Source organism: Lacibacterium aquatile (assembly GCF_042683105.1).
GTDB classification, from domain to species: Bacteria; Pseudomonadota; Alphaproteobacteria; order Elsterales; family Elsteraceae; genus Lacibacterium; species Lacibacterium aquatile.
Window position 1 is genome coordinate 1 of sequence record NZ_JBHUIP010000016.1, and the last position, 57,151, is coordinate 57,151.

At 62.8% G+C, this 57,151-nt stretch carries 49 protein-coding genes (1 of these 49 cut by a window edge); 29 read left to right on the forward strand and 20 right to left on the reverse strand.

Annotation, left to right across the window (positions count from 1 at the left end):
• Nucleotides 1-157 precede the first annotated feature (157 nt).
• From ACFSM5_RS19435 to ACFSM5_RS19450, 4 genes are read right to left on the reverse strand one after another with little or no spacing between them, the layout of a single operon-like run.
• Nucleotides 158-385: a hypothetical protein gene (locus tag ACFSM5_RS19435; protein ID WP_379878257.1), complete on the reverse strand. Its 228-nt coding sequence runs from the start codon at nt 383-385 to the stop codon at nt 158-160.
• Nucleotides 386-403: 18 nt separating this feature from the next.
• Nucleotides 404-1,804, reverse strand: a complete 1,401-nt coding sequence (locus tag ACFSM5_RS19440; protein WP_379878258.1) for an MBOAT family O-acyltransferase — start codon at nt 1,802-1,804, stop codon at nt 404-406.
• Nucleotides 1,805-1,840: 36 nt separating this feature from the next.
• Complete coding sequence (locus ACFSM5_RS19445; RefSeq protein WP_379878259.1) at nt 1,841-3,235, reverse strand: GDSL-type esterase/lipase family protein; 1,395 nt, start codon at nt 3,233-3,235, stop codon at nt 1,841-1,843.
• Nucleotides 3,232-3,981 carry an SGNH/GDSL hydrolase family protein gene (locus tag ACFSM5_RS19450; RefSeq protein WP_379878260.1) on the reverse strand — a complete coding sequence of 250 codons (750 nt, stop codon included), beginning with the start codon at nt 3,979-3,981 and terminating at the stop codon, nt 3,232-3,234. The genes ACFSM5_RS19445 and ACFSM5_RS19450 overlap by 4 nt, the downstream gene beginning before the upstream one ends.
• 401 nt (nt 3,982-4,382) lie before the next feature.
• Between ACFSM5_RS19450 and ACFSM5_RS19455 the strand changes: the two genes are divergently transcribed.
• A complete protein-coding gene (locus ACFSM5_RS19455) occupies nt 4,383-5,603 on the forward strand; it encodes a M23 family metallopeptidase (RefSeq protein WP_379878261.1) in 1,221 nt (406 codons plus the stop codon).
• 66 nt (nt 5,604-5,669) lie between these two features.
• On the opposite strand, the gene ACFSM5_RS19460 is transcribed toward ACFSM5_RS19455, so the two are convergent.
• On the reverse strand, nt 5,670-6,869 hold the full coding sequence (locus tag ACFSM5_RS19460; protein ID WP_379878262.1) for an MFS transporter: 1,200 nt from the start codon (nt 6,867-6,869) through the stop codon (nt 5,670-5,672).
• A gap of 91 nt (nt 6,870-6,960) precedes the next feature.
• Here ACFSM5_RS19460 and ACFSM5_RS19465 point away from each other — a divergent pair, with 91 nt between their 5' ends.
• Entirely contained in the window at nt 6,961-7,758 is a 798-nt protein-coding gene (locus ACFSM5_RS19465) for an AraC family transcriptional regulator (RefSeq protein WP_379878263.1), read from the forward strand.
• On the opposite strand, the gene ACFSM5_RS19470 is transcribed toward ACFSM5_RS19465, so the two are convergent.
• Entirely contained in the window at nt 7,721-8,386 is a 666-nt protein-coding gene (locus ACFSM5_RS19470; RefSeq protein WP_379878264.1) for an EI24 domain-containing protein, read from the reverse strand. The two genes, ACFSM5_RS19465 and ACFSM5_RS19470, sit on opposite strands and share 38 nt — an antisense overlap.
• Nucleotides 8,387-8,596: 210 nt before the next feature.
• Between ACFSM5_RS19470 and ACFSM5_RS19475 the strand changes: the two genes are divergently transcribed.
• Both ACFSM5_RS19475 and typA read left to right on the forward strand, forming a co-directional pair.
• Nucleotides 8,597-9,601, forward strand: a complete 1,005-nt coding sequence (locus ACFSM5_RS19475) for an adenosine kinase (protein ID WP_379878265.1) — start codon at nt 8,597-8,599, stop codon at nt 9,599-9,601.
• An 18-nt stretch (nt 9,602-9,619) separates the two neighbouring features.
• Nucleotides 9,620-11,449: a translational GTPase TypA gene (gene typA, locus ACFSM5_RS19480; protein WP_379878266.1), complete on the forward strand. Its 1,830-nt coding sequence runs from the start codon at nt 9,620-9,622 to the stop codon at nt 11,447-11,449.
• 90 nt (nt 11,450-11,539) lie between these two features.
• Here typA and rph read toward each other — a convergent pair whose 3' ends face one another.
• Nucleotides 11,540-12,265, reverse strand: a complete 726-nt coding sequence (gene rph / locus ACFSM5_RS19485; protein ID WP_379878267.1) for a ribonuclease PH — start codon at nt 12,263-12,265, stop codon at nt 11,540-11,542.
• 132 nt (nt 12,266-12,397) lie between these two features.
• On the opposite strand from rph, the gene ACFSM5_RS19490 reads away from it, so the two are divergent.
• Nucleotides 12,398-12,847 carry a copper chaperone PCu(A)C gene (locus tag ACFSM5_RS19490; protein ID WP_379878268.1) on the forward strand — a complete coding sequence of 150 codons (450 nt, stop codon included), beginning with the start codon at nt 12,398-12,400 and terminating at the stop codon, nt 12,845-12,847.
• Between the two features lie 30 nt (nt 12,848-12,877).
• On the opposite strand, the gene ACFSM5_RS19495 is transcribed toward ACFSM5_RS19490, so the two are convergent.
• Complete coding sequence (locus ACFSM5_RS19495; protein WP_379878269.1) at nt 12,878-14,272, reverse strand: GGDEF domain-containing protein; 1,395 nt, start codon at nt 14,270-14,272, stop codon at nt 12,878-12,880.
• A gap of 102 nt (nt 14,273-14,374) precedes the next feature.
• On the opposite strand from ACFSM5_RS19495, the gene ACFSM5_RS19500 reads away from it, so the two are divergent.
• Entirely contained in the window at nt 14,375-14,725 is a 351-nt protein-coding gene (locus ACFSM5_RS19500) for a VOC family protein (RefSeq protein WP_379878270.1), read from the forward strand.
• Here the strand turns inward: ACFSM5_RS19500 and ACFSM5_RS19505 are convergent.
• The 3 genes from ACFSM5_RS19505 to ACFSM5_RS19515 form a co-directional block, all read right to left on the reverse strand.
• Nucleotides 14,722-15,015, reverse strand: coding sequence for a DUF2218 domain-containing protein (locus ACFSM5_RS19505; protein WP_379878271.1), 294 nt, complete (start codon nt 15,013-15,015; stop codon nt 14,722-14,724). The genes ACFSM5_RS19500 and ACFSM5_RS19505 overlap by 4 nt on opposite strands.
• A 12-nt stretch (nt 15,016-15,027) precedes the next feature.
• Entirely contained in the window at nt 15,028-16,143 is a 1,116-nt protein-coding gene (locus ACFSM5_RS19510) for a TroA family protein (protein WP_379878272.1), read from the reverse strand.
• Between the two features lie 134 nt (nt 16,144-16,277).
• Nucleotides 16,278-17,282: an AraC family transcriptional regulator gene (locus ACFSM5_RS19515; protein WP_379878273.1), complete on the reverse strand. Its 1,005-nt coding sequence runs from the start codon at nt 17,280-17,282 to the stop codon at nt 16,278-16,280.
• Nucleotides 17,283-17,534: 252 nt separating this feature from the next.
• On the opposite strand from ACFSM5_RS19515, the gene ACFSM5_RS19520 reads away from it, so the two are divergent.
• On the forward strand, nt 17,535-19,559 hold the full coding sequence (locus ACFSM5_RS19520) for a TonB-dependent receptor domain-containing protein (protein ID WP_379878274.1): 2,025 nt from the start codon (nt 17,535-17,537) through the stop codon (nt 19,557-19,559).
• A 289-nt stretch (nt 19,560-19,848) separates the two neighbouring features.
• On the opposite strand, the gene ACFSM5_RS19525 is transcribed toward ACFSM5_RS19520, so the two are convergent.
• The 6 genes from ACFSM5_RS19525 to ACFSM5_RS19550 all read right to left on the reverse strand — a co-directional run bounded on the left by ACFSM5_RS19525 (nt 19,849) and on the right by ACFSM5_RS19550 (nt 26,628).
• Nucleotides 19,849-21,093 (reverse strand): Gfo/Idh/MocA family protein, encoded by a 1,245-nt coding sequence (locus ACFSM5_RS19525; RefSeq protein ID WP_379878275.1) that lies wholly within the window; start codon nt 21,091-21,093, stop codon nt 19,849-19,851.
• Between the two features lie 12 nt (nt 21,094-21,105).
• Nucleotides 21,106-21,924, reverse strand: coding sequence for a sugar phosphate isomerase/epimerase family protein (locus tag ACFSM5_RS19530; RefSeq protein WP_379878276.1), 819 nt, complete (start codon nt 21,922-21,924; stop codon nt 21,106-21,108).
• Nucleotides 21,925-21,935: 11 nt separating this feature from the next.
• Entirely contained in the window at nt 21,936-23,336 is a 1,401-nt protein-coding gene (locus ACFSM5_RS19535; RefSeq protein ID WP_379878277.1) for a mandelate racemase, read from the reverse strand.
• Entirely contained in the window at nt 23,333-24,493 is a 1,161-nt protein-coding gene (locus tag ACFSM5_RS19540) for a dihydrodipicolinate synthase family protein (RefSeq protein ID WP_379878278.1), read from the reverse strand. The genes ACFSM5_RS19535 and ACFSM5_RS19540 overlap by 4 nt, the downstream gene beginning before the upstream one ends.
• 4 nt (nt 24,494-24,497) lie before the next feature.
• On the reverse strand, nt 24,498-25,649 hold the full coding sequence (locus ACFSM5_RS19545) for a Gfo/Idh/MocA family protein (protein ID WP_379878279.1): 1,152 nt from the start codon (nt 25,647-25,649) through the stop codon (nt 24,498-24,500).
• A gap of 274 nt (nt 25,650-25,923) precedes the next feature.
• Nucleotides 25,924-26,628 (reverse strand): TetR/AcrR family transcriptional regulator, encoded by a 705-nt coding sequence (locus ACFSM5_RS19550; protein ID WP_379878280.1) that lies wholly within the window; start codon nt 26,626-26,628, stop codon nt 25,924-25,926.
• A 315-nt stretch (nt 26,629-26,943) separates the two neighbouring features.
• Between ACFSM5_RS19550 and ACFSM5_RS19555 the strand changes: the two genes are divergently transcribed.
• The 14 genes from ACFSM5_RS19555 to ACFSM5_RS19620 all read left to right on the forward strand — a co-directional run bounded on the left by ACFSM5_RS19555 (nt 26,944) and on the right by ACFSM5_RS19620 (nt 45,161).
• Nucleotides 26,944-28,239 carry an ABC transporter substrate-binding protein gene (locus ACFSM5_RS19555; RefSeq protein WP_379878281.1) on the forward strand — a complete coding sequence of 432 codons (1,296 nt, stop codon included), beginning with the start codon at nt 26,944-26,946 and terminating at the stop codon, nt 28,237-28,239.
• A gap of 6 nt (nt 28,240-28,245) precedes the next feature.
• A complete protein-coding gene (locus tag ACFSM5_RS19560; protein ID WP_379878282.1) occupies nt 28,246-29,175 on the forward strand; it encodes a carbohydrate ABC transporter permease in 930 nt (309 codons plus the stop codon).
• Nucleotides 29,165-30,010, forward strand: a complete 846-nt coding sequence (locus ACFSM5_RS19565) for a carbohydrate ABC transporter permease (RefSeq protein WP_379878283.1) — start codon at nt 29,165-29,167, stop codon at nt 30,008-30,010. Before ACFSM5_RS19560 ends, ACFSM5_RS19565 begins: the two co-directional genes overlap by 11 nt.
• A gap of 15 nt (nt 30,011-30,025) precedes the next feature.
• Nucleotides 30,026-31,033 carry a Gfo/Idh/MocA family protein gene (locus ACFSM5_RS19570; RefSeq protein ID WP_379878284.1) on the forward strand — a complete coding sequence of 336 codons (1,008 nt, stop codon included), beginning with the start codon at nt 30,026-30,028 and terminating at the stop codon, nt 31,031-31,033.
• The gene (locus ACFSM5_RS19575) at nt 31,033-32,112 is read left to right on the forward strand and encodes a Gfo/Idh/MocA family protein (protein ID WP_379878285.1); all 1,080 of its coding nucleotides are present in this window, start codon (nt 31,033-31,035) and stop codon (nt 32,110-32,112) included. Before ACFSM5_RS19570 ends, ACFSM5_RS19575 begins: the two co-directional genes overlap by 1 nt.
• A 10-nt stretch (nt 32,113-32,122) precedes the next feature.
• Nucleotides 32,123-33,178 carry an ABC transporter ATP-binding protein gene (locus ACFSM5_RS19580; protein ID WP_379878286.1) on the forward strand — a complete coding sequence of 352 codons (1,056 nt, stop codon included), beginning with the start codon at nt 32,123-32,125 and terminating at the stop codon, nt 33,176-33,178.
• Between the two features lie 221 nt (nt 33,179-33,399).
• Nucleotides 33,400-33,576: a hypothetical protein gene (locus ACFSM5_RS19585; RefSeq protein WP_379878287.1), complete on the forward strand. Its 177-nt coding sequence runs from the start codon at nt 33,400-33,402 to the stop codon at nt 33,574-33,576.
• An 88-nt stretch (nt 33,577-33,664) separates the two neighbouring features.
• The gene (locus ACFSM5_RS19590) at nt 33,665-34,330 is read left to right on the forward strand and encodes an ImuA family protein (RefSeq protein WP_379878288.1); all 666 of its coding nucleotides are present in this window, start codon (nt 33,665-33,667) and stop codon (nt 34,328-34,330) included.
• Nucleotides 34,287-35,750, forward strand: coding sequence for a Y-family DNA polymerase (locus ACFSM5_RS19595; RefSeq protein WP_379878289.1), 1,464 nt, complete (start codon nt 34,287-34,289; stop codon nt 35,748-35,750). The genes ACFSM5_RS19590 and ACFSM5_RS19595 overlap by 44 nt, the downstream gene beginning before the upstream one ends.
• Nucleotides 35,747-38,944 (forward strand): error-prone DNA polymerase, encoded by a 3,198-nt coding sequence (locus ACFSM5_RS19600; protein ID WP_379878290.1) that lies wholly within the window; start codon nt 35,747-35,749, stop codon nt 38,942-38,944. Before ACFSM5_RS19595 ends, ACFSM5_RS19600 begins: the two co-directional genes overlap by 4 nt.
• Nucleotides 38,945-39,031: 87 nt before the next feature.
• Nucleotides 39,032-39,874 (forward strand): glycosyltransferase family 2 protein, encoded by an 843-nt coding sequence (locus ACFSM5_RS19605; RefSeq protein ID WP_379878291.1) that lies wholly within the window; start codon nt 39,032-39,034, stop codon nt 39,872-39,874.
• Complete coding sequence (locus ACFSM5_RS19610; RefSeq protein WP_379878292.1) at nt 39,875-41,227, forward strand: glycosyltransferase family 4 protein; 1,353 nt, start codon at nt 39,875-39,877, stop codon at nt 41,225-41,227.
• On the forward strand, nt 41,220-42,686 hold the full coding sequence (gene rfaE1 / locus ACFSM5_RS19615; RefSeq protein ID WP_379878293.1) for a D-glycero-beta-D-manno-heptose-7-phosphate kinase: 1,467 nt from the start codon (nt 41,220-41,222) through the stop codon (nt 42,684-42,686). Before ACFSM5_RS19610 ends, rfaE1 begins: the two co-directional genes overlap by 8 nt.
• A 390-nt stretch (nt 42,687-43,076) precedes the next feature.
• The gene (locus ACFSM5_RS19620) at nt 43,077-45,161 is read left to right on the forward strand and encodes a methyl-accepting chemotaxis protein (RefSeq protein ID WP_379878294.1); all 2,085 of its coding nucleotides are present in this window, start codon (nt 43,077-43,079) and stop codon (nt 45,159-45,161) included.
• A 55-nt stretch (nt 45,162-45,216) separates the two neighbouring features.
• On the opposite strand, the gene rhaI is transcribed toward ACFSM5_RS19620, so the two are convergent.
• Entirely contained in the window at nt 45,217-46,509 is a 1,293-nt protein-coding gene (gene rhaI, locus ACFSM5_RS19625; RefSeq protein ID WP_379878295.1) for an L-rhamnose catabolism isomerase, read from the reverse strand.
• A gap of 34 nt (nt 46,510-46,543) precedes the next feature.
• A complete protein-coding gene (locus ACFSM5_RS19630) occupies nt 46,544-48,649 on the reverse strand; it encodes a bifunctional rhamnulose-1-phosphate aldolase/short-chain dehydrogenase (protein WP_379878296.1) in 2,106 nt (701 codons plus the stop codon).
• 199 nt (nt 48,650-48,848) lie between these two features.
• Here ACFSM5_RS19630 and ACFSM5_RS19635 point away from each other — a divergent pair, with 199 nt between their 5' ends.
• The 7 genes from ACFSM5_RS19635 (at nt 48,849) to ACFSM5_RS19665 (ending at nt 55,983) form a co-directional block, all read left to right on the forward strand.
• Entirely contained in the window at nt 48,849-49,655 is an 807-nt protein-coding gene (locus ACFSM5_RS19635; RefSeq protein ID WP_379878297.1) for a DeoR/GlpR family DNA-binding transcription regulator, read from the forward strand.
• A 95-nt stretch (nt 49,656-49,750) separates the two neighbouring features.
• The gene (gene rhaS / locus ACFSM5_RS19640) at nt 49,751-50,746 is read left to right on the forward strand and encodes a rhamnose ABC transporter substrate-binding protein (RefSeq protein WP_379878298.1); all 996 of its coding nucleotides are present in this window, start codon (nt 49,751-49,753) and stop codon (nt 50,744-50,746) included.
• Between the two features lie 51 nt (nt 50,747-50,797).
• Entirely contained in the window at nt 50,798-52,342 is a 1,545-nt protein-coding gene (locus tag ACFSM5_RS19645) for a sugar ABC transporter ATP-binding protein (protein WP_379878299.1), read from the forward strand.
• Entirely contained in the window at nt 52,342-53,313 is a 972-nt protein-coding gene (locus tag ACFSM5_RS19650; protein ID WP_379878300.1) for an ABC transporter permease, read from the forward strand. The genes ACFSM5_RS19645 and ACFSM5_RS19650 overlap by 1 nt, the downstream gene beginning before the upstream one ends.
• Nucleotides 53,310-54,308: an ABC transporter permease gene (locus ACFSM5_RS19655; RefSeq protein ID WP_379878301.1), complete on the forward strand. Its 999-nt coding sequence runs from the start codon at nt 53,310-53,312 to the stop codon at nt 54,306-54,308. Before ACFSM5_RS19650 ends, ACFSM5_RS19655 begins: the two co-directional genes overlap by 4 nt.
• Complete coding sequence (gene rhaM, locus ACFSM5_RS19660; protein WP_379878302.1) at nt 54,308-54,622, forward strand: L-rhamnose mutarotase; 315 nt, start codon at nt 54,308-54,310, stop codon at nt 54,620-54,622. Before ACFSM5_RS19655 ends, rhaM begins: the two co-directional genes overlap by 1 nt.
• Complete coding sequence (locus ACFSM5_RS19665) at nt 54,619-55,983, forward strand: FGGY-family carbohydrate kinase (protein ID WP_379878303.1); 1,365 nt, start codon at nt 54,619-54,621, stop codon at nt 55,981-55,983. The genes rhaM and ACFSM5_RS19665 overlap by 4 nt, the downstream gene beginning before the upstream one ends.
• Here ACFSM5_RS19665 and ACFSM5_RS19670 read toward each other — a convergent pair.
• A complete protein-coding gene (locus tag ACFSM5_RS19670; protein WP_379878304.1) occupies nt 55,971-56,474 on the reverse strand; it encodes a GNAT family N-acetyltransferase in 504 nt (167 codons plus the stop codon). The two genes, ACFSM5_RS19665 and ACFSM5_RS19670, sit on opposite strands and share 13 nt — an antisense overlap.
• Before the next feature lie 150 nt (nt 56,475-56,624).
• Between ACFSM5_RS19670 and ACFSM5_RS19675 the strand changes: the two genes are divergently transcribed.
• Nucleotides 56,625-57,151, forward strand: partial view of a transglutaminase-like domain-containing protein gene (locus ACFSM5_RS19675; protein WP_379878305.1) — the 5' portion only. It continues 391 nt past the right edge of the window; 527 of the gene's 918 nt are visible here — the first part of the coding sequence; it begins with the start codon at nt 56,625-56,627; its stop codon lies off the right edge, out of view.

The following is a 57,151-nucleotide window of genomic DNA, read 5'->3' on the forward strand; positions in this document are numbered from 1 at the left end:
CAGTGTTTACAACACCTTAGCTTCCGGTCAGCACCACGTCGTCGCGGCGTGAGCGGGGTTATAGGCCGGGCTGACACATGAGTCAAAGGGAAAAAACACGCGAACGTCACTTTTCTGAAAACGCCCTGAAAAGGTCAGCCCCATTGACCCGAGCGCCTCAGTTGGCGCCCCTCAGATCCGCCAGCAGCCCGCGCACATATATATAGGGTGTATCGGCACCCAGACCCACCATCCAACCGTCCCAGACTTCGGCCACAGGCAACAGACGATCGGCAAGCCAGGTCGGATGGACGTCGCGGGACCACTTCACCAGCCCATGGCTGTTCAACAGGCCAAGAACCAGAGCCGAGAGCAGGAAGCTATAAAGGAGAGGACGGGGTGTCATGGCTCGCGGCTCCCTCTCTTAGAATTGGAAGTAGATAAAGGGAGCGACGCCTTCGGGCCCGAGGGCGTCAATAGCAGCCAGCGCCACCCCGACCAGCACACCGATCAACGGCCAGGATAGCGTGCCGATCCGGCCGACAAACTGCTGCGCCCATTCACGCGGCCCGGCCTGTGCCGCCAGCGCCAACAGGATCAAAGCCCCCAGGAACGGAGTGGCATAAAGCACCTCGCCGCCAGTGCCGGTCAGACCACCAAGGAAACCGACCGCGGCTTCCATGGTCGAGGAGCGGAAGAGCACCCAAGCGAGACACACTATATGGAAGGTGACAAACCAGCCGATCAGACGGCCGAACCTGCCCGGCTGGCGGTCGCCCAGCACGGCGCGCTCGATAGCCAATCCCGCCCCATGGATCGTCCCCCACAGAATGAAGGTCCAGGACGCGCCATGCCACAGGCCGCCGAGCACCATGGTCAGCAGCAGATTGCGGTAGGTCTTGACGGTCCCGCCCCGGCTGCCACCCAAGGGGATATAGAGATAGTCGCGCAGCCAGGAGGAGAGCGAGATATGCCAGCGGCGCCAGAAGTCCTGCAGGCTGGTTGCCGAATAGGGACGGTCGAAGTTGTCCGGGAAGCGATAGCCCAGCAGCAGCGCAAAACCGATGGCCATGTCGCTATAGGCCGAGAAGTCGCAATAGATCTGGACCGCATAACCATAGAGGGCGAGCCAGAGATCGAGCGTCCCGGCACTGGCGGGATCGACGAACACCGGGTCGAGCAGATCCGTCGCCAGATAATTCGCCACTACCGTTTTCTTGAAGAGCCCCACCAGGATAAGCCCTAGCGCGCGCGGCACCTGATCCAGGATCGGCGCCGGGGCCTTGGCAAGCTGCGGCAGGAAGAAGGACGCGCGGACGATAGGCCCGGCCACCAGCTGCGGGAAGAAGGAGATATAGAGCAGCACGTCCAGCGGATCGCGGGCGGGCGGCACCTTCTTTCTATATATATCGACGACATAAGAGATGCCGTGGAAGGTGAAGAAGGAGATGCCCACCGGCAGCACGATCTCCAGGAACGGCAGTTCGCGGTGCAGCCCGAGGCGGAAGAACAGGTCGTTCGCGCTCTCGATAAAGAAGTTATAATATTTGAAGAAGCCCAAGACGGTCAGATTGACCGCCACGGCTGCCGCCACCCAGCGGGACCTCGTCCGCTCCGACGCCGCGCCCACGGCAAGGCCGAAGCCATAGTTCGCGAGCGTGCTTGCCAGCAGCAGCAGGCAGAAGCGCGCGTCCCATTGCGCATAGAAGAAATAGGACACCGCCACCAGCAGCGCCTTGCGGGCGCGGTTCCGATCCCCGAGCGCCCAGACCCCGGCGAAGACTGCGATGAAAAACAGGGCGTAGGTTAGGGTCGGGAACAGCATCGTGGGCGTAACGATCTATCTTTAAAACGCGGGAGCCTAGTTCGGCAGGGCGGCCAGCGGGCGGCTCTTCCAGGCGGAATAATCCGCCATCAGGCTTTCGAAAAGAACCTCCGCCGATTTGGCGTAACCTTCGGGTTTCTGATGCACCCGGTCGGTATGCATGAGCGGCGGGTTGGTTTCGGTCCAGCGCTGCGCCCCACCGGCGCCGCCCATGACAAGCGACCAGTCCCAGAAACGCAAGCCCTGGCGCTCCGCCACCTTCTTCTGCATCCCCCGCACGACAGCCACATTGGCGGGCGTGACCCAGGCGCAACCCCGCTCGTTCGCGGCCCAGCCCTTGGCACGGGCAGGAGTGCAGCCCTTGAGGCTCGCCACCCGGTTGGCATCGGGCGGACCCACAACGATGATGTCAGCGTTGGGCGCGGCGGACTTCAGATATTTGATACGACCTTCGAAAGCCGCCTCGTAATCCGCTTCGACCAGACGATTGCCAAAGCCCTCGTTGGTGCCGAAGGCCAGGACGATCAGGGCCGGATCGCGCTCTGCCAGCTGCCAGCCCGCCAGCGCCTCGTCCCATTTTTCCAGCAGGCTGACGGTCGCACCGACGGTGCCATGGCTTTCATAGACAACACCCGGATCATCCCGCGTAACGCCCCAGCCGATCACCTCGACCGGGCCATCGCCCCGGGCAATCAGCTCCAGGCGGCGCGCGCCCTTGGTGACGGGCAGATCGAGACGGGCGCCGCGCAGGCTTTCGGCCTGGGTCGCCAGCGTATAAACAGGGGCGCCATCGACCTTGATATCGGCAGTGCCGCCGCCGGGCCGGGCCAGCGTCTCGATCACGGCGGCATCGAAACCGGCCGGATCGGTCGAGGTCAGCACCAGACTCTGCCCGGCTTTGGCGGTGGAAACACTAAAGCCGCTGATCCCGAACGGGCCAGACCCGGCCTTGGTTCCCCAGGAGGTGGTCGCAAGCCAGCCGCCCGACATCTGCACCTGGGCGCCCGTGGGGCGGAAATAGCCAAAGGGCGTACCGGGTGGCAGCACGCCGCGCCCGCTGTTGCCGAATCGCTCCTGGAACAGTTCGCGCAGGCGACCGGAGAAACGATCTCCTGCCGTATGGCTGTCGCCGAACTGCAGGATCGATACCGACCGGCCCTGGCGATGGGTATCGAGCCCATCGAGCTGCGTGAAGAAACGATCGAGCGGCCCACCCGGCCCTTGGCGTTTCACAGGCTCCACTATCGGGCGTGTACCCGCAACGGAATAGGCAACCCGCGGCACTGCCGGTGACTTCGGCGCCTCGGTGATCGGGACCTGGATCGCCCGGTTGGGCGTTTCGGCGCAGGAGGTCAAAAGCAAAAGGCCGGTGACAAGGCCACCGGCGATCCCAACGCCGACCGAACGGCGTAAACGCTGCGGCTGTATCAATTGCCGACGCGCGCGAGCTGTTGCACGGAAATGGTCTTCAGAAGTTCGCGAGCCAGAATGTCGTACCCACCCATGGTGAAATGCATACCGTCATCGTTGCGGAAAGGGCGCAGACGCCCGTCGCTGCCGCGACCGTGACTGGTATATTCGTGGTTCTCGTCGACCGACAGCTCCCACAAGGGGAAGAAGGTCGCGCCATGCTTGGCGACCACATCGGCATAAAGCGCGTTCAAATATTCGGCATCCTTCGAGACCTTGGGGTCCCGCATGATCGGCAGGCCGACCCAGATGGTCTTGATCTTCTTGTCGGCCAGCGGCTTCAGAATCGCCTCGATCCGTTCGATATAGGTCTGCTTCCAGGCATCGGTCTTATAATAGTGCTGGCGGCGGCCTTCGAAGAAACTGTCCTGCCGGTCGTTCAGCCCAAAGGACACGATGGCGACGGACGGCGGTTCCTGCTCCAGCATCTGCGGCAGGGCGGCGGGCCAGTCATAGACATCGGGACGGGCAAGGCCGGTGCCGTTTTTGCCGCGCCGCAGCAACTTGATGGAATTGTCGCGCACCAGGGCGCGGGTCAGCCCACCCCACAGCCCATCGGCCATGCTGTCGCCAAAGACCAGGACCGTCGTCTGCTTGGTATCGCCCGGAACGGCATCGCCATCCCCGCTGGCAAAAGCCGGAGGCGCGGAGGCAATAAAGAGACCGGCGATGAGAAGGACGAGGTTGCGTCGGCTGAACAGCAGCATGACACGGAAATCCGATAGGCTTGACTTAACCGTCTGCGCCAAAGGGACGGCCATATTTTGTGGTGTGCGGGCGCAATACATCTATGCTTCGCGCCGAAGATGAAATCAACCTCTCATAGGAACCTTGTCACAAACAGGTCGCAGATTGGTCTTTCAGGCGTGACCATCAGGTCACACTGTGCCTCGTCAACCACAGGAAAACTGCGGAAAAAATGCCCTTTTGACAGTCATTTAAGTTGACAGGGCCGGGGGTCGTCCGCATCCTCGCGGGGCCTATCAAGGAACGTTTTTTGGCGATCCTCGATTCATCTGTTTATCCGTTCATTATAACTATTCCACGGCCGACGATGACCTCTCGTTTCTTGACTGCCCTTCTTTCTGCTTCGGCATTGTTGTTAACCATGTCGCCGACGATTGTGAGTGCAGCCGCGAAGACTGGACCCAAGAAAGCCGTTGCGGCGCAAGCCAAGGAAGCAGCAGCCGAGCCTGCCGAGCCACCTGCGCCGGGTGTTCGCAGCGAAACCATCCGCAAGGGTGACACGTTGGGCGCGGTCCTGACCCGCGCCGGGGCGCCGAACAATCAGGCCGCCGATGCTTTTTCCGCACTGCGGAATGTTTTCAATCCCAAGGATCTGCAGATCGGCCAGAAGGTCGAGATCGAACTGGCTTCCGCCGAGACGGAAGGCAATCTGGATCTGAAGCGCCTGTTCCTGCCGGTTTCTGTCGAACGCGACGTCGAGATCGTCAAGGGCGAGAATGGTTATATCGCCAAAGAGATCGTCCGCCCGCTGAAGACCGTGATGATCCGTGGCGGCGGCACCATCGACAGCTCGCTGTTTGTCTCAGGCACCGAAAATGGCATCCCGGTCGAGATGATGATGGAAATGATCCGCATCTTCTCCTTCGACGTCGACTTTCAGCGCGATATTCAGCCGGGCGACGGGTACGAGCTGGTCTATGAACAGCGCCAGACCGATGCGGGCAAGGTCGCCAAGTTCGGCCGCCTGCAATATGCCTCGATGACCCTGTCCGGCACGACCATCAAGCTCTATCGCTTCGAGGATGGCTCGGGCTTCGTCGATTACTACAACGGCAAGGGCGAAAGCGTGCGCAAGGCGCTGCTGAAGACCCCGATCGATGGCGCCAAGATCACCTCTTCCTTCGGTGCCCGCCGCCACCCGATCCTCGGCTATACCGCCATGCATAAGGGCATCGATTTCGGCGCCCCCAGCGGCACCCCGATCATGGCCGCCGGTGATGGCACGATCCGCAAGTATGGCCCGAACGGCGCCTACGGCAACTATGTGCAGATCCAGCACAATGGCACCTATTCGACCGCCTATGCCCATATGTCGCGCTTTGCCGATCTGCGCGTCGGCAGCCGGGTGCGTCAGGGCCAGATCGTCGGTTACGTCGGCACCACCGGCCGCTCCACCGGCCCGCATCTGCATTATGAAGTCATGGTCGACGGCACGCAGATCAATCCGCTGTCGGTGAAGCTGCCCAGCGGTCGCGCCCTTGCCGGTAAGGAACTGAAGCAGTTCCAGGGCATCATGCAGGAACTGGATCGCAAGATGCTGACCCTGCCCGAACCCGCCCAGCTGGCCCAGGCTCGCGAATAGTCGGCCCCAGCAGAAATGAGAAAAGCCCGCCTTTCGGCGGGCTTTTTCTTTTGGGAGCGGCGGCTGTCAGGCCTTCGCCCCCTCCACCGCCCCGCCTTCACCGGCCCGACGATCCCGCGGGCAGGCCAGCGCCCCGATGAACACCACGCCGCCCAGCACGGCGAGGATCAGGAACAGGCTGGCAAAACCGTCCCAATGTTTATGGCTGAAGGCGATTAGCGGCACCGCGACGGCCGAAGCACCGAAGCTGAAGAGATAACGGATCGCGTGGATCCGCCCGCGCCAGGTGGCGTCGGTATAGCGGTTCACCATGGCGTCATTCACCGTCACCTGCCCGAAGATCGCGATCATCACGCCAACCACGGCAAGGATGAGCCAATGGCCCTGCCCCAGCGCCACCAGCAGCAGGCTTGGCACCTGGAAAGCGGCAATGGCGGCAAAGACCTTGGAGAGGGAAAAGCGATCCAGCGCCCAACCTACAGTCAATTGCGCCAGCGCGCCGCTGGCATAGATGATGGCTGCGATGCCGCCGATGCCGAAGGTGCCGCCGCCAAGGGCACTGATCGTCGGCCCGATACGCTCCGACACCAGCTTGGGTAAGGTTAGGGTAGCCGCCGTAAAGACGACGCCGCCGGCAATCGTCACCGCCAGTAGGATCCCGAAGGCGCGCACGACCGTGGCCTTGTCCAGGCCGGCGGGCATGGGCTTGGCTTTCTTGGGCGCCTTGGGCAGCGGCTGAACCAACAGCGCAAAAGCGATGCCCATCAGGATCGACACTAGGCCCGGAACCCAGAAGGCGACACGCCAGCCAAACTGCTGGGTCAGGAAACCGGTCGAGAGCGCGGCAGCGGCGACGCCCATATTGCCCCAGACGCCATTTACACCCAGCACCTTGCCAGCAGTTCCCGCCACTTGCGGCAGTAGCGCCAACCCCACCGGATGATAAATCGCCGCCGCCAGCCCAACCGCCGTCAGGCCGACAGCCAATTGCCAGTGAGTCTGGGCAAAGCTCGTCGCGATCAGCGCCGCGCCCAGACCAAAAAAGAAGACGAGCATCATGCCATGACGGCTCCAATGATCGCCTAGCCAACCCGCCGGGAGCGATCCCGCGCCAAAGGCAATCGTGCCGCCGATGGCCAAGGCGATCAGCGCCGAATAGTCGGTTCCGAACCCCGCCGCCATCCCCAGAAGGGCCGTGGGGAAGATCAACATGGACAGATGGTCGAGCGCGTGACCGGCATTGATGAAAAACAGCGGGCGGTTCATCGGGTCCTCGGAAGTCTAGTCAGGAAGGATGCTTCCTATCCTGCACCTGTCGGGATCATGATGTCTGGCCATATATCATCGAGTTTCCGCCATGGATCGCCATTCGACCGCCGCCGACGATTATCAGGCCCTGCCGCGCCCCATCGGCGTGCTGGGCAAAAGCTACGCGGCGGGAACCGATATCCCGCTGCATGAACATCGCCGGGGTCAGTTGCTCTATGCGATGAGCGGCATCATGCGGGTCGCAACGGAGGGGGCTGTCTTCATCCTACCCCCGAACCGCGCGCTCTGGCTGCCACCGGGGGTGCCGCATGCCTTGCGGATTCTGGCGGGGGTCGAGATGCGGAACCTCTATATCGCCCCGGAAGTGGCCCTGTTTCCCGAACCGACACCGAAGATCCTGGCGATGACTCTCCTAGTCCGCGCGCTCATCCTGCGACTGCTGGAGGAACCACCGCTTTATGACGAAGAGGGATCGGCGGGTTTGATCGCCCGGTTGCTCCTGTCAGAGATCCCGCGACTGGCCGAAGTGCCGCTCTCCGCTGCTTTGCCAGCCGATCCACGCCTGCGCCGGCTGACCAATGCGATCCTGGCCGAACCTGCCAGGGACTGGTCGCTGGAGCGGGCGGCGGAAATTGCAGCCCTCAGCCCCCGCACGTTGGAGCGGCATATCCAGGATGAAACCGGGCTGAGCTATGGCCGCTGGCGTCAGCAACTGCTGATGCTGGAGGCCATCTCCTTGCTGGCGTCGGGGCTCACCATCGCCGACGTCACCCGGCGCCTTGGCTATGCCAACGCCAGCGCCTTCGCGGCGGCGTTCAAGCGCAGCTTCGGCCAGAGCCCGTCCGACTTCAGGACCCGGAACGCCGCGTCTGGAAGAGATGGATGAACAGGGCTGTCGCCAGGACCGGGATCAAAAGATTGACGATGGGGATGGTGCCGAGCGCGGCAATCAGCCCCCCCGCCATCCAATAGCGCGACCGGCTGGCCCGGAAGGCGGGCTCAACCTCCGGCAGGCTCAGGCGGCGCATCGCCACCTGCTGGAAATATTCCCGCCCCAGCAGATACCCGTTCAAGGCGATGAACAGCAGCGGGCTCAAGGGTCCTAGGAAAAGATAAGCGGGCAGAAACAGGATATTCAGCCCCAGCGCCTTCAGCGCCAGCACGACCGATCCCTTGATATCCTCAGACAGCGGCACGTCGCGCGGCGGTGGCAGGGTCGGATAATGGCGCGCCTCGACCGCGCGGGCGACCCGCTCCAGCAGCAGGGAGGTCACGATGATCACCGTCGCCGGGAAGAACAGCCAGACCAGCATCATCACGGACAGAATACCGGCACCGAAAATAATGCCGTCCAGCCAGTCCATGCCGGTGCGCGGCACATAGGTCAGGCCGACGCTCGCCCCCACGCCCAGAATCACCATGACGAGCAGCGCACCGCCGATCCCAAGCCAGAGCGCACCGCGTGTTTTTGGATCGGAAAGTTGCCCGATTGCCTTACTGAAAGCCGAAAACACCTGCGAATCTCCCCAGCAACATATGTTTCATCGTCGGCGGCGACTTGGCCTTAAACGCAGATAAGTCTTGAGATATCAATTGTCTAGAGGCGTTTTAGATTCTTGTTTGGCGATCCCCCGCGCTAACGCGCGGCACGCCTGCGTGTGCGCCGCTTGTTCTGCAACGCATCCTGACTATACTGCGGCCGCGAAATATCCCAGAGGGTAAGAATGTCAGACCTGTCGGTTGAGGTCGTCGGCATTGGCAATGCTATTGTCGATGTCCTGGCGCAAGTAGATGATGCGTTCCTGTCCAGCGTCGGTCTCGTCAAGGGATCCATGACGCTTGTCGATGCCGACCAGAGCGCCCGCATCTATGACCGCCTGCCTCCCGCCGTCGAAATGTCGGGCGGTTCGGCCGGCAATACCATCGCCGGTGTCGCCTCGCTGGGTGGCCGTGCCGCCTATATCGGCAAGGTGAAGGACGATCAGCTGGGCCAGGTCTATCGTCACGACATGCGCGCCATCGGCGCCCGCTTCGAGACGGCCCCCGGCAAGGACAGCGCGCCGACCGCGCGCTCCATGATCCTGGTGACCCCCGATGCCCAGCGCACCATGGCGACTTATCTTGGCGCCTGTGTTGAACTTGGGCCGCAGGATCTCGATATCGCAGCCATCGAAGAAGCCGCCATCACCTATATGGAAGGCTATCTCTTCGATCCGCCCGATGCGCAGCGTGCTTTTTACGAAGCCGCCAAGCTGGCCCATGCCAAGGGCCGTCAGGTGTCACTGACGCTGTCGGATAGTTTTTGTGTGCATCGCCACGGCGGTGCATTCCGCGAATTCATCGACGGTCACGTCGATGTGCTGTTCGCCAATGAAGCCGAGCTGCTGGCACTGACGACCGAAGGCGACTTCGACCGTGCCCTGGCGGCCTTGAAGGGCAAGGTGTCGGTTGCCGCCGTCACCCGGTCGGAAAAGGGCTCGGTCGTCCTGAAGGGCGATGAAGTCGTGACGGTGGATGCCGCTGCGGTTTCAAAAGTCGTCGATACCACGGGAGCGGGCGATCTCTATGCCGCCGGTTTCCTCCTCGGCCATGTGCGCGGCTTCGCTGCGGCCGATTGTGGCGCCCTCGGCAGCCTCGCTGCTGCCGAAGTCATCAGCCACCTTGGCCCCCGGCCGCAAACTTCGCTCAAGGCGCTGGCCAACCGGCACCTGACCCACTTGCCTCTTTGATCTAAGGACCGCACCGCTATGGAGCGCCGTAACCTCGCTATTATCGCCCACGTCGACCATGGGAAGACCACCCTCGTCGATAAGCTGCTCGCCCAGTCGGGTACCTTCCGCGCCAACCAGCAGGTTGCCGAACGCGCGATGGACTCGAACGATCTGGAACGCGAACGCGGCATCACCATTCTGGCCAAGTGCACCTCGGTCGAATGGAACGGTATCCGCCTGAACATCGTCGACACCCCCGGACACGCCGATTTCGGCGGTGAAGTCGAACGCATCCTCTCGATGGTCGACGGCGTCGTCGTCCTGGTCGATGCCGCCGAAGGTCCTATGCCGCAGACCAAGTTCGTGACCGGCAAGGCGCTGGCCCTCGGCCTGCGTCCGATCGTCGTCATCAACAAGGTCGACCGTCCCGACGCCCGCGCCCATGAAGTGCACGACATGGTCTTCGACCTGTTCGCAGCATTGGACGCGACCCCGGAACAGCTGGATTTCCCGACCCTCTTCGCTTCGGGCCGCAACGGCTGGGCGACCGACGATCTGGAAAACGGCGCGCGTGAAGACCTCACCCCGCTGTTCGAACTGATCGTGAAGCATATTCCCGAGCCCAAGGTCGACCGCGACGCTCCCTTCTCGATGCTGGCCACCCTGCTGGAAAGCGACCCGTATCTGGGCCGCATCCTGACCGGTCGCGTCGCCACCGGCGTCGGCAAGGTCAATATGGCCGTGAAGTCGCTGGGCCGTGACGGCACCGTGCTGGAACAGGGCCGCCTGACCAAGCTGCTGGCCTTCCGTGGCCTCGAGCGCGTTCCGGTTGATGAAGTCGAAGCGGGCGACATCGTCGCCATCGCCGGTCTGACCGACACCACCGTCGCCGATACCATCTGCGTGCCGGAAGTCGAAGCCCCCCTCGATTCGCAGCCGATCGATCCGCCGACCCTGGCCATGACCTTCTCGGTCAACGACTCGCCGCTGGCGGGCCGTGAAGGCGACAAGGTGACGAGCCGCATGATCCGCGACCGCCTGCTGCGCGAAGGCGAAAGCAACGTTGCGATCCGCATCACCGAAGCCGCCTCGAAGGATGCCTTCGAAGTCGCCGGTCGTGGTGAACTGCAGCTGGGCGTGCTGATCGAAACCATGCGCCGCGAAGGGTTCGAGCTGTCGATCTCCCGCCCGCGCGTGCTGATCAAGACCGACGAGAACGGCGAGAAGCTGGAGCCGATCGAAGAAGTCGTGATCGACGTTGACGAGGAATTCGCCGGCCCGGTCGTCGAAAAGCTCGGCCAGCGTCGCGGCGAAATGATCGAAATGCGTCCTTCGGGCGGCGGCAAGACCCGTCTGGTCTTCCACGTCCCCTCGCGCGGCCTGATCGGCTACCAGGGCGAATTCATGACCGATACCCGTGGTACCGGCGTGATGGCCAAGTTGTTCCATGCCTATGCCCCCTACAAGGGTTCGATCCCGGAACGCCGCAACGGCGTGATGATCTCCAACGCGACCGGCGTTGCCGTTGCCTACGCGCTCTGGAACCTCGAAGACCGTGGTCCGATGTTCATCAATCCGAGCGTCGACATCTACGAAGGCATGATCATCGGCGAACACAATCGTCCGAACGATCTGGAAGTGAACCCGCTGAAAGCCAAGCAGCTGACCAACATCCGCGCTGCCGGTAAGGACGAAGCCGTCCGCCTGACGCCGCCGCGTCTGATGAGCCTGGAACAGGCCATCAGCTACATCGGCGACGACGAGCTGGTCGAAGTGACTCCGAAGGCGATCCGCCTGCGTAAGCGCCTGCTGGATCCGAACGAGCGTAAGAAGGACGAAAAGCGCAAGGCCGCTCTCGACGCCTAAGCCTTTCCGTTTCGGAAATGGAAAACCCCGGCTGGAAACAGCCGGGGTTTTTTATTGGCCCGAAGGCCGGGTCGACTGTCTGTTGGCGCGTCAGGCCATCACGGCCTTGCGCTGCAGGGTTACCAACTGGGTGACGCCCTTGCGCGCCAGACGCATCAGCTCCAGGAACTGCTCTTCAGAGAAGGGATCGGCCTCGGCCGTGCCCTGGACCTCGACGATGCCACCCCGGCCAGTCAGCACGAAGTTGCTGTCGGCCTCGGCATTGCTGTCTTCGGCATAGTCCAGGTCCAGCACGGCCTGGCCCTGATAGATGCCGCAGGAGATTGCGGCGACTTCGGCGGTCAGCGGCAGGGCCGTCAGCAGCTTGGTATCGACCAGCTTGCGCAAGGCCAGATGCAGCGCGACATAGGAGCCGGTGATCGCGGCCGTGCGGGTGCCGCCATCGGCCTGCAGCACATCGCAGTCGATCTTGATCTGCCGTTCGCCCAGCGCCTTCAGATCCGTCACGGCCCGCAAGGAGCGGCCAATGAGGCGCTGGATTTCCTGGGTGCGGCCGGACTGCTTGCCCTTGGCGGCTTCGCGGTCGGTGCGGGTATGGGTGGAGCGCGGCAGCATGCCATATTCCGCCGTGACCCAACCCTTGCCGGAATTGCGCAGGAAGGGCGGCACCTTCTCGTCCACCGACGCCGTGCAGAGCACATGGGTGTCGCCGAACCGCACGAGGCAGGACCCTTCGGCATATTTCGCGAAATTAGGCTCCAGCGAGACGGCGCGAAGCTGATCGAAGGCGCGGCCGGACGGGCGGGTGATGGTCATGGCGTTTCCTGATTCTAAAGACAGGCGCCCCTTCTAAAGCGAAACGGCCTCTGCCTCAAGTGGGCCTGCTGCATTGCACAGCCCCCGCGGGATACCCATTGTCTAGTGGTCCAGAAGACCGGAGAGATCCCGATGCGCCGTTTTGGCTTGAGCCTGCTTTTCACCGCTGCCCTCACCCTCCCTGCTTACGCCGACGGCGTAAGGATCGAAGCACCTTGGGCGCGTGCCACCATCGCAGCCCAAAAGACCGGCGGCGCCTATATCGCCCTGACCAACAACAGTAGCTCTCCAGATCGGTTGATCGCAGCCGAGACGCCGGTGGCCGAGCGCGCGGAGATCCATGAACATCGCCATGTAGACGGCGTCATGCAGATGCGGGAAGTCGCAGGCGGCGTCACCTTGCCGCCCGGTCAGACGGTGACCTTCGGCCCCGGCGGCTATCACATCATGCTGATGGGCCTGAAGCAGCCGCTGGCCAAGGGAGCCAAGTTCCCGCTGACGCTGGTGTTCGAAAAGTCCGGTAAACAGACCGTCGACGTGACGGTCGAAGCCGCCGGAGCGCGGGGGCCCTCGACCCCTTGAGGTGGCAAGCGGAAATCGACACCTTAACCGCTAGGCGGAGGCAGCCTCGATCCGGTTTCGCCCCGCCTGCTTGGCGCGATACAGCGCCTCATCCGCGCGCAGCAGCAGATCGTCAAAATTCTCCTGCGAAGTCGCCGTATAGGCAAGTCCGACGCTGACGGTCACCGTAATGCTTTGCTTGGCATTCAGGGCGATGGGCGTGCGTGCGATGGCGGCCCGGATACGCTCGGCCGTCGCATGGGCCTCAAGCTGCGAGCAGCCGGGCAACATGACACAGAATTCCTCGCCCCCCAGGCGCCCGATGGCATCGCCCGCCCGCAGGCAACCGCTGGCCCGTTGGGCAAATCCCGTTAATGCCTGATCCCCCGCCGCATGGCCATAGGTGTCGTTGATCGATTTGAACCGGTCGATATCCAGCATCAGAACCGCCGATGGCCCACCGCTCATGACCAGATTTGCCAATTCGGAGATTGCCCGGTCCCGGAATGCACCACGATTCAGCAAACCCGTCAGTTGGTCATGGGCAGCCAGATGCTTCAGACGCTCCAGCAGTTCCGTGCGGGCTGCCATCACGCTGGCGACGGTCAAAGGGGCAAGGGTGATGAACAAGACACCCAGGCGGGCGGACAAGCCCGCGGTCCCATTATCGAAACTGGGCGCCGCACCTGTGTCGATATAGCCCAGGGACATGGCGATCATCGTCCAGACACTAAAACTGAGTGTCAGGGCGGAGGTGGTGAAAAGCCCATAGCTGATGGCGCACCACAGAAGCGCAGGGACGGGAACCGCCAGGGCGCCTGCCCCATCGAGCCAAGCGCTGAGAAGGCATGAACCCATAAGCGTCGCCACCGGTATGAAGCACTTGAGCGGCGGCAAGCTCCAGGTCCGACGGCGACGGTCAAGGATCAACTGGAGTGGACTTGGCGCGGTCAGCACCAAGGGCAGGATAACCAGGAAATTGCCGATTTCGGCCAGCATCCAGAAGAGGCCGCTTTTCACCATCGGGCTTCCGAACAGCAAGCCTGTCGCGATGCCGCCCCCGATACCGGCCCCAAGACCTGCGGCAAGGGAAACGCCCAGCACGAGCAGCACTGCCGCTGGCTGCGCCAAACAGCGGGCATCCGTATCGAAGCGTGTCAACAGCCCCAGCGCGAAAGCCGCCCCCAGCAGATTGGCAGCCGTCAGCATCAGGCTGGTCATCAACTCGCTGCCAGTCAGGATGTCGGCCAGAACATAACCGGCGGCGGCCATGATCCATCCCGCCGCACTCGCCCAGCGGGGATTGCGCGCCATCAGGCCGATCAGCAGGGCATTGGCAGGCCAAAGCACCGCCAGACTATCGTCGAACCGGGTCAGGATACCGAAAATTGCCGCGCAAAAGATGATGAGGCCGACGGTAACCGGGCTGTTAAGGATGCGACTCATGCCATGATTGCTTTATGGGCGCTGCTCGAGAGCGTGGACTGCACCATAATTGAGCAGCCAAGTCTAAGCAGCCTGGAGACGCTAACAGGAGGCAAGGGGACCATGATTGTAAAGCGGATCGTTGCCAATCTGGCTGCCCCGGAACCGGCCAGGGCCCGAGAGTTTTATGGCGAGATCCTGGGCCTGGATCTGGTGATGGATCATGGCTGGATTCTAACCTTCGGCAATGACGAACGGATGAAGGTGCAGATGAGCATCGCCTCGGAAGGCGGCTCAGGAACGCCGGTACCCGATCTGTCGATAGAGGTCGATGATGTCGATGAAGCGCTGGAGCGCATCCGCCGGGGCGGCTTTCCGGTCGAATATGGCCCGGCCGACGAGCCCTGGGGGGTGCGCCGCTTCTTCGTGCGCGACCCCCTCGGCAGGCTTCTCAATATCCTGCAGCACCGCTAGGGCTGCTGGTCCATCCAGGTCAGTTCCAGATTCTCCTTACGGGAGAAGCGGGCGAGATGATCGCTCAGCACATATTTGCTGCGCTCCAGACCGGCTTGGTCGTCGGCATCCAGGCGGATATGCAGCGTATCGCTGACGGCCTGCATCACGCAGATGCTGCCCCAGGGGAAATCGACCTTGGCGTCCGTCTCGCTATAGTCGACCGTCACCTTATGGCGGAAATGTTTGCAGAGGAGCACGAGGTATCGGCTGGCGAGCGGCGTGCGAACCGTGGCTTCCGTGACGACCATTCTTGACCTTTGTTATTGGGAAAGCGGGCCTGCCCAATAGGTTCCGTCAAGCGGAACGGGCTGGAACCGCCGATAGGCATCGGCAAGCGTCACCTGCGGGTCGAGGTCGGCAAAAAGGCTCGGCTGGAACCATTTCGCCATCGCCTGGACCGCGACGACGTTGAAGGGCGAGTTATAAAAATGATGCCAGATGCTATGGCTGCGACCGTCGCGGATGGCCTGGAGATCGCTGAGGATCGGGCGTTTCCCGTTCCGGGCCAGGGATGCCAGAGCCGTCGCGCGGTCCACACCGGCACCAAGGGCAAGGCGCTTGCTGTCTGCGGCTTCGCCCGCCGAACCGATAGCGGTGCCGACATAGAGATCGGGCTGATTGGCGATCAGGAATTCGGCATTGATCGTCCCGGCCACACCGGGCAGCAGGCCATCGGCCATATTCTGCCCACCGGCGGCTGCCACCAGCAGCGCCAGCATGCCCTTCGACATGCTTTCGCAACATTGATCACCCAGACCCACGCGGCTTTCCAAGAACACTTTGGGTCTGGCGGGAGTGGCCGCCGCCAGCGGTTCGGTCACCCTTTTCAGGGCATCCTTGTAGAACGTCAGAAACTCCGCCGCCTCCTGCTCCCGGCCCAGCACCTGGCCCAGCAGCTCGATGGAGCGCGGCGTATTCACAAGCGGATCGACCCGTAGGTCGATGAAGATCACGACGGCCCCCGCCGCCTCCAGCTGCTTGACGGTTTCAAGCGACCGGGCCGAGGGGCCATGGCCGCCATCGGCCCCCAAGATCGCCAGCTGCGGCGCAAGGGCGATGGCTTTTTCCGAGGAGAAACTCGCCTCGCTGGTCAGGCCGAAACGCTCCACCTTGGCAAGCGCCGGGAAACGGTCGGCATATTGTTTGTAGCCGCTGGGGTCGAGCCGCTCGTAATCGGCCATGATGCCGACCAGGCGCTGAGTCGGATCGCGGTCCAGGATTGCGAAGGTCGGCAGGAAGCGCCCCTCGCCCAGGATCACCCGCTCGACCTTCTCCGGCACCTCGACCGTGCGCCCGGCAAGATCGGTGACCGTGCGGGCCGCAGCGACCTGCGCCGTCAGGGCGATGGCAAGAGCCGCACCGATTTTTCCAAGCATTCTGTAACTTCCCCAAACGCCAAAGCGTCTACACCGCCTCTTATAGGCGGTTTCCCGGATTGGCGATTTTGGGGGATCGTCGAATGTCTTTGCGGAACGGTTAGTTTTAAGAGGCCTGGGGGAGACCGCTGCTCCTATACCAGCAGCCGGACGTCCTTGGGCGAGACGCCGAACTGGCGCTTGAAGGCGGTCGCGAAATTGGCGGGGCTGTTATAGCCCGCGATGAAGGCCGCCTCGGTCACCGTCACGCGATCCTGCAGCAGGGCATCGCGCGCCCGCTCGATGCTGCGGCGGCGCACATAGTCGAAAACGCTGGTGCCATAGGCCGACCGGAAGAGGCGCTGCATCACGCTGATGCTCATGCCCGCCACCCTGGCGATCTCCTCAAGGCTCAAGGCTTCGCCGAGATTGGCCTCCAGGTAGTCGCGCACGCCGCGTACCCGCTCGCGGTCGCGCGTGGACAGGCCGCCCGCCTGGGACATATCTTCGCCCGCCATCGCGGCCAGCGTCTCGGCCACCACCTCGACCGCCCGGCTTTCGAGATAGAGATTGGTCATGAAGGTGGCGGAGTTGGGCGGGTTCAGGATCTGTTCGACCAGACTGAGCAGGCGCGGCGACGGGCGCCAGAAAGCCGAGGCCATATTGTCCGCGGCAAAGCGCAGGACGCCCCTGAAATCGCGAACCAGATCCACTCCGCCATTTTCGAGCCATTCTTGGGTCACGGTCACATTGACCTTGCGCACCTGATTGCCCCGCTTGGCATGGCGCACAAAACGGTCCGGACCCGTGCTCGCCAGCACGAAGGCCTGCAAGTCGCCCGCTTGCGGGACACCGGGGCCCAGGTGATACGATCGGTCGCCAAGCTGCATATCGACCGATCCGCGCAGAAACAGGCTGGTCATCAGGCCTGCCTCGCTGACCGACTGGGTAGTCAGATCATGCAGATCCTCGGCGTCGGTCGAATGGAGCGACAGGCCGCCGCGCAAAGCGATCATCCGATAGTCGCCTTTGAGAACGGCGGCATCCGGTGAGAGGCGGGAGGGCTCCAGCACCTTGAAATCCGCGCCATTCTGTTCGGCCAGCGAGGCGATATTCTCGCTATAAACCGACTTTCCGGCTATGGGCTGCCCATCCGACATCTGCCTTCCACACATCCCTCATTCATACCTTTGACCAAAACGCAAAGAAACTAGACCGCAGCGCAAAGGCATCGTTTTTCAGTGTCGACTATAAGTCATCCAGTAACGACGCGGCGTCGCCGTCCGATTTTCAAATGCAAATGCTTATCATTATCCTTAGCATGGGCAACGGGAGCGGTCGAGGGGGCAAAGGCGTCAATCGCTTGGATTGCTGCGGCTTTGCGCCGCTCTAATTGTTTCGAGGGTAGAGGGATGAGGAAGTTGAAGAGGCGGGTCGCCCGTCGGTCCATGGCGCTGCTTGCGGCACCGGCCATTGTTACCTTCGGGGTTGCCTCGATGCTGACCCCGGCTGGCGCCCAGGCCCAGCAGACTCAGCCCCAGACCACCGTCCTGAAGCCGCTCACCCTCGAAGGTGTCGCCCGGCAGCAGGAAACCAATGTCGAATTGCCCGAGGCGGATATCGACACCCGTCAGCCGCAGAATCTGCGCGAACTTTTCGAGACCCAGAGCGGCGTGACCGTCGCGGGCGGCAGCACCGCTTCGCAGAAGTTCTATGTGAACGGCCTGGATCAGGCGAAGCTGAATGTCAGCATTGATGGCGCCATGCAGCGCAACAACATGTGGCACCACGGCGGCAACATGTTCTTCGATCCGAGCTTCCTGAAAAGCGTCGAGATCGATGCCGGTGTCGCGCCCGCCGATGCCGGTCCCGGCGCCCTGGGTGGTGCCGCCCGGTTCGAGACCAAGAACGCCCGCGAGATGCTGGAACCCGGCCGCAGCTTCGGTGGCCTCGCCTCGCTCGGCTATGACACGAATTCCCAGGCGATCCGCACCACGGGCGCGGGTTATGTCGCCTCGGGCGGGTTCGACTTCCTGGGCATGGCCAGCCGCCTCAAGGGCGACGATTACGTCAATGGCGACGGCAACGGTGAACGCGGCACGGCCGACAACCTGATCGATGTGCTGGCCAAGATCGGTTACCAGACCGACGGCGGCGACCGCTTCCAGATCACCGGCGAGCGTGTGCGCGACAATGGCTATCGCCGCTTCCGCGCCAATCTCGGCAATTTCGGCGGCCCCGGCGCCGTCATGTCCGATAACAAGGCGGTGCGCGAGAACCTCAGCTTCTCCTATAAGAAGCTGCAGCCCACTGACTGGTTCGACCCGGAAGTCGAAGTCTATTATTCCAAGAGCGATCTGGAACGCCCGCGCGACGAGCCCCTGTTGCCCCCGCCCTTCTGGCGCGGCAACTTCAATTCCAACATGACGACCGTCGGCGGCAAGGTGCAGAACAGCTTTGCCATTCCGACCGGCAAGCTGACCGTCGGTACCGACTATTACCATAGCTCGTCTGAAGTGAACGGCTTCATGCCGGGCCTGACCAACCTGGACGAGCGCGTCTCGAACATCGGCGGCTTTATCCAGGCCCGTGTCGAGCCCTTCCAGGATCTGAAGGTATCGACCGGCCTGCGTGTCGACCGCCAGCATTACCGCTCGGTCGACGATCAGAAGTTCGACAATACCGGCTTCAGCCCGAACATCTCGGCCGAATATACCATCGCCAAATATTTCACGCCGTTCGCCGGTTACAGCTACAACTGGGGCGGTATCGAGCAGTCGGAAATCGCACCGTTCCACGCGGCGCCCTATACCTACGCCACCGACATCCAGCCCGCTTCCTCGCATAATTTCCGCGGCGGTCTGAAGGTCAATTACGAGGGCTTCCACGCCCAGGCGGCCTATTTCCACACCGTCGTCTACAACCCGACTACCTATAACTATCCGCCGCCCACCGGGCAGCGCCTCAACGGTCGGGATCTGATCTCGCGCGGCATCGACCTTGGGGTCGGATATGGCTGGGAAAATGCCGGTGTGGACTTCAAGTACACCCACACGGTCAACCGCTACGGGGAGCGCATGTCCCTGCCCGAGGATTACAGCAACGGCGTTCCGGTCGGCGATATCTTCAAGCTGGGCGGCTGGTACCGGATCGACAGCGTCGGCGTGACGCTGGGCGGTTCGGCCGAAGTGGCCCGCTCGGTCGACGACTGGGCTCTGACCAACGCCGGGTATGAAAAGATCGACGGCTATGGCACCGCCAATCTGTTCGTCTCCTGGCAGCCGACCTTTGCCGACTTCCTGACCCTGCGCGCCGAAGCCAACAATATCTTCGACGAAAACTACGTTAGCCGCGGCAGCTACAGCGAAACCGCGACCGTGACGCCGGTCTATTCGCCGGGCCGCTCATTCCTCTTCTCGGCAACGGCGAAGTTCTAGGCGGCCTGCCTCAAGTAGGCCAAAGGCCGGTAGGCAAACATACCAAACAAGCTCTTCCCGGGGATCGCGAGTCTCCGGGAAGCAAAGGCGACGGCAGGGGCCGCTCTTCTCCCCCTGCCGTCGTTTTTTTACTCTCTTAGTAAATCGTCATCCTCGGGCTTGACCCGAGGATCCATAGGGTAGCTGGTCTAAACCGACGCAAGAGAGCGACAGCCGGCAGCTGGATCCTCGGGTCACGCCCGAGGATGACTGCTTGTTTGGGTGTGCGCCTCGCACCGGGATGACAATCCTATTGGGGATACCCCTCAAGCTCCGTCAGCTTCACCGCCCGGCCGCTGGTCACGCTTTCCATGGCGGCCACCCCGCAGAGCACCGACATGGCGCCCGAGCGGGCATCGGCGCGCTGGTGCAGCGGATCCTCCGACCCTTCGGTCAGCAGCATGCCCTGCAGTTTGACGTCGCCACCGAAGTGGCCCTGCTTCACATAGGGCACCTCGATCCGCTCGACCGTGCCGTCGTTCAGCACTTTCAGGATCACATCGACCGGCGGCTCCGGCCAGGGCTGGCGCTCGTATTGGCGCACCTCGATGCGGCCCTTTTTGCCGTTAAAGGCCAGGTGATAACCCTCGATCGGCATGAAGGTATTCAGCGAATAGGAAACCTGGACGCCATTCTCATAGAGGATCGCCGCCGACATCACGTCGGGGATATCGATCTCCGGGCGGAAGACGCATTGGTCGCGGTGATAACCGTCGGCCTGCCAGGCTTCGCCATACAGGCCGTTCAGCCATTCATCGCCCTTGAGGTCGAAATAAAAGCTGCAGTCATTGGCGCCGGGACAGGTGGAGCAACGCTCGCCCAACTGGACACCCTGCTTGCCATAGTGGCGCTGCTCGCCGCGCGCAAACACCTCACGCGGGGTGGAGGCCAGAAACCAGTTCAGCAGGTCAAAATGGTGGGTCGCCTTATGGACGAATAAACCGCCCGACATCTCGCGGTGGGCATGCCAGCGGCGGAAATAATCGGCGCCGTGGATGGTGTCGAGATACCAGTGGAAATCCACCGACACCACCTCGCCGATGCTGCCCGCCAACAGTTCCTGCTTGATGCGGGTCGCGGTCGGGGCATGGCGATAGTTGAAGGCGACATCGACCCGCCGCCCGGTGCGTTTCTGCGCTTCCAGGATGCGGGCGCATTTCTCGGCGGTGGTGGCCATCGGCTTTTCGACGATGATGTCGCAGCCCGCCTCCATCCCCATGATGGCGTGGATATCATGGTCGCGGTCGCGGGTGCAGACCATCAGCGTATCCGGCTTCACCGTCGCCAGCATGGTGGCGAGATCGGTGAATTTCGGCGTCTGCCGCCCGATCACCTCGGCCGCGCGGTCAAGGCGCATAGGATTGATATCGCACATGCCGACCAGTTCGACCCGGTCGTCATAGACCTTTAAAAGCTCCAGTCCCCAGGTCCCCGTTCCGCGATGGCCGGTTCCGACCAGGGCGATGCGGCGACGTCTCGATCCTTCCGATGTCATTTTTTATGTCCTTTAGCAAACGGTGCGGAACCGTTCGATGCAGGTTGTCAGAACCTCGTTACCGTCCTTCTTCCACCAGTTTTCGGCAGAGAAGATCTCGACCTCTTGCGGGCCGTTGAAACCGGCAGCCTCGATGGCGGCGCGGATGGGCTTCAGGTCGATGACGCCGTCGCCCATCATGCCGCGATCCAGCAGCAGATCGCGGGTCGGCACCAGCCAGTCGCAGATGTGATGCGCCAGGATACGGCCCAGCTTTCCGGCGCGCTCGATCTGCTTGAACAGCTCCGGGTCCCACCAGACGTGATAGACGTCGATGGCCACCCCGACGCCCTCGCCCAGGCCTTCGCAGATATCCAAGGCCTGACCGAGCGTATTCACGCAGGCGCGGTCGGCGGCATACATCGGGTGCAGCGGTTCGATGGCCAGCGGCATGTTGTTGGCGCGGGCGTGGGGCAGGATCGCCGCGATCCCATCGGCCACCATGCCGCGTGCCTCGGTGATATCCTTGGAGGAACCAGGCAGACCGCCTACCACCAGCACGAGGCAATCAGCCCCCAGAGTCACGGCCTCGTCGATAGCGCGGAGATTATCATCGATGGCCGCCTGCAACCCCTCGCGGGTCGCCGCCGGAAACATCCCGCCACGGCATAGGCCCGTCACCTGCATGCCGTTGTCCTTGATGATCCGCGCGCTTTCGGACAGGCCCTGCTTTGCCACCTGATCGCGCCAGGGGGCAACGGCGGTTATGCCGTGTTTCGCACAGGCCTCCACCGCTTCCCGTAATCCCCATTGCTGGCGGACGGTCGCGAGATTGATCGAAAGTCCTTTCATCTGTCCTCCCTTCAGGACAAGGGTGCCAGCGCGGCCCAATCGGGTCCGACCGCCGACCCTAGGCCGGGCGCCGCCAGCAGGCTTTTCAAGCTGACTGACCCGCCCTGGATGGCGAGACGCGTCCGCCCGTTCGACGCCTGGTAGAGATCGGCATGGGCAGTGAGGAACGCCTCCTGCTCGCGCTGATCCGCCCCGGCCATGCCGTCGACATAGTGATGGCCATTGCGCTCCACATGGCCCAGCCCCAGGAAGCTGGCGAGCAGCAAATCCTGCTGCACGGCGACACCGCCCTGGGTGGTCAGATCCTCGGCCGACATGAAATATCCCTCGCCCCAGGAGGCCACCCGCGCGCGATTGAGGATCGCGCGATAGATGCCTTTACAGGATTTGGAGGAGATGCCGCGATAACCCAGCGCCTTGGCGGTCACGAAACTATCGATATCGGCGTCGGATTCATCGATCTCCACGGCTACAGGCAGTTCGTGGATCGGCTCGGATAGTGCTTTGGCCCGGGCAATCGGCTGTTCGATGAACAGGGTCGCGGCGGCGAATTGCTTCAGGCTCGGCTGCTCGCCGATCTTGCGCCAAAGCTCGATCACCGGCTGTTGATCGGGATATTGCTCGTTGCCGTCCAGCGTCAGGCGATAGCCCGGAACCTTCGCGTCCAGCAGGCTGGCGATACGGGTTAGACGATCCAGATCGGCATCTATCTGCCCACCCAGCTTCACCTTGAAGTAACGGTGGCCATAGGCGGCGATGGCGCTTTCGACGCTATCAGGCAGCCCGTCATTCAAGAGCTCCTGGCGGTCGGCATCGAAGATCGCATCCAGCATGCCGATGGTATGGCGCACATGGATCTGATCCTGGGGAATGCAGCCGGTCAGGAAGTCATCAAGATCGAAGCCCTTCAGATCCGGCGCCGTTGTCGCATCGATCCCGGCGAGATTGGCGCGCAGGGCCTTTTGTGCCGGTAGGTCCAGCAGCTTGCACAGAGCATCCAGAATCGCCCGCTCCAGCAACGCCAGCCCGAAGGAGGCGATGAGCCCCCCCAGTCCCAGAGTCGCGCAGGCAGCGTGATGCGCCTTTTCAACCGATGCCGACAGGCCGAAGGCGGTGTTTTCGCCAGCCCCCATCAGATGAATGCGCGCTTCCCGCAACGAAGCACGCAGCTGGGAGAAATTCTCCTCGTTCGACAGATCCGGGTTCTTGTCGAACCATTTCGGCACGATCAGCTCCGCCGACTGGCCCAGCCCTTCGCGTCCATCAGCCAGTCGGATCCGTACCCGCACGAAAGCCTGAGGAGCGGCGGTGAGGGTGACGGCGCCGAAGCGAAAGGGCAGACGGAAGGTCACCGGCCGCTCGTAAAGCTCGGCCTCGACAAGCCGCAGGCGCGGGGCGTCGGCCCGGCTCATCCGATACCGCCGACCGCCAGCAGACGGCGCATGCGCTCTGCCGCCAGATCGGGATCGCGCAGCACGCGGGCGGTATCCGCCAATCGGAACAGCTCGGCAAAATGCTGGAGCGACCGGGCGCTCTGCTGCCCACCCAGCATCAGGAAGTGATCCTGCAAGCCATTGAGGTAGGCCAGGAAGACGACGCCGGTCTTATAGAAACGGGTCGGCGCCTGGAAGATATGGCGGCTGAGCGGGACGGTGGGCTCCAGGATCGCATTGAAGCCCGCGACATCCCCCGCCGCCAGCTTTGCGAGACCGGCCGAAGCAGCCGGCGCGATGGCATCGAAGATGCCCAGCAGCGCGTCGGAATAGCCCTGGGCGTCGCCCTCGATCAGTTCGGCATAGTTGAAATCGTCGCCGGTATACATGCGCACGCCCTTCGGCAGACGGCGGCGCATGTCGATTTCCTTCTCCTTGGAGAGCAGGGAGATTTTGATGCCGTCAATCTTGGCCGCATTGGCCTTCAGGATTTCCAGGCAGGTATCCATCGCCTGATAATCGTCCTTCGACCCCCAATAGCCCGCCAGGGCCGGGTCGAACATATCCCCCAGCCAATGGATGACCACCGGCTCCTTCACCTGGGACAGCAGACGACCATAGACCTTGGCATAATCGTCCGGCCCTTTGGCGATGCGGGCCAGCGCCCGGCTGGCCATCAGGATGATCCGTCCGCCGAGGCCTTCGATGAAGGCGAATTGATCCTCATAGGCCTTGATCACATCGTCGATGGTCAGACTGGCCGACAGATCCAGGTGATCCGTCCCCGCGCCGCAGGCGACGAGGGCGCCCCTCGCCTGGGCAGCCTTGAGAGAGCGACGGATGAGTTCCTGGGCACCGGGCCAGTCGAGTCCCATGCCGCGCTGGGCCGTATCCATCGCCTCCGCCACCCCGAAACCGAGGTCCCAGAGGTATTCGCGGAAAGCAATCGTCTTGTCCCAATCCACCCCCTGGTCCAGCCAGGGGGAATTATCGGCCAGGGGATCGGCCACCACATGGGCGGCGGCAAAGGCGATGCGGTTGAAACTCGGAACGCCTTTGGAGACCGCCAGCGGGGCGTTCTGAACGGTGTAAGGGGCAAGCGTGCGACCCGCCCCCGGCAGCAGCAGGCTCGCCATGGCCCTAGACCTTCAGGGCCGGAACGTCGAGCCAGCGACGTTCCTTCCAGCTTTTCAGCCCCAGTTCGGCCAACTGCACGCCCTTCACCCCCTGCATCAGATCGAACGCCCAGGGTGTATCGGCCGCCACATGGCGCAGGAAGTCTTCCCACTGCACCTTGAAGCCATTGTCGTAGGTCTGATTGTCCGGAACCTCTTCCCACTGATCCTGGAACTTCATGGTCTGCGGCTGGTCGGGGTTCCAAACCGGGCGCGGGGTATTCACCCGGTGCTGGGTCCAGCATTTGGTGAGGCCCGCCACCGCCGACCCATGCGTCCCGTCGACCTGGAAGGTCACCAGATCGTCGCGCCGCACCCGCACCGCCCAGGAGGAATTGATCTGGGCGATCACGCCGCCCTCCAGCTCGAACGTCGCATAGGCGGCGTCATCGGCGTCGGCCTTGTATTTCTTGCCCTGTTCGTCGAAACGGGTCGGGATATGGGTCGCGCCCAGGCAGCTGACCGCCTTGACCTCGCCAAACAGGTTATCCAGCACATAGCGCCAGTGGCAGAGCATATCGAGGATGATGCCGCCGCCATCCTTGGAGCGGTAATTCCAGCTGGGGCGCTGGGCGGGCTGCCAGTCGCCCTCGAACACCCAATAGCCGAACTCGCCACGCACCGACAGGATCTGACCGAAGAAGCCGCTGTCTTTGAGCATCTTGATCTTGCGCAGCCCCGGCAGATAGAGCTTGTCCTGCACGACGCCGTTCTTGACGCCCTTTTCCTTGGCAAGCTGCGCGACTTTGAGCGCGGTCGCCAGATCCTCGGCAATCGGCTTTTCGCAATAGACGTCTTTGCCCGCCTTGATGGCCCTGGTCAGCAGTTCGGCCCGCATCTGGGTCGATCCGGCATCGAAGAACAGCGTATCGTTCTTGTCGGCCAGGGCAGCGTCGAGATCGGTCGTAAAGCGGCTGATTCCGTGCTTTTTGGCAATTTCGGCGATCTTGTCGCCATTACGCCCCACCAGGATCAGATCCGGCAGCAGTTTGTCGCCGTTTGGCAGCAGAACGCCGCCTTGATCGCGGATCGCAAGCAGTGAACGCACGAGATGCTGGTTGTAGCCCATCCGCCCGGTGATGCCGTGCAGGATGATGCCGATGCGAGTGGTCGCCATGGCTGTTCCATCCCCCAAAAAGCGCGCCGTTTCATCGGCCGCTGTTATAACCGTATGGTTACTAAACAGACACGACTTGATCTGCCCGTCAAGGGGGTGGGGAGGGAAAGCAACGTTACTTTGGTTTCACCGTCATCCCGTGGCTTGACCACGGGATCTCCTCCGGGAGCCCGTCCAATCCCGCCGAGACAATGTGGAAGCGCGCCCGGAGGAGACCCCGGGATCAAGTCCCGGGGTGACGAATTCCTTAGAATTGACTACCGGTTGCCCTCCCCTAGGGCCGCAGATACGAGAGCACGGTGTTGACGATATGGTCGCCCCAATCGGTGAGCGCCTTGTCCTCGGTCAAGTCGCGACGAAAGATCGTCGAAAGCGTATAGCGGTTCGACAGATAAAAGAACCCGAGGGCGGCAATGGAGATATAGACCTGGACCGGATCGGCATCGGGCCGGAACTGTCCGGCATCGGCGCCCCGCTTGAGCAAGTCCCGGATCACCGAGACCAGCGGCGAATGGAGATCGAAAATCCGCGCCGAACGTTTGAGGTGCTTTGCTTTCAGCAGGTTTTCGGTATTGAGAAGACTTAAAAACTCCGGATGCTCGATGAAATAATGCCAGGTGAACAGCGCCAGTTCGCGCATGCCGTCGACCGGGTCGCGATCGGCAAGATGCAGCCGGGTTTCGGCAGAGCGGATAGCAACATAGGCGCCCTCCAGAACCGCCAGATACAAGGCCTCCTTGCCGCCATAATAATGGTAGAGCATCCGCTTGTTTACGTCGGCGCGCGCGGCGATTTCGTTGATCCTGGCGCCGCCATAGCCATGTTCCGTGAACTCCTGCACAGCAGCGGCAAGGATTGCCGCGCTGGTGCGTTCAGGATCGCGGACAGCTTTGTCGCGCACCGGCACGGCCTTCTGAGTCCGGCGCGGCAGAGCGCTGGACGGACCGGCTTTCGGCTTTACGGCAATCGGCTTTGTCATCGGTTGGTCACCTGTTTCTAAGCGGCTGGCATGCCCCCCGGCACCAGCCTCCTTGACAGCCATCCTAAACCCGATCTAGCGTGTAACCAACTGGTTATAAGTGGCCTAAGCTACAATCAGCCCGGCGGCAGCAATGCCTCACCGGGACCACGCCTAGGGAGGATCGTGGATGGACGCCCTGACTTCGACGACGCATGGGGGAATTTGCCTGTCGGCCTGATTGGCTGACCGGATCGGCTTGCCCTGATCGTCGCCCGTCTCGGGTGCCACCCGTCGACGCCTTCCACCCACCATTTAGGGAATGGAGGAAACGTCATGACGAAGCCTGGAATGAACCGCCGCACCCTGCTGAAAGCAGGCGCCGGCGCCGCTGGCCTTGCGATGCTGGGGGGTGCCGGACCGGCCTTCGCAGCCGACAAGCGCATCCGCATGTATTGGTGGGGCAGCAAGGAGCGCGCCGACCGCACCATCGCCACCAACAAGCTCTATCAGGAAGCCAACGCCGGGGTGAATATCGACGGCGAAACGCTGGCCTGGGGCGACTACTGGCCGCGCCTGGCGACCCAGACGGCGGGCCGCAATGCCCCCGACGTGATCCAGATGGATTACCGCTATATCTTCGAATATGCCCGGCGCGAGGCGCTGCTGCCGCTGGACCAGTTTGTCGGCAAGGCGCTGAAGCTGGATGATTTCGCCCCAGCCGCTGTCGATAGCGGCAAAGTGGACGGCAAGATCTTCGGTGTCAGCCTGGGCGGCAACAGCGCCGCCAGCCTCTATGACCGCGTGGCCTTTGAAACCGCCGGCGTGAAGCCGCCCGATTTCGACACCTCCTGGGCCGACCTCGCCAAGCTGTCGGCCGAACTGACCAAGGCCGCTAAGAAGCCCGGCTTCTTCGGCGTCATGGATGCCGGTGGCCTGGAATCGGTGCTGGAATGCTGGCTGCGCACCCGTGGTCAGGAACTCTATACCCCCGACGGCAAGCTGGGCTTTGGCGAAAAAGACATCCAGGAATGGTTCGCCTATTGGGCGGACATGCGCAAAAACGGCGGCTGCGTGACGCCGGATCTGCAGGCGCTGGATAAGCAGGCCCCGGAAAACAACATGCTGACGCTGGGCAAGGCTGCCATCGGCTTTGCCCATTCCAATCAGCTGGTCGCCTATCAGGCCCTCAACAAAAGCAAGCTGGGCATCACCTCCTACCCCACCGGCGGCGCGGGCGGAAAGCCGGGGCAGTATCTGAAGCCCTCGATGCTGTTCAGCATTTCGGCCCGCACCAAGGAGCCGGAGGAAGCCGCCAAGATCCTCAGCTTCTATATCAATGACCTGAAGGCCGGTAAGGCCCTGGGTGTCGAGCGTGGCGTGCCCGCCTCCGCAGCCGTGCTGAAGGCGATCACCCCGGACCTCGACGATCTGGGCAAGGCCGGTGCCGAATATGTCGCCGCCATGAGCAGCCGCGTCGGTGCCCTGCCGCCGCCGCCGCCGCCGGGCGCCGGTGAAATCCAGGTGCTGATCCGCCGCGTGAACGAACAGGTCGGCTTCAACCGCCTGTCGGTCGCCGATGCCGCCAAGCAGTTCGTCACCGAATCCACCACCATTCTGGGCCGGGGCTAGCAGCGCATGACGATGGCCGCCACCACGGCTGAGGTCAGGGAAAGCCCCTGGAAGCGGTCGATCCGCCGCAACCTCGCCGGTTATCTCTTCCTTCTGCCGTGGCTGGTCGGCTTTTTCGGCCTGACGCTGGGTCCTGCGCTGGGATCGCTCTATCTGTCCTTCACCGACTTCGACCTGTTGCGCGACCCCCGCTGGGCGGGGGCCGCCAACTATGTGCGCATCTTCACGGCGGACCCCAAGTTCGCCGAGTCGATGCATGTGACCTTTGTCTATGTGATCCTGTCGGTTCCCCTGAAGCTGGCGTTTGCCCTGGGGATCGCCCTGCTGCTGAACCGCGGCATGATGGGCCTGTCGGTCTATCGCGCGATGTTCTATCTGCCCTCCCTGCTGGGGGCGAGCGTCGCCATCGCCGTACTGTGGCGTCAGCTGTTCGCGGGCAATGGTCTCGTCAATCAGATCGTCATGCTGCTGTTCGGCATCCAGGGGCCAAGCTGGATCTCCAACCCGGATTACGCCCTCTATACCCTGGTGGTGCTGTCGATCTGGCAGTTCGGATCGCCGATGATCATCTTCCTGGCGGGTCTGCGTCAGATTCCCCAGGACATGTACGAAGCCGCGAGCATCGACGGCGCTTCCAAAGCACGCAAGTTCTGGAAGATCACCCTGCCGATGCTGACCCCGGTGATCTTCTTCAATGCCATCGTGCAGACGATCGAGGCCTTCAAGGCCTTCACTCCGGCCTTCATCATCTCCGAAGGGACCGGCGGGCCGATCGATTCGACGCTGTTCTACACGCTCTACCTCTATCAGGAGGCGTTCGGCTATTTCCGCATGGGGTATGCCGCCGCCCTGGCCTGGGTGCTGGTCGCCATCGTGGCGCTCTTCACCGCCTTCTCGTTCCTGACGTCGCGTTATTGGGTGCATTATGACGACTAAGCGCTATCCGGTGGCAAAGCCCCTGGCAGCCCATGTCGCGCTGCTGGTCGCATCGATCGCCATGCTCTATCCGCTGCTGTGGATGCTGGCGAGTTCCTTCAAGCCGGAAGACGAGATCTTCTCCTCCGCCTCCATCTGGCCGTCGAGCTTCAGCCTGGAGAGCTATATCCGTGGCTGGCAGGGACTGGAGGTCAGTTTCGGGCGTTTCTTCTGGAACTCGCTCGTCGTCTCCGTCCTGTCGGTGATCGGCAATGTGGTGGCCTGCTCGCTGGCGGCCTTTGCCTTCGCGCGCCTCAAGTTCCGGGGGCAGAAGCTTTGGTTCGCCCTGATGCTCGGCACGCTGATGCTGCCCCACCATGTGACGCTGATCCCGCAGTACATCCTGTTCCTGAACCTCGATTGGGTGAACACCTTCCTGCCGCTGGTGGTGCCGAAGTTCCTGGCGAGCGACGCCTTCTTCATCTTCCTGCTGGTGCAATTCTTCCGGGGATTGCCGCGTGAGCTGGACGAGGCGGCGATGATGGATGGCTGCAGCCCCTGGCGGATCTATTGGAAGATCATCCTGCCGCTGTCGTTGCCGGCACTCGCCACCGCCGCCATCTTCACCTTCATCTGGACCTGGGACGATTTCTTCGCGCCGCTCGTCTATCTGAACGACATGGGCTCCTACACCGTGCAACTGGGTCTGCGATCCTTCGTGGACAGCACCGGCAAGTCGGACTGGGGCGGGCTGTTCGCCATGTCGACCGTCGCGCTGATCCCGATCCTGATCTTCTTTCTGCTGTTCCAGCGCCTGCTGATCGAAGGCGTCGCGACCACCGGCATGAAGCGTTAGCGAGTATCCCGTTCCATGGCTTCCATCCGTTTTGCCGCCATCGGCCTCAACCATAATCACATCTACGGCCAGACCCGCCTGCTGATCGCGGCGGGGGCCGAGCTGGTCAGCTTCTTTGCAGTCGAGGATGATCTGGCCTCGACCTACGCCGCCAGCTTCCCCCAAGCCAAGCGCGTCAAGGATGTCGCCGCGATCCTGGAAGACAGCTCCATTCAGCTGATCACCGGGGCCGGTATCCCAGACACCCGCGCCGCCACGGCCATCGCCGCCATGCGCCACGGCAAAGATGTGCTGATGGACAAACCCGGCGTCACCACCCTGGCGCAACTGGCTGAGGTCAAAGCCGTTCAGCAGGAAACCGGGCGCATCTTCTCCATGTGTTTTTCGGAGCATTTCGAGACGCGCTGCACGGTGAAGGCGGGCGAGCTGGTGGCAGCGGGTGCCATCGGCAAGGTGATCCATACCGCCGGTCTGGGACCCCACAAGCTGAACCGCCCGATCCGTCCCGACTGGTTTTTCCAGCGTGAACGGTATGGCGGCATCATCACCGACATCGCCTCGCACCAGGTGGCGCAGTTCCTGTTCTTCACCGGGGCGGAGGATGCGGAGATTGCGGGCGCCACGGTCGCCAACCGCCATCACCCCGATCTGCCGGGACTGCAGGACTTCGGCGAGCTGATGCTGCGCTCCAAAGACGCCTCGGGCTATGTGCGGGTCGATTGGTTCACCCCGGATGGCCTTGGCACCTGGGGCGACGGGCGCCTGACGATCACCGGGACCGACGGCTATATCGAGCTGCGCAAATATATCGATATCGGCGGCGTGCCGGGTACCGACCATGTCTTCCTGGTGGATAAGAAGGGCATCCAGCGCATCGACTGTGCCCATCTGAAACTGCCGTTCGGGCCGCAGCTGCTGGCCGATATCCGCGACCGCACAGAAACCGCCATGCCCCAGGCCCGCGCCTATAAGGCCATGGAACTGGCGATCAAGGCCCAAAACCTCGCCGAAGGAGCCGCCTGATGGGCAGGATCTGGAACGTCGCCATCGTCGGCTGCGGCATCGGCCGCACCCATATCTTCGAAGGCTATGCGCGCCATCCCGACAAGTTCCGGGTACTGGCGCTCTGCGATCTCAACCCCGAGCGTCTGGCCGCCGTGGCCGACGAATTCAACGTCCCTCGGCGTACCACCAGCTTCCAGGATCTGTTGGAGATGGCGGATGTGGATATCATCGATGTCTGCACCCCGCCGGGTCTGCATTTCGAACAGACGATGGCGGCCCTCAAAGCCGGGAAACACGCCGTCTGCGAAAAGCCGCTGGTCGGATCCCTGGCCGAGGTGGACACGCTGGAAGCTGCCGAAAAGACCTATGGCCGCCGCATCCTGCCGATCTTCCAATACCGCTATGGCAATGGCGTGCAGAAGGCGAAACGCATCATCGATGCCGGGATCGCGGGCAAGCCGTACCTTGGCACCGTCGAAACCTCCTGGCACCGCACGCAGGTCTATTACGATGTCCCCTGGCGCGGCAAATGGGCGACCGAACTGGGCGGCGTGCTGGTCACCCATTCGATCCATAACCACGACATGCTGATGTATCTGATGGGCGACGTGGACCAGATCTTCGCCCGCACCGCCACTCGCGTGAATAAGATCGAGGTCGAGGATTGTGTTTCGGCTAGCCTGCGCATGAAAAACGGCGCCCTGGTCTCGCTATCGGCCACCCTGGGCTCGGTGCGCCAGATCTCGCGCCTGCGACTTTGTTTCGAGAACGTAACGTTTGAGAGCGGGCTGGAGCCCTATCGCCCCGGTGACGACCCCTGGATGATCCAGGCCGTCAATGCCGAGATACAGGAGCGCATCGACGATGCCCTGAAGGGCTGGCGCCACGTGCCGACCCGCTTCGAGGGGTTGATGGCGGAGTATGGTCCGGGGTTGGAGACGGGCAATCTGCCGGTCACCCTGGCCGACGCCCGCCGCTCGCTCGAGTTGGTGACGGCGATCTATACGTCGTCGGCCGAAGAACGCGCCATCGACCTGCCCCTCAAATCCGACGCCGTCCGCTATGGGTCGTGGCGTCCCCAGCAGCTCGCCGGATAAGGTTTTCAGCATGACCGCCCTTCGCCTCAAAAATCTCGTCAAGCGCTTCAGCGATCTGCAGATCATCCATGGGGTGGATCTGACGATCCAGCCGCGCGAGTTCACTGTTTTCGTTGGCCCGTCGGGCTGCGGCAAATCCACCCTGCTGCGCATGATCGCGGGGCTGGAGGAGATCAGCGACGGCGATCTTTATATTGGCGATCAACGCATGAACGACGTGCCGCCCGCCAAGCGCGGCATTGCGATGGTGTTCCAGTCCTATGCGCTCTATCCGCATATGAGCGTCTATAAGAACCTCGCCTTCGGCCTGGAAACTGCGGGCATGCCGAAGGACGAGATTGCCACCCGTGTGCAGAAAGCGGCGGAGATCCTGCAGATCGTCCCGCTGCTGCAGCGTAAGCCGAAAGCCCTGTCGGGTGGTCAGCGCCAGCGCGTCGCCATCGGCCGCGCCATCGTGCGTGAACCGCAGATCTTCCTGTTCGACGAGCCGCTGTCGAACCTTGATGCCGAACTGCGCGTGCAGATGCGGGTCGAGATCGCCAAGCTGCACCGCGAGCTGGGTGTGACCTCGATCTATGTGACCCACGATCAGGTCGAAGCCATGACCATGGCCGACAAGATCGTCGTGCTGCGCGCGGGCAGGATCGAACAGGTGGGCAGCCCGCTGGACCTCTATAACCGCCCCGCCAACAAGTTCGTCGCGGGCTTCATCGGCTCGCCGAAGATGAATTTCTTCAAGGTCGAAGGGACCTCCGAAGGCTCGGTCACCGTGGCAGGCGCGCAGATCCCGCTGACCGGGCGCCTCGGCACGCCGGAAACCTTAGGCGTGCGCCCCGAACACCTCACTTTAAGCGGCGGCGTCCTCCTGGGCGCGGCCACTGTCTCGCTGGTCGAGCAGTTGGGCGGATCGAGCCTGATCTATGCCAATCTGAGCGACGGGCAGGCGGTGACCATCCAGCTCGAAGGGCAGCAGACACCCGCCATCGGATCCAGCATCCAACTGCATGCCGACCCCGACCTGTGCCACCTGTTCGACAAGGACGGGCTGACGCTACGGCGGGTGTGAGACACCCAATCTTGTCATCCCGGACTTGATCCGGGATCTCGTGTAGACAAACCGCGTCGAGAAACCGGCCGGAACTCGGCCACGGGGAGATCCCGGATCAAGTCCGGGATGACGAGATCTATGGGGAAACGCTCCTGGAGGAGATCCCCCGCACGAAGCGGGCGATGATGACTCACATTTGTAGCAATGACTCCTAAGCGCAAAACACTCAGAATGACGCGATGGAAACACTGATTCTCATCGTGATCGCGGCTCTTCTGGTCGCCTATCTGATGCATAAGGGCCATCTGCGCGGACGGCGGGCCGAGCAGGAAGGCCGGTTCGCCGTCCATGACGATAAGGGTCGCGAAGTAACGGCCCCCCGCCCTAAACAGCCCAGCCAAGGCACCGACCTCTAAGCGTCCCGCGGTTGACTCTACCCCGCCTTGACTCTTTTGCTTGCAAGAGAACATAATGCGAACATTCATTCCTTGAATGGTCGCAGACATGAGCGCCAGCGTCCCCTCCACGCCCGCCGATACCGGCGCGTTGCGTCAGATGATCCGTCGGTTGGAACGGCCGATGGCGCTTGGGCAGACGCCGGTCAGTTTCGGCGATGCGGTGCTGGACGGCATCCTGCCCTGGGGTGGGTTACCGACCGGGGCGCTGCATGAGGTATCCGGGCCGGGCGCCCTGGGGTTTGCCCTGGCCATCGCGGGGCGTGCGCCGGGGCGGGTGATGCGGATCGCGCCGCCGGGCGGGCCGCTGCTCTATGGTCCCGGCCTTGCCCGGTTCGCGCTGACACCCCGCCGCCTGATCCTGGCCGATGCCAAGCGGGGGCCTGCGCTGCTGTGGGCGCTGGAGGAGGCATTGAAGAGCAAGGCCCTGGGCAGCGTCATCGTCCAGGGCGCCGATCCCGACCTGACGGAAACCCGGCGCCTGCAACTGGCGGCAGAGGCGGGCGGCAGTCTGGCCCTGCTGATCCGGGACGGGGGTGCCGCGTCGAGCGCGCTGACCCGCTGGCATGTCACCCCGGCCCCTGCCAGCGCGGACGGGGCCATCCGCTGGACGCTCGATCTTCTGCGCTGCCGGGGCGGGCGGCCGCGCCGGTTGCTGGTGGAGTGGCAGGATGAAGCGCTTTGCTTCCATCTGGTTTCCCCATTGGGCAACTGACCTTTTCGCCCGCAAGGCCGAGACGCAGTCCCCCTTCGTCCTGGTGGAGCGGGACCGCCACGGCCTGTGTCTGGCCGCCATAGACATCGGCGCCCATGCGCTTGGCCTCAGCGTCGGGCAGCGGCTGGCCGATGCGCTGGCGGCAATCCCGCATCTGGTCACCCATCCCTTCGATCTGGCCCTGACCCAGGCGGCCCTCGCCCGCATGGCCGACGAAGTACGGCGCTGGTCGCCCCTCACTGCCGTCGATGGGCCGGACGGGGTCGTGATCGACCTGACCGGTGCCTGCCATCTGTTTGGCGGCGAGGAGGGGGTGCTGAAGGATATGGCGGCACGCCTGGGCAAGCTGGGGTTCCAGCTGCGCACCGCCATTGCCGATACCGCCGGCGCCGCCTGGGCCTGGGCGCGCTACGGCGGGGGCGGCATCCTGCCGCCGGGCGCCGCCCGTCAGATGCTGGCCGCCCTGCCGGTCGCGGCCCTGCGCCTTGCCGTCGAGGTGCTGGAGGGGCTGCATCATCTGGGATTGCGCCGGATCGGGGATCTGATGGCCCTGCCGCGCGGCCCGCTCGCCACCCGCTTCGGCCGGGAGGCCATGCTGCGGCTGGATCAGGTGCTGGGCCGGCGCGAGGCAGCCTTGCCCTGGCGCCGCCCCCAGGTGCGCTATGCCCGGCGCCTGCCCTTTGTCGAACCCATCGGCAAGCGCGAGGATATCGATGCCGCCCTGATCCATCTGCTGGAGCTGCTGACCCAGGATCTCGACGAAGCACACCTGGGCGCGCGGCGCCTTGTCTATGTGCTGGAGAAGGTGGACGGCACGCAGCAGAGCTTCACCATCGGCACGGCGGTCGCCGAACGGGATGTGAGTTATCTCGCCCGTCTGTTCCGCGATCCCCTGGATGGGGCCGAGCCCGGCTTCGGCATCGAGGCCGCAACCCTGAGCGCCCCGGTGACCGAACCTTTCCATCAGGCGCAAGGTACCTTGAACCATCGCCGGGCGGCAGGAGACGGCTTTGTCCATCTGATCGACCGCTTGCGCCAGCGCCTGGGATCCCAGGCGCTCTCCACCCCCCTGCCGGTCGACAGCCATCTGCCCGAACGCGCCCAGCACCGGGGCGATCCGCTGGCGCCGGAGGTCCTGGACTGGCCCGCTCGCCTCGACCGGCCACCGCTGCTGTATTCTCCCGCCGAGCCTGTACAGGGCGACGGTCGCAGCCGTTTCTACTGGCGCGGTGGGGACTACCGGGTGGTGACGTCCGTCGGGCCGGAGCGGATCGGCCCGGAATGGTGGCAGGCCGCCCCCGGCACCCGGCCGCGCGACTATTGGCGGGTGGAAGATACGACCGGAGGCCGCTACTGGCTCTATCAAAGCGTCGAACCGGACGGGCGGGGCGGCTGGTACCTGCACGGGGTTTTCGCATGAGTAGCTATGCTGAACTCCAGGTTACCAGCAATTTCTGCTTCCTGCGCGGCGCCAGCCACCCGGAGGAGATGGTCAAAACTGCCAAGACCCTGGGTCTTGCCGCCATCGCCATCACCGACCGCAACAGCTTGGCAGGGGTGGTGCGCGCCCATCGGGAGACGCGGATCAACCCGATGCGCCTGATCATCGGCTGCCGCCTGGATCTCCAGGATGGCCCGTCGCTGCTCTGTTATCCGACCGACCGCGCGGCCTATGGTCGGCTGTGCCGCCTGCTGACCCTGGGCAAGCGACGGGCAGAGAAGGGGCAATGCAGCCTTTTCCAGGAGGATCTGACCGACGATTTCCTGACCGGCCAGATCCTGATCGCCCTCGATCCCGATGAAGCCTCTCTGTGCGCCTTGGTCAGTCGCTCGCCGGGGGCGGTCTATCTGGCTGCCCAACATCTCTTGACCGGCGGGGATGAGGCGCGCCTTGCCCGGCTGGCCGCCCTGGCCGAGGCCACGGGGGCGCCGCTGGTCGCCACCAACGACGTGCATTACCACATCCCCTCCCGCCGTCCTTTGCAGGACGTGCTGACCTGCATCCGCGAGGGTTGCACCATCGAGGACGCCGGTCACCGCCTGTTCCCCAATGCCGAACGGCATCTGAAGGGCGCTTCGGCAATGGCGGACCTGTTCCGCGATTATCCCGACGCCCTGGCCCGCACGCTGGAGATCGCGGATCGCTGCCGCTTCAATCTGGACGAACTGAAATACGACTACCCGGACGAGCCGGTCCCCCCCGGATCGACCCCCCAGGAATATCTGGAATTCCGCACCTGGGCAGGCGCCCTGGAGCGCTATCCAGACGGGGTGCCGGACAAGGTCAAAGCGTTGTTGCGCCGGGAGCTATCCCTGATCGCATTCAAGGGCTATGCCCCCTATTTCCTGACCGTGAACGACATCGTCGCCTTTGCGAAGGCGCGCGGCATCCTGTGCCAGGGACGCGGGTCGGCGGCCAATTCGGCTGTCTGCTACGTGCTGGGCATCACCAATGTCGACCCCAAGGACACCCAGGTGCTCTTCGAGCGCTTCATCAATATCGAACGCAACGAGCCCCCCGATATCGACGTCGATTTCGAGCATGAGCGGCGCGAGGAGGTGATTCAGTATCTCTACACCCGTTATGGCCGCCATCGCGCCGGGCTTGCCGCCACCGTCATCTCCTATCAGGGGCGCAGCGCGATCCGGGAGGTCGGCAAGGTTCTGGGGCTGTCCGAAGACATCACCTCCAGCCTGTCCGGCCAGGTCTGGGGCAGCTATGGCAGCGGGGTAGATGAGGATCGGGTACGGCAGGCCGGCCTCGACCCGAGCGAGCCGCGCCTGTCGCTCGCCCTGCGCCTGACAGGGGAACTGCTCGGCTTTCCCCGCCACCTGTCGCAGCATGTCGGCGGCTTTGTCCTGACCCGCACCCTGCTGGAGGATACGGTCCCCATCGGCAATGCCGCGATGGAGGATCGCACCTTCATCGAATGGGACAAGGACGACATCAATGCATTGGGCATGATGAAGGTCGATGTGCTGGCCCTGGGCATGCTGACCTGCATCAAACGCGCCTTCGCGATGCTGCAGGAGCACGACGAGCTAGATCTGGAACTGCACAGCGTTCCGCCGGATGATCCACAGGTCTATGACATGCTGTGCCGTGCTGAAAGCCTGGGTGTGTTCCAGGTGGAAAGCCGGGCGCAGATGAACATGCTGCCGCGCCTGAAACCGAGAGTGTTCTACGACCTCGTCATCCAGGTCGCCATCGTCCGGCCAGGGCCGATCCAGGGCAACATGGTCCATCCCTATCTCAAACGCCGGAATGGGGAAGAGGCGTTCGACGATTCGATATACGGCCGAAACCTTGAACTTAAGGAGGTTCTCGAACGCACCTTCGGCGTGCCGATCTTCCAGGAACAGGCGATGCGGATCGCCCAGGTCGCCGCACAATTTACCGAAAGCGAACTCAATGAGCTGCGGTATGCCATGGCGACCTTCCGGCGACGCGGCACCATCGGCGAACTGGAAGATAAGATGGTCGGGCGGATGGTCGCCCGGGGCTATGACCCGGAATTCGCCCAGAACTGCTTCAACCAGATCAAAGGCTTTGGTGAGTATGGTTTCCCGGAAAGCCATTCCGCCAGCTTCTCGCGTCTCGTCTATATCTCGGCCTGGCTCAAGTGCCACCACCCGGCGATCTTCGCGGCAGCGCTGCTGAACTCCCAACCCATGGGCTTCTACGCCCCAGCCCAGATCGTGGGCGATGCCCGCAAAAATCATGTCGAGGTCCGCGCCGCCGACATCAACCGATCCGACTGGGACTGTGCCATAGAAGCCGGACGATATGGCCATGCGCTGCGCCTTGGTTTGCGGCTGGTTCAGGGGCTGGGCAAGGAAGCTGCCCAGAAACTGATCAAGCAACGCGGAGTGGGCTATCACTCGGTCGAAGCTCTGCAACGGCGTGCCGGACTATCCCGCCGGGCGGTCGAAGCGCTGGCAGAGGCGGATGCTTTTGGATCGTTGGGACTGGAGCGGCGTGAGGCTTTGTGGGCGGCCAAGGCCCTGACGGTCGAAGCACCGTTACCGCTGTTCGCCATGGCGGGCGAGGATGTCAGCCTGTTCAGCGAACCGGAACCCAACCTGCCGCTTGCCCCGGCCTCCGAAGCAGTGATCGAGGATTACCGTGCAACCGGCCTGTCGCTGAAAGACCACCCCGCGAGTTTCTTGCGCGAATATTGGCGGCGCGAACGGATCATTACGTCCGCCGAAGTAGCAAAGTCCAAAGACGGCGCCCGGATCAATTTTTCGGGTCTTGTATTGGTGCGCCAGCGGCCGGGAACGTCCAAAGGTGTCGTCTTCGTCACCTTGGAGGATGAATTCGGCATCGTGAACGGCGTCATCTGGTCCAAGACCGTCGAGACCTATCGCCGGGTGCTGATGACCGCGCGGGTGATGGAGATCCGGGGCCGCCTGCAGCGTACCGACAGCGGCGCCGTGCCGGTGATCCATCTGGTGGCCGAACATCTGGAAGACCGCAGCGGCGATCTCGCCCGCCTGACCGGTCCCGGCCGCTATCTGCCGATCGAACCACCCCCGCAGCAAGCCAAGCCCTTCCGGGCAGGTCACCCGAGGAATACGCACGCCATCCCGCGCAGCCGCGACTTCAAGTAGCTCCTCGGCCCGGAAGAGTCCCCGCCATACTGCTGCCTAACCAAGAAGTCAGTTTGCGATAGAGCCTTCCAACGTTAGAACAGTGTCATGTCTCTTTCCGTCATCATTCTGACCTTCAATGCCGAAGCCACCATCGCTGCCACGCTTGCGAGCGCGGCGCTGGTTTCGGACGATATCCATGTTGTCGACAGCGGTTCGACCGACGGTACGCTGGCACTGATCGCGGCCTCTGGCGCGACGCTGCATCAGCACCCGTTCGAGAATTACGGCGCCCAGCGCAACTGGGCCATTGAGACCCTGCCGCTGAAACACGGCTGGCAACTGCATCTGGATGCCGACGAGCGGCTGTCGGACGATCTCGCCCGCCAGATCAAGGCGCTGCGAGATGCCGGTTTTCCGGGGCCTATTGTCGGCTATCATCTGCCGCGCCTGGTGCGCTTCATGGGGCGCGAGCTTAAACACGGCGGCTTCTATCCCACCTGGCATATGCGTCTGTTCAAGACCGGTCAGGGACGCTGCGAGAACCGCAAATACGATCAGCATTTCCTGTGCGATGGTCCGACGACGCAGATCCATGCGCCGATGATCGATGATCTGCGCATGAGTCTGACCGAATGGACCGCGCGCCATAACCGCTGGTCCGATGCCGAAGCCGATGAGATCGAGCAGGCGTCGCACGCCGAAGGACTCGTGAAGCCCGATATGAGCGGCGATCCGATCCAGAAGAAGCGCGCCCTGCGAGGCTGGTACAACAAGGCGCCGCTGTTCCTGCGCGCGCTGCTGCTGTTCCTCTATCGCTATGTCGCGCGTCTGGGTTTCCTGGACGGCACGCCGGGCTTGATCTATTGCGTGTTACAGACCTTCTGGTTCCGCTTCCTGGTGGATGCCAAACTTTACGAACGCCGTGCTGCCCGTGGAGACCGTTCTTAGATGCGTATTGTCGTTCACGATTACCCCGGACATGCATTCCCCGTTCAGCTGTCGCGTGAACTGGCGCGCCGCGACCATAAGGTGCTGCACCTTTATTTCGAGGAATTCCAGTCGCCCAAAGGCCCCTTGCGCCCGAAACCGGAGGACCCCTCCGGTCTGCGCATCAAGCCGATCAGCTTAGGGGAGCCGTTCCAGAAATACTCCTTCGTCAAGCGCTGGCTCCAGGAACAGACCTATGGATCCAAGCTGGTGGCCGAGGTTGAGGAGTTCCGCCCGAACGTGATCATCGGCGGCAACTCGCCGCTCGACCCGCAGAATAAGCTTCAGGCCTATGCCCGGCGCGAGAAGGTTGGCTTTGCCTTCTGGCTGCAAGACGTCTATGGCGTGGCCATCGATAAGATCCTGCGGGGCAAGCTCGGCGAATGGCTGGGCGGCATGGTCGGCAACTATTATATGAAGCTGGAGCGCAAGCTCTGGCGGAACTCGGACCAGATCGTCCTGATCACCCAGGACTTCAAGCCGCTGCTGCGCAAGGAAGGCATCCCCGACCACGGCATGCCGGTGATCGAGAATTGGGCCTCGCTGGCCGATCTGCCGCCGGGACCGTCGAACAATCCCTGGCGCCAGGAACATGGGCTGGTCGGCAAGTTCGTGTTTCTCTATTCCGGCACCCTGGGCCTCAAACATAATCCCAGTCTGCTGGTGGCGCTGGCCAATACCTTCCGGGAAGATCCGAACGTCGCCATCGTGGTAGTGACCGAAGGTATCGGTCGCGAGTGGCTGGCCGAACGCAAGGTTGCCGAGAATCTCGACAATCTGATCCTGCTGCCCTTCCAGTCCTATGAGGCGCTCCCGGATGTCATCGCCACCGGCGATGTGCTGGTCGTGCTGCTGGAGCCGGATGCCGGGGTCTATTCGGTCCCCTCCAAGACCTTGACCTATCTCTGCGCCAAACGGCCGATCCTGGGCGGCATCCCGACCGATAATCTCGCGGCCCGGCTGATCGCCCGGAACAATGCCGGCGTCGTGGTCGATCCCAGCGACGTCTCGGGCTTCGTGAATTCGGCGCATACCTTGCTGGAATCGCCAGAACTGTGCGCCCAGATGGCGAATTCGGCCCGCAATTATGCGGAAAAAGCCTTCGATATCGTCGCAATCGCCGACCGCTTCGAAGCCGTGTTGCAGGCCGCCATCGACGGCGCCAAGGCCGATCCAAACAAGCCACCGCCCCCGGCGGCAGCGGTGGAAGCCCCCTTCCCCTTGGAAATGCCGACCGAAGTAGAAACACCCCCGGCGATGCCACCTCAGAACCCGCAGGGCAACCCTTCGGGCCGGGGCGGCTTTAATGCGTGATCTGGTGCCGCTGGTCGAGCGGTTGTCGTCCGCGCGGATCGTGCTGGTGGGCGATATCATGCACGACCGCTTCATCTATGGATCGGTTCAGCGCATCTCGCCGGAAGCGCCGATCCCTGTGCTGCAGGTAAACCGCGAGACCGACACCCTGGGCGGCGCGGGCAATGTGCTGCGCAATCTGGCGGCGCTGGAAGCTGAAAGCTGTTTCCTGACCGTGCTGGGCGACGATGGTCCCGGCCATACCGTCACCTCCATCATCGCCGATATGAAGCATTGCGAACCCCATCTGTTGGTGGAGCGCGACCGTATCACCACCGTCAAAACCCGCTATGTCGCCGGTATCCAGCAGTTGCTGCGTGTCGATGCCGAGAATGTGGCGTCAATCACTGACGGCACGGCTGAGGATCTGGTGTCGCGGGCCGTCGATGCTCTGAAGGATGCCAAGGTTCTGGTGCTGTCCGACTATGGCAAGGGCGTCCTAACCGACAAGGTGCTGCGGGCGCTGATCGATGCCGCACGCGGTGCGGGCGCCATGGTTGTCGTTGATCCCAAAGGCCGGGATTATTCGCGCTACGACGGCGCAACCATCGTGACGCCGAACCGTGCCGAACTGGCCGAGGCGACGGGGCTGCCGGTGCATGACGCCGATAGCTGCGTTTCCGCTGCCAAGGCGCTGCTGGCGCGCTGCGGACTTGCGGCTGTGCTGGTGACCCGCAGCCAGGATGGCATGACCCTGGTCCGGCGCGATCAGGAGCCGGTGCATCTGCCGACCAAGGCCCGCGACGTGTTCGACGTGTCGGGCGCGGGCGATACCGTGGTGGCAACCCTCGCGGCGGCCTTAGCATCCGGCACGCCTATGGAAGAAGCCTGTGCGCTGGCCAATGCCGCTGCGGGTGTGGTGGTCGGCAAGATCGGCACAGCCGCCTGTTCGGCCGCCGAACTGTCCGCGGCCTTGCAGGGCGAAATGTTCGCCCAGGGTGAAAGCAAGGTTCTGGGCCGACAGGTGATGCTGGACCAGGTGGCAGCCTGGCGCGCGCGCGGCCTCAAGGTCGGTTTCACGAACGGCTGTTTTGATCTGATCCATCCCGGCCACGTGTCGCTGCTGACCCAGGCCAAGGCTGCCTGCGACAAGCTGGTGGTCGGGTTGAATACGGATGCCAGCGTCCGCAAGCTGAAAGGCGAAACGCGGCCGCTGCAATCCGAGGCCGCCCGAGCACTGGTGCTGGCGTCGATGGCTGCCGTCGATGCGGTGACGCTGTTTGGCGAAGACACACCGCTGACCCTGATCGAGGCGATTCTGCCGGATGTGCTGGTCAAGGGCGCCGACTATACGGTCGAAACCGTGGTCGGCCACGAGATCGTGCAGGCCAATGGCGGGCGTGTGATGCTGGCCGATCTGACGGCGGGGCAGTCGACCACCAATATCGTCGCCAAAATGGGCCGCGACGCTCGCCCGTAGGGGGCATCTGCGTCGTTATCTGAAATGCTCGGCGCTCACGTACAGTCGTACGTTCCGCGCCTGTGCTTCCAGATGCCTAGCATCTCCCCCCTCCGGCCTTCGCTTCTAAAGCCGCAAAATAGAACTCGACATCCCGGACCCCGCGCGCGTTGCGCGCTCGCTATATATTAGGCGGCAACGCCGCTGGCGCGGGAGCTCGTGTGGCCGAACCGCGTAGAATCACCCCAAGTTAAAACACCATCTCCCCTGCCATATTCTTAATATTCAATTCACTTACTTGCGAATAAGAGGCGATAAATTGGTAAAAATCTCAGTTGTCGCCTGAATTAAGTGAGCGCAACGCTTCCCGCTAGATCTTCGTTGGTCACGAAGACGTTGGGGGAGGATACAATGCGCATCGGATCATTTTTTCTAAGTTGCATGGGCGGCGTTGCCGTGCTGGCGCTTGTTCTGGCAGGCATCATCGTTATCGATGCGGTCGAAGATAACCGTGGCGGTCGCAGTGCCGCGGACGCCATCGCCATCATCGGCCCGGCCCAGATGGTCGGCGAGATGGCATCGCTGGAGCGGTCGGTGATCATCACACCCCTGAATGCGGATCCCGCCATCGATGGTGAGAATCGCGCCAAAGTCCAGGCGGCGCGCGCGGCGCTGGACAAGGAAATGAACCTCGCCATCGAGCGGGCGAAAAGCGCAGGTTTTGCCGAAGGCCCTAAGGTCGCGCAACTGCTGCAGGATGCCGCCGCCAAATTGACGGCAGCGCGGAATTTTGCCGATCAGATGGTATCCATGCCCAAGGCCCAACGCCCGGCGAATTACTATAGCCAGGCCATCGGTGGCCTTGTCGCCGGGGTGGCTGCGGTCGAACCGGCGCTGAACATGCTGGAAGGCGTGGTTACCCATAATTCGCCCAATCTTTCCTCCGCCGTCGGCCTTGCCCGGGCGGGTGCAGAGCTGCGCGATATCTCCGGCCGCTTCGGGGCGTCCGTCACCGTCTTCTATTACGGCGCACGCCCGATGACGGTCCCGGAGAGCGTCGCGGTAGAAAGGCTGTTCGGGCGGTTGGACTCCCTTTGGACGCGGGTCAAACTGGGGATCGAGCAACAGGGCAATCCGAAGGTTCTGACCGCCGCCCGCAGCGCGGCTGAAGCCGGCTTTTTCACCAAGGGGCTTGCCATCACCGATCAGATCCTGACCGAAGGGCGGGGTCCTGACGGCAAATACACCTATCCGCGCGCTGACTTCTCGGCAAATTTCGTGCCGCTGCTGCAGACCATCGGCGGCATCCGAGATGCGGCCCAGGCGTTGGCGGAGGCCGAAGCAGCCGATACCGTCGCCCAGGGGCGCACCCGCCTGATCATCGTGGCGATTTCCGTCATCATCTTGCTGGCAGGTATCGTCGGCGTGGTGGTGGCCTTCGGGCGTCGCATCGTTAAGCCGCTGGTCAACCTCAGCGAGGTTGTCGGTGAACTCGCCAGTGGCAAGCGCGATGTCTCGGTGCCGGGGCAAGGCCGCACGGACGAAATCGGCCTGCTGGGCAAGGCGCTGGAGACTCTGCGCCAGGGCGCGATCACCGCGGACCGCCTGGCCCTGGAAGCCAAGGCCAGCGAGGAGGAGCGTGTGGCGCGCTCCAGCAAGATCGAACATCTTACCTCCAGCTTCACCGCCGAAGCTGAAAGCAAGATCCAGGCGGTGGTCGATGAAGCTCTGGCGATGCGTCAGCGGGCCGACAGGACCTGCGTGGAAATGGGTAGCCTCGTCGGGGAAGCCGGGACGGTGGCCACTGTTTCGCAGAACAGCCTGGAAAATGTCGAGATGGTCGCCAGCGCGGCCGAGGAACTGGCAGCATCGATCCGCGAGATCAGTCAGCAGATCGACAGCTCCGCCCGCATCGCCGCCCAGGCGAGCGACGAAGCCAGCAAGGCCGATGTGCGCGTTGCCGGTCTGGCCGAAGCGGCAACCAAGATCGGCGACGTGGTGAAGCTGATCACCGATATCGCCAATCAAACCAACCTGCTGGCCCTGAATGCCACCATCGAAGCCGCCCGCGCAGGAGATGCCGGTAAGGGTTTCGCTGTCGTGGCATCGGAAGTGAAGAACCTTGCCACCCAGACCGCCAAGGCAACGGACGAAATCCAGAGCCAGATCGCGGCTATCCAGGGGGCAGCGGGCGATGCGGTGGAGGCCATCCGTTCCATCGGTGGGACTATCCGAGAGCTTTCAGGCATCACCAGCGCGGTCGCGGCGGCAGTGGAGGAGCAGAATGCGGCCACGGGCCAGATCGCCCAGAACGCCGCCGAAGTCGCCATGGGCACCCGCACCGTCACCCAGCGGATCAGCAGTGTATCCGACGGGGTGTCGACCTCTGAAAAGCAGGTGGAGGCCATGGGCGTCGGCGTTGGTGTTCTGACGGACCAAACGGATCACCTGACACGGGCGATCACGGGCTTCATCAGCGAAGTCCGCGCCGCATAGCGTCAACCCGTCATCCTGCGCAGACATGGCAGGATGACGGGATTTCTTCAGCCGATCAGACGATCCCGCTGCCCGAACCGCCGCTGGCGGGCCGTGCCTCGGCGACCCTGGCGCGATAGCCGCTGGCACGATAAGTGGCGATAGGGTCGATGGCGCCCCCCGCCTGACGGCGGGCTTCGGCCAGGATCGGCTCCACATCGATGCGGAAACCGTCCTTCAGGACTTCCGATGCCATCAGCGGATCATTGGCATCCTGGAAGCCTTCCAGCGCCTTGCGATCCACCAGCAGCGCCTGGGCATAGGCGCGGCGGACCTCATTGGCTGACCGGATGAGGCTTTCGATGGGGTCAGTCACATTGTGCGACTGATCCAGCATATGGGCCGGATGGAAAGCCGGATCGCGCAACTCCGCATCCACCAACTCATTGAAGACCAGGAACAGGCGGAAGGGATCGATGGATCCGGTATCCAGGTCATCGTCGCCATATTTCGAATCGTTGAAATGGAAGCCCCCCAGCCGCCCGAACTGGATGAGGCGCGCGACGATCATCTCGATATTCGCATTGGGCGCATGGTGGCCCAGATCGACGAGGCATTTCGCCTTGGGGCCTAGGCTGGTAACGGCGAGATAGTTCGAGCCCCAATCCTGAATGACCGTCGAATAGAACGCGGGTTCATACATCTTGTGTTCGATGAACAGCGCCCAATCGTCCGGCACCTGGGCATAGATCTGCCGCATGGCCTCAAGGTAGCGCTCGAACTGACGGGTGAAGTTGGTCTGGCCGGGGAAGTTCGAGCCATCGCCGATCCAGACCGTCAGCGCCTTGGATCCGATGGCTTTGCCGATATCGATGCATTCGAGATTATGCTCGACCGCCTGACTGCGGGTCTGGGTCGAGGTGTGGGAAAGCGAGCCGTACTTATAGGAGCATTGCTGGTTCAGCTGATCCTGGAAGGTATTCGAATTCATGGCATCGAAGCCAAGACCCAGTGACTCGGCCTTGGCCTTCAGCTCCGCCGGATCCTTGGGCTTATCCCAGGGGATATGCAACGAGACGCGCGGCGTGGCGCGGCCCAGTTGCTGGGTGACGCCGCAATCGTCGAGCTTCTCGAAAATGCCGCGCGGCTCACCCTTGCCGGGGAAGCGCGCGAAACGGGTACCGCCGGTGCCAACGCCCCAGGAAGGAACGGCGACCGTATAGGCGGAGACCTTCTTGGTAATGGCCGCGATATCGACCCCGCGCCGGGCAAGCCGTTCGCCCAGAGCGGCATAATCGGTTGCCAGGTGCTTGGCGCGGGCTTCGTTTTCGCGCGCGATCACATCGGCAGCGATAGGCAAGGCGGTCATCGGGTCCCCTCCCTCATTTTCTTCTTATCGTACGTCAACGTGTGAAGGACTGCACGTTTCCCGCGTCCACATTGATGATATTGCCGGTCGATTTGGCCGAGAGATCGGAGGCCAGAAAATATGTGGCTTCGGCGATATCCTCTGGAAAGACCGAGCGTTTGAGCATCGAGCGTTTGCGGTAATGCTCCTCCAGTTCGTCCGGCGCCATGTTGTAGGCGGCAGCGCGCTGGGCCCGCCATTCGCCGGTCCAGATCTTGGAGCCGCGCAACACGGCATCCGGATTGACCACATTGACGCGGATCTGCGCATCCGCCCCTTCGAGCGCGAGGCAGCGGGCCAGATGGATTTCGGCAGCCTTGGCCGTGCAATAGGCCGCGGCGCCGGGGGAGGCCGCGAGCCCGTTCTTGGAGGCGATGAAGACGACCGATCCGCCCAGCTTCTGACGCTTCATCAGGCGGAAAGCCTCGCGCGAGACCAGGAAATAGCCCTTGGCCAGGATGTCCATATTGCGGTCCCACATCGCGACTTCCGTGTCTTCGATAGGGGCCGAGGAGGAGATACCAGCGTTGGAGACCAGGATATCGATGCCGCCGAACTCCACGCAGGACTGCTTGAAGCTGTCGATGACGCCCGCCTCGTCGGTGACATTCAGCGTGACGGCGCGCACGGCATCCTTCCCAAAGCTCTTGGCGAAAGCGGCCTTGGTATCCTCAAGCGCGCTCGCGTCGATATCGGCCAGCACCACGCAGGCGCCTTCGGAAAGCAGCTTGGCCGCAATTGCCCGGCCGATACCACCGGCACCGCCGGTGACAAAACCGACACGGCCCGCGAGGCTCTTGGGCTTGGGCATACGCTGAAGCTTTGCTTCCTCCAGCAGCCAATATTCGATGTCGAAGGCTTCCTGTTCGGGCAGGCCGACGTAGGTATCGACGCTGGAGGCCCCGCGCATCACATTGATGGCATTGACGTAGAATTCGCCTGCGATGCGGGCGGTGGCCTTATCCTTGGCAAAACTCAGCATGCCGACGCCGGGGATAAGGTAGATGATGGCGTTGGGATCGCGCATCGCCGGGCTGTCGGCCCGTTTGCAGCGCTCGTAATAGGCCGCGTAATCGTCGCGGTAATCGCTGATCGCCTGATCCAGGGTTTCGACCACCTGATCGAGATTGCCCTTGGCGGGGTCGAAATCGAGCACCAGCGGGCGGATCTTGGTGCGCAGGAAATGGTCGGGGCAACTGGTCCCTAGGGCGGCCAGCTTGCGCAGATCAACCGAATTGACGAATTCCAGCACCGCCGGTTGATCGTCGAAATGGCCGAGTTTGCCTTCGGTCTTGCCGATACGCCCCCGGATTTCCGGCATCAGTCGCGCAACGACGGCACGCCGTTCGGCCGGGGCCAGCGTCTTGACGGCAGAACCACCAAAGGCGGCCTTGCCTTCGGTCTTCTCCGCAAACCAGCGGATCGCCTGATTGATGGTGCCGACGGTATTTTCGTAGCAACTCTTGGCCGTATCGCCCCAGGTGAAGAGCCCATGGCCTTCAAGCATCACGCCGCGCGCCTTGGGGTTGGCCTCGGCGAATTCCATCAGCATCAGCCCCAGGTGGAAACCGGGGCGGCGCCAGTGCAGCCAGCCGATCTCATCCCCATAGATCTCGGCCGTCAGCTTCTTGGAATTAGCCGTCGCCGCCACCGCGATCACCGCATCCGGGTGCATATGATCGACGTGCTTGTAGGGGAGGTAAGCATGCAACGGCGTATCGATGGAAGCCGCGCGTGGATTGAGGTCAAAGGTGCAGTGGGGCAGATATCCCACCATCTCGTCCTCATGCTCCTTACCGCGATAGAGCTTGGTGCGCAGCTGCTGGAGCTTTTCCATATAGAGGGTGGAAAAGCCGTCCCGCTTCATCGTGCCGATATCGCCACCCGAGCCCTTGACCCACAGCACTTCGACCTCCTGCCCGGTCAGAAGATCCTTCTGCATGACCTTGGCCGAGGTATTGCCGCCGCCGAAATTGGTGATCCGCAGATCCGAGCCCAGCAGGTTGGAGCGGTAGAGCAGACGTCCGGGCTCGTCGAGAGCCTGCGCCTGCGCATCGTCCCAGCGATTGTCGAGAAGTTGGGTCGCGGCCAGATCGGCCATGGAAGCCTCCCCCAAAGGACGCCCGTCACGGCGGGCATGTGATAGGAATTGCCCGAATAGCACCAAATGGAGCCCGGATTGTCAATCGGATCCAGTCATAATCTTTCATATTGCAACGCAATATGATCAAATATGATCGAAACTGATTGACGACTGGCGGCTCCATGGGTTTACTGCCAATTGTCGAAAGGGGCACCCGATGCACGAACGTGAACGTCACCGGATAATCTTGAGCGCGGTCCAGGAGCGTCCTGTGGCCACCGTGCAGGATATCGTCGAATTGACGGAAGCCTCGGAAGCCACCATTCGCCGGGATATCGCGGCGCTCGCCCTGCAGGGCCGCCTCAAGAAGGTGCGCGGCGGGGCGGAGGCGATGCATCCCCCGCAACTGGGCACGCTGGTCGGGCGGCACTTCAAGGTCAGCGAAAGCGTCAATATCGCGCAAAAGCGCGCAATCGCCCGTGAAGCCGTCAAACTCTGCACCGATGGCGATGCGATCATCATCAATGGCGGCACCACCACCTTTCAGATGGTGCATTTCCTATCTGCCCGCCGCGCCCAGGTGCTCACCAACTCCTTCGCGATTGCCGAACATCTGGTGAAGCACTCGAAATGCACGGTCACCCTGCCCGCCGGCGCCATCTACCGCGAGCAGAACCTGATCCTGTCGCCCTTCGAAAATGATGGGATCGCGCATTTCTTCGCCAAACGCATGTTCATGGGCGCGCAGGGCATCTCGGCCCTCGGCATCATGGAAAGCGATTCGCAGATCATTCAGTCCGAACAGCGCCTGATGCGTCAGGCCGAGGAACTGGTGCTGCTGGTCGATAGCTCCAAATTTGCCAGCCGTTCCAGCCTCATCCTCTGTCCGCTTGCTCAGGCGACGACGATCATCACCGATGACGGCATCAGCCCGTCGGACCGGCGGATGGTCGAGGATCTGGGCATCACCCTCATTATCGCGGCCAGGGAGGCAGGCGAACAGGAAACCTCTTCGGTCGCTTAAGAAGGATCCGCCGCAGCGGACGGCGGAAATCCTGACCGGCGAGACAGCCCGCATCTTCGAGACACAAAAACAATTTCCTTGGGAGGAAAACGACAATGTCTCTGTTACGGAAGTTCGCCATCGGGACCGCCATGGTCGCCAGCCTCGCCGCCGGCACCGCCTCGGCCGAACCTGTCAAGATCGCCCTGGTCGTCAAGGCCATGGGCATCGGTTTCTTCGCCGCCGCCAACAAGGGCGCCCAGGAAGCCGCCAAGGAGCTGGGCGACGTCGAGGTTATCTATACCGGCCCGACCGACACCACCGCCGAAGGCCAGATTCAGGTCATCAATTCGCTGATCGCCCAGAAGGTCGATGCGATTGCCATTTCGGCCAACGACAAGGACGCGCTGGTCCCGGCCCTGAAGCGCGCCATGGAACGCGGCATCACCGTAATTTCCTGGGATAGCGGCGTCGCGCCCGAAGGCCGCTCGGTCCATCTGAACCCCTCGTCGAACGCGCTGATCGGCAATATGTGCGTCAAACTCGCCGCCGATAATCTGCCGGGCGGCGCTGGCGAGGTCGCCATCCTGTCGGCATCGGCCACTGCCACGAACCAGAATACCTGGATCGAGGAGATGAAGAAGGTCCTGCCGAAATACCCGGGCGTGAAGCTGGTCACCACCGTCTATGGCGACGATCTGGCCGATAAGTCCTATCGCGAGACGCAAGGGTTGCTGAAAACCTATCCGAACCTGAAGGCCATCATCGCGCCGACCACCGTCGGCATGGTCGCGGGCGCGCAAGCCGTGGCAGATGCGGGCAAGATCGGGCAGGTGAATGTCACCGGCCTGGGTCTGCCGTCCGAAATGGCGGGTCACGTGAAGTCGGGCGCCACCAAGTCGTTTGCGATCTGGAACCCCATCGACCTCGGCTATTCGGCCACGATGATCTCCTACAACCTCGTGAAGAAAAAAGCCGAAGCCAAGCCGGGCGCCGAGATCGGCATCGGCCGCATGGGCAAGATCACGCTGGACGACACGCGCTCGGCCGCCATGTCGGACCCGTTCGTCTATAATTCTTCGAACGTCGAAGAATTCGCGAAGATCTTCTGATCAAGGCGGGCCGGTGTCTTCGGACATCGGCCCTCACTTGGAGGTAACGCCATGTCCGCCGTTGCCCTGACGGACACCAGTCTTCCCATGACCGATTTACCCACGCCGCTCCTGGAGCTTGCCGATATCAGCCGCTCCTTTCCCGGCGTGAAGGCGCTCGACGGCGTTTCGCTGAGCCTGCGTCCTGGCCGCGTCACTGCGCTGATTGGCGAGAATGGCGCCGGTAAATCGACGCTGGTCAAAATCCTGACCGGCATCTATCAGCCCGATGGGGGCGAGATCCGCCTTGCCGGAACCCCCGTGCATCTGCCCACCGCCGAGGCCGCGCAGGCAGCCGGGATCACCGCGATTCATCAGGAAACCGTGCTCTTCGATGAGCTGTCGGTGGCCGAGAATATCTTCATCGGCCATGCGCCGCGCACCCGCTGGGGCTTTATCGACTGGCGGTCGATGAACAGCCGCGCCAGCGGTATTCTGCGCACCATCGAAGCCGATATCGACCCCACCATCCGCCTGCGCGATCTGTCGATTGCCCAGCGCCATCTGGTGGCGATTGCCCGCGCGCTGTCGGTCGATGCCCGCATCGTCATTCTCGATGAACCCACCGCCGCGCTGTCGCACAAGGAAGTCGAAGACCTGTTTCGCATCATCGACACCCTGAAAAACCAGGGCAAGGCGGTGTTGTTCATCAGCCATAAGTTCGAGGAAGTCTTCCGGATTGCCGACGACTACGCGGTCTTCCGCGATGGCAAGGCGGTCGGCGCCGGGCGACTCGCGGCCACCACGCAAGGCGACATCGTGCGCCTGATGGTCGGCCGCTCGGTCGATCAGGCCTTTCCCAAGATCCAGGTGACGCCGGGCGATCTCGTGCTGGCGGTCAAGGGCTACAGCCACCCAACCGAATTCGACGATATCAATTTCGAGCTCAAAGCGGGCGAGATCCTCGGGATCTATGGCCTTGTCGGCGCCGGACGGTCGGAATTCTGCCAATCCCTGTTCGGTATCACCGACCGCAGCCGAGGCACCGTCTATCTCGACGGGCGCCCGAAGTGGTTCAAATCGCCTGCCGATGCGATCGAGGCAGGCATCGTCTATGTGCCGGAGGAGCGCCAACGCCACGGCGCGATCCTCCCCATGCCGATCTTCGGCAATATCACCCTGCCGTCGCTCAAAAGACTGTCGCGCTGGGGCTTCCTGAGTGGAGCGGAAGAATTCTCGCTCGCTCGCCGCTATGCCGAACGCCTGGACCTGCGCGCCTCCTCGCTCTCTCAGGCCGTCGGCACCCTATCGGGGGGCAATCAGCAGAAGGTGGTGATCGGCAAATGGCTCGCGACCTCGCCCAAGGTCATCATTCTGGATGAACCGACCAAGGGCATCGATATCGGCTCCAAAGCCGCCGTCCATGGCTTCATGAGCGAACTGGCCAAAGATGGGCTGGCGGTCATCATGGTCTCTTCGGAGATCCCGGAGATCCTGGGCATGGCCGACCGGGTGCTGGTGATGCGCGAGGGGCGGCAGGTTGGCCTGTGGCGCCGCGCGGATGTGACGCCGGAAAGCCTTGTCCGTGCCGCGACCGGCAATCTGGGGGACTATTGATGAAGAACCTGCTCGCGCGCCGGGAAGGACTGCTGGTTGTGGCCTTGCTGGTGCTGCTGGTGCTGATCGCCAGCCGTTTCCCGGATTTCCTGGCGCCGAAGAATCTGGCCGGGGTCTTCAACGACACCTCGATCCTGATCATCCTGGCCCTGGGTCAGAGCGCGGTGATCCTGACCCGATCTATCGATCTGTCCGTTGCCGCCAACCTTGCTTTCACCGGCATGGCGGTCGCGATGCTGAATGCAGCCTATCCCGGCCTGCCGGTGCCTTTACTGGTGCTGGCGGCGCTGGGGATCGGCCTTGCGCTTGGCGCGATCAACGGGCTGCTGGTCTGGAAATTCGACATTCCGCCCATCGTCGCGACGCTCGGCACCATGACCGTCTATCGCGGCATGACGTTCGTGATGTCGGGCGGTAAATGGGTGAATGCCCATCAGATGAGCCCCGGCTTCCTGGAGTTACCCCGCAGCCTGATCGCCGGGCTGCCGGTTCTGTCCTGGGTTGCGATCCTCACCGTTGGACTGGCCTGGGTCTTGTTCACCCGCACACCGCTGGGCCGGGCCTTCTATGCCGTCGGTGGCAATCCGACGGCGGCGGTCTATACCGGCATCGACGGCGGCAGGACGCGCTTCTTCGCCTTCTGCCTGTCGGGCGCCATCGCGGGCATGGCGGGCTATCTGTGGGTCTCGCGTTATGCCGTGGCCTATGTCGATATCGCGGCGGGGTTCGAACTGGATGTGGTGGCGGCCTGCGTCATCGGTGGCATTTCTATCGGCGGCGGCATCGGATCGGTCGCAGGCGCGGTGCTGGGGGCCCTCTTCCTCGGCACCATCAAGAATGCGCTGCCGGTCGTGCAGATCTCGCCCTTCTGGCAGATGGCGATCTCCGGGACGATCATCATCTGCGCCGTCGCCCTGAATGCCCGCGCGGAAAAAGCCAAGGGCCGCCTCATCCTGAGGAATGCATCATGAGTGTCGCCCGCCAGATCCCCGACCGGCTGGAAGCCTCCTCCGTCCGGCTTTTCAAAAGCTGGGAAGCCCTGTTGCTGCTGGTAGCCCTGGTGATCTTCGGGGTGAATTCTTTGGTGTCGCCCCATTTCCTCGACCCCTGGAATCTCAGCGACGCCACCTTCAACTTCACGGAAAAGGCGACGATTGCCATCGCCATGGCCTTCCTGATCATCGCGGGCGAGATCGATCTTTCGGTGGCGGCCATCATCGCGCTCGCCTCCACCGCCATGGGGGCAGCGGTGCAGATGGGGGCCGGGACGGAGACGCTGGTGCTGATCGGCCTTGGCGTCGGGCTGCTGTGCGGGGCTTTCAACGGCCTGCTGGTGACCCGGTTCCAACTGCCATCCATCGTGGTCACCATCGGGACCATGAGCCTCTTCCGCGGCATCGCCTATATCGTCCTGGGCGACGGGGTCTATAAAGGCTATCCGGCCGATTTCGCCTTCTTTGGACAAGGTTATGCCTGGAGCTATTTCAGCTTCGAGCTGACATTTTTCTTCGGCGTCGCCCTGATTGGCGGGCTGGTCCTGCATACTACCGGCTTCGGGCGGCAGGTGCAGGCCATCGGCAATAGCCCGCTGGCTGCACGATTCTCGGGCGTGCGGGTGGAGCGGGTGAAATTCATCCTGTTCCTGATGACGGGGCTGGCGGCGGGCGCGGCCTCGGTCATGCTGACCTCGCGCCTCGGCTCGACCCGTCCCTCGATTGCTTTGGGGTGGGAACTGGAAGTCGTCACCATGGCCGTGCTGGGCGGGGTCAGCATCCTGGGCGGGTCGGGGACTATCCTGGGCGTGGTGATCGCCGCCTTCGTGATGGGCCTCGTCACCTTCGGCTTTGGCCTGATGAACGTGCCGGGCATCGTGATGTCGATTTTCATCGGTCTGATGCTGATCGGCGTCATCGCCCTGCCGATATTGGCGCGGCGCCTTCACGCCAGGATCAAGGGAGCCCGGTGATGCAGAAATACGCCTTCAAGATGAAGCTCAACCCCGGCATGGCGGCCGAATACAAACGCCGCCATGACGCGATCTGGCCCGAACTGTCCCAGCTTCTCAAGGGAGCGGGGGTCAGCGACTATTCGATCTACCTCGACCCGGAGACCAATATCCTGTTTGGCGTTTTATGGCGGGTGGATGGTCATCGGATGGCCGACCTTCCCCACCATCCGGTGATGCAGCGCTGGTGGGCGCATATGGCCGACATCATGGAGACCCGGCCCGATAACGAACCTATAGCCACTCCGCTGGAGTTGGTCTTTCATATGGCATGACCTTGCCAGCCCGCTTTATCGCCGTCCTCGATATCGGAAAGACCAACGTCAAGCTCGTCGGCCACGACCTGGACGCCGGCACCGATTTCTTCGTCCGTCAGATGCCCAACCGTGTTCTGCGGGACGGGCCTTATCCCCATTTCGACATCGAAACGATCTGGCAGTTTCTGCTGACGTCGCTGACCGACTTGCAGCGCGAGCAGCCGTTCGAAGCCATCTCGATCACCACCCATGGCGCCGCCGCTGCTCTAATCAATGATACGGGCCTCGTGCTGCCGATCCTGGATTATGAGCACACCGGACCCGATGAACTGGCGGCGGACTATGACCGGCTGCGACCGCCCTTCTCGGAAAGCTTCTCTCCTCGCCTGCCGATGGGCCTCAATCTGGGCGCGCAGCTTTATTGGCAGCAGGTCTGTTTCCCGCAGGAGTTCGCGGCGACCACGGCGATCCTGACCTATCCGCAATATTGGGCCTGGCGCCTGACCGGCATCACCAGTACCGAGGCGACCTCGCTGGGCTGCCACACCGATCTCTGGCAACCGAAATCGGGCCTTGCCTCCACCCTGGTCAGGAAAGCCGGATGGGCGGATAAGCTGGCGCCCCTGCATCTGGCATTCGATGCACTGGGGCCGGTGAAACCGGAGATCGCGGCACAGATCGGCCTAGCCAACTCCGTCCCGGTTCATTGCGGCATCCACGACAGCAATGCCTCGCTGTTGCCCCATCTCCTGGCCCAGGAAGCCCCCTTCAGCGTGATCTCCACCGGGACCTGGGCGGTACTGTTCGCCGTTGGCGGCAAGCTGGATGGGATGGATCCGGCGCGCGACACGCTGGTCAACGTCGATGCTTTCGGCCGCCCGGTCCCCTCTGCCCGATTCATGGCGGGGCGAGAATTCGATCTGATCACGGGCGGCACCGTGGCAGAACCGGATGCAGCCGCGCTGGCGTCTGTTCTCTCGGCAGGCAAGATGGCCCTGCCCGCCTTTGCTGAAGGAACGGGGCCTTTTCCCAATAGCAGCGGCCGCCTGACCCACGAAGACTTAAACGCACAGGAGCGCACGGCGGTCGCCAGTCTTTACGCGGCCCTGATGACGGAGGTCTGTCTGGAGCTGCTGCGGGCCGATGGGGCCAGCGTGATCGAAGGCCCCTTTGCCCGCAATGCCCTCTATTGCGAAGCGCTGGCCGCCGCCATCGGACGTCCGGTGAAAGTCAGCCAGAGCGCCACCGGCACCAGCGCCGGAGCGGCCCTGCTGGTACGGCGGGAAGACAGGGCGGGGCCGCTATCACTGCCGCCCGCCCGCTACGAACTCGATGGATTTCAGCGCTACCGCAAGGCCTGGCGCGCTCAGGTGCTATAGAGTTTCACTTCCTCTTTGCCCGAATCCCAGGGGATCACTTTCTCGAACCGCATGCCGATCTTCTCCAGCACGTGGGAGGAGGAGGTGTTATCGGGATCGGTGACGGCCACAACACGCTTCAGACCCAAGTTGCCGAGACCATACCCCAGGGTGGCGCGCGCCGCTTCGGTCGCATAACCCTGGCCGCAATGGCGGGCCAGCAGCGCGTAGCCGATATCCACATCCTCCAGCGTGTCGCGCCGGATCAGGCCGCACATGCCGATGGGTTCAGCGGTTGCTTTCAGCACCAGGGCATAGAGCCCGAAGCCGTTCTTCTCATAGCTCGCCAACGGGCCATTCACGAGATAGGCCTCGGCGTCGGGGATCGTGCGCACGCCCCGGTCGACGATATTTTCGATGAAACCCGGATCGTTCAGAAGCTCCAGGATGAACGGCGCATCCTCGGGAATAAACCGACGCAAAAGCAGCCGCTGCGTCTCCAAAACCTTCACCTGAACACTCCCTTATTCTTGCCAAGCGCCTGGAACTTTGCCGCCCTGGCGACGTTAGCCCAAAGCCCGGTAGGTTTGTCGAGAGGCTCTGCACTCCATCCCATCCGGCTTGCCCTTCGGATAAGCCCTTTTTTTAGGAGGAGAACCGCAGTGACGGCACTCTATACCCGAGCTTCCGCCCCTTTGCTGCGTGCCGTTGCCCCGGCCGGGTTACACCCGATGCCCGCCGATAGTCTCCCGCTTCGGCTGCGGATCGGTTGTGACATTTCTTATGAGTTGCCACAGTCGACGCCCATGATCCTGATGGTCACGGTGCACGATACCCGGCAGAACCATCTGGAAGCCCCGGACCGCATTACGACCACGCCTGCGGTTCCGATGCAGACCTATCGCGATGATTTCGGTAATACCCGCCATCGGCTGGTCGCTCCCGCCGGAGAGTTCCGCTTACGGATCGCCACGGTTATGCGCGACAGCGGCCTGCCGGACATGCCCTTCCCCCTGGCCGAACAATATGCCGTCGAGCATCTGCCCGCCGGGGTTCTGAAATTCCTGTCGCCCAGCCGCTATTGCGACACCGAACTCCTATCGGATATCGCCTGGCAACGCTTTGGCCACATCCCGGCGGGCTGGGCCAGAGTCCAAGCGATCTGCGACTTCGCCCATAGCCATATCCG

What these genes read in the sequence shown, in the direction of transcription:
- ACFSM5_RS19435 (WP_379878257.1), bottom strand. Translation starts at nt 385, where the DNA reads ATGACACCCCGTCCTCTCCTTTATAGCTTCCTGCTCTCGGCTCTGGTT.
- ACFSM5_RS19440 (WP_379878258.1), bottom strand. Translation starts at nt 1,804, where the DNA reads ATGCTGTTCCCGACCCTAACCTACGCCCTGTTTTTCATCGCAGTCTTC.
- ACFSM5_RS19450 (WP_379878260.1), bottom strand. Translation starts at nt 3,981, where the DNA reads ATGCTGCTGTTCAGCCGACGCAACCTCGTCCTTCTCATCGCCGGTCTC.
- ACFSM5_RS19455 (WP_379878261.1), top strand. Translation starts at nt 4,383, where the DNA reads ATGTCGCCGACGATTGTGAGTGCAGCCGCGAAGACTGGACCCAAGAAA.
- ACFSM5_RS19460 (WP_379878262.1), bottom strand. Translation starts at nt 6,869, where the DNA reads ATGAACCGCCCGCTGTTTTTCATCAATGCCGGTCACGCGCTCGACCAT.
- ACFSM5_RS19465 (WP_379878263.1), top strand. Translation starts at nt 6,961, where the DNA reads ATGGATCGCCATTCGACCGCCGCCGACGATTATCAGGCCCTGCCGCGC.
- ACFSM5_RS19475 (WP_379878265.1), top strand. Translation starts at nt 8,597, where the DNA reads ATGTCAGACCTGTCGGTTGAGGTCGTCGGCATTGGCAATGCTATTGTC.
- typA (WP_379878266.1), top strand. Translation starts at nt 9,620, where the DNA reads ATGGAGCGCCGTAACCTCGCTATTATCGCCCACGTCGACCATGGGAAG.
- rph (WP_379878267.1), bottom strand. Translation starts at nt 12,265, where the DNA reads ATGACCATCACCCGCCCGTCCGGCCGCGCCTTCGATCAGCTTCGCGCC.
- ACFSM5_RS19490 (WP_379878268.1), top strand. Translation starts at nt 12,398, where the DNA reads ATGCGCCGTTTTGGCTTGAGCCTGCTTTTCACCGCTGCCCTCACCCTC.
- ACFSM5_RS19495 (WP_379878269.1), bottom strand. Translation starts at nt 14,272, where the DNA reads ATGAGTCGCATCCTTAACAGCCCGGTTACCGTCGGCCTCATCATCTTT.
- ACFSM5_RS19500 (WP_379878270.1), top strand. Translation starts at nt 14,375, where the DNA reads ATGATTGTAAAGCGGATCGTTGCCAATCTGGCTGCCCCGGAACCGGCC.
- ACFSM5_RS19505 (WP_379878271.1), bottom strand. Translation starts at nt 15,015, where the DNA reads ATGGTCGTCACGGAAGCCACGGTTCGCACGCCGCTCGCCAGCCGATAC.
- ACFSM5_RS19510 (WP_379878272.1), bottom strand. Translation starts at nt 16,143, where the DNA reads ATGCTTGGAAAAATCGGTGCGGCTCTTGCCATCGCCCTGACGGCGCAG.
- ACFSM5_RS19515 (WP_379878273.1), bottom strand. Translation starts at nt 17,282, where the DNA reads ATGTCGGATGGGCAGCCCATAGCCGGAAAGTCGGTTTATAGCGAGAAT.
- ACFSM5_RS19520 (WP_379878274.1), top strand. Translation starts at nt 17,535, where the DNA reads ATGAGGAAGTTGAAGAGGCGGGTCGCCCGTCGGTCCATGGCGCTGCTT.
- ACFSM5_RS19525 (WP_379878275.1), bottom strand. Translation starts at nt 21,093, where the DNA reads ATGACATCGGAAGGATCGAGACGTCGCCGCATCGCCCTGGTCGGAACC.
- ACFSM5_RS19530 (WP_379878276.1), bottom strand. Translation starts at nt 21,924, where the DNA reads ATGAAAGGACTTTCGATCAATCTCGCGACCGTCCGCCAGCAATGGGGA.
- ACFSM5_RS19535 (WP_379878277.1), bottom strand. Translation starts at nt 23,336, where the DNA reads ATGAGCCGGGCCGACGCCCCGCGCCTGCGGCTTGTCGAGGCCGAGCTT.
- ACFSM5_RS19540 (WP_379878278.1), bottom strand. Translation starts at nt 24,493, where the DNA reads ATGGCGAGCCTGCTGCTGCCGGGGGCGGGTCGCACGCTTGCCCCTTAC.
- ACFSM5_RS19545 (WP_379878279.1), bottom strand. Translation starts at nt 25,649, where the DNA reads ATGGCGACCACTCGCATCGGCATCATCCTGCACGGCATCACCGGGCGG.
- ACFSM5_RS19550 (WP_379878280.1), bottom strand. Translation starts at nt 26,628, where the DNA reads ATGACAAAGCCGATTGCCGTAAAGCCGAAAGCCGGTCCGTCCAGCGCT.
- ACFSM5_RS19555 (WP_379878281.1), top strand. Translation starts at nt 26,944, where the DNA reads ATGACGAAGCCTGGAATGAACCGCCGCACCCTGCTGAAAGCAGGCGCC.
- ACFSM5_RS19560 (WP_379878282.1), top strand. Translation starts at nt 28,246, where the DNA reads ATGACGATGGCCGCCACCACGGCTGAGGTCAGGGAAAGCCCCTGGAAG.
- ACFSM5_RS19565 (WP_379878283.1), top strand. Translation starts at nt 29,165, where the DNA reads ATGACGACTAAGCGCTATCCGGTGGCAAAGCCCCTGGCAGCCCATGTC.
- ACFSM5_RS19570 (WP_379878284.1), top strand. Translation starts at nt 30,026, where the DNA reads ATGGCTTCCATCCGTTTTGCCGCCATCGGCCTCAACCATAATCACATC.
- ACFSM5_RS19575 (WP_379878285.1), top strand. Translation starts at nt 31,033, where the DNA reads ATGGGCAGGATCTGGAACGTCGCCATCGTCGGCTGCGGCATCGGCCGC.
- ACFSM5_RS19580 (WP_379878286.1), top strand. Translation starts at nt 32,123, where the DNA reads ATGACCGCCCTTCGCCTCAAAAATCTCGTCAAGCGCTTCAGCGATCTG.
- ACFSM5_RS19585 (WP_379878287.1), top strand. Translation starts at nt 33,400, where the DNA reads ATGGAAACACTGATTCTCATCGTGATCGCGGCTCTTCTGGTCGCCTAT.
- ACFSM5_RS19590 (WP_379878288.1), top strand. Translation starts at nt 33,665, where the DNA reads ATGAGCGCCAGCGTCCCCTCCACGCCCGCCGATACCGGCGCGTTGCGT.
- ACFSM5_RS19595 (WP_379878289.1), top strand. Translation starts at nt 34,287, where the DNA reads ATGAAGCGCTTTGCTTCCATCTGGTTTCCCCATTGGGCAACTGACCTT.
- ACFSM5_RS19600 (WP_379878290.1), top strand. Translation starts at nt 35,747, where the DNA reads ATGAGTAGCTATGCTGAACTCCAGGTTACCAGCAATTTCTGCTTCCTG.
- ACFSM5_RS19605 (WP_379878291.1), top strand. Translation starts at nt 39,032, where the DNA reads ATGTCTCTTTCCGTCATCATTCTGACCTTCAATGCCGAAGCCACCATC.
- ACFSM5_RS19610 (WP_379878292.1), top strand. Translation starts at nt 39,875, where the DNA reads ATGCGTATTGTCGTTCACGATTACCCCGGACATGCATTCCCCGTTCAG.
- rfaE1 (WP_379878293.1), top strand. Translation starts at nt 41,220, where the DNA reads ATGCGTGATCTGGTGCCGCTGGTCGAGCGGTTGTCGTCCGCGCGGATC.
- ACFSM5_RS19620 (WP_379878294.1), top strand. Translation starts at nt 43,077, where the DNA reads ATGCGCATCGGATCATTTTTTCTAAGTTGCATGGGCGGCGTTGCCGTG.
- rhaI (WP_379878295.1), bottom strand. Translation starts at nt 46,509, where the DNA reads ATGACCGCCTTGCCTATCGCTGCCGATGTGATCGCGCGCGAAAACGAA.
- ACFSM5_RS19630 (WP_379878296.1), bottom strand. Translation starts at nt 48,649, where the DNA reads ATGGCCGATCTGGCCGCGACCCAACTTCTCGACAATCGCTGGGACGAT.
- ACFSM5_RS19635 (WP_379878297.1), top strand. Translation starts at nt 48,849, where the DNA reads ATGCACGAACGTGAACGTCACCGGATAATCTTGAGCGCGGTCCAGGAG.
- rhaS (WP_379878298.1), top strand. Translation starts at nt 49,751, where the DNA reads ATGTCTCTGTTACGGAAGTTCGCCATCGGGACCGCCATGGTCGCCAGC.
- ACFSM5_RS19645 (WP_379878299.1), top strand. Translation starts at nt 50,798, where the DNA reads ATGTCCGCCGTTGCCCTGACGGACACCAGTCTTCCCATGACCGATTTA.
- ACFSM5_RS19650 (WP_379878300.1), top strand. Translation starts at nt 52,342, where the DNA reads ATGAAGAACCTGCTCGCGCGCCGGGAAGGACTGCTGGTTGTGGCCTTG.
- ACFSM5_RS19655 (WP_379878301.1), top strand. Translation starts at nt 53,310, where the DNA reads ATGAGTGTCGCCCGCCAGATCCCCGACCGGCTGGAAGCCTCCTCCGTC.
- rhaM (WP_379878302.1), top strand. Translation starts at nt 54,308, where the DNA reads ATGCAGAAATACGCCTTCAAGATGAAGCTCAACCCCGGCATGGCGGCC.
- ACFSM5_RS19665 (WP_379878303.1), top strand. Translation starts at nt 54,619, where the DNA reads ATGACCTTGCCAGCCCGCTTTATCGCCGTCCTCGATATCGGAAAGACC.